This is a genomic window from Allobrachymonas chironomi DSM 19884, assembly GCF_000374625.1.
GTDB classification, from domain to species: Bacteria; Pseudomonadota; Gammaproteobacteria; order Burkholderiales; family Burkholderiaceae_C; genus Brachymonas; species Brachymonas chironomi.
Map to the genome: position 1 here is coordinate 53,467 of NZ_KB894767.1, position 55,968 is coordinate 109,434.

The window sequence follows — 55,968 nt, forward strand, 5'->3', positions numbered from 1 at the left end:
GCGCTCCATGCACCGATTATCGGCCAGCGGTGGCCATCGTGCAGCACCTTGTCACACCCGCAGGGGCTGGCGTCACGTGGCGCACAGGCGGCAAGAGTAGAATAGATCGTCTTATCCGGTGCCGGGAACAGGGTCCGGCATGGGGAAGCAGCCTTGCAGTACGGCCTTTTGCCCCCATGTAGCCTTTTTCGGATTTTCGTTTCCCGGTGCTCCGGTTTTCATTACCTACCAAGGACATGGCCGACTGGTGCTGCAACAGCCCGGGCGGTGATGTAGATGCATGGCCACATTCCTGACAAAAATCTTCGGCAGCCGCAATGACCGGCTGCTGGGCAAGTACCGCAAGGTCGTCTCGCGTGTCAACGCGCTCGAACAAGAATACGAACAGCTCACCGACGAACAGATTCCGGCCAAGACCGCGGAATTCCGCCAGCGCATCGCGGAGGGTGCCAGTACCGACAGCCTGCTGCCCGAAGCCTTTGCGCTGGTGCGCGAAGCCTCGCGCCGCATCATGAAGATGCGCCACTTTGACGTGCAGATGCTGGGTGGCCAGGCGCTGCACGAAGGCAAGATTGCCGAAATGCGCACCGGCGAGGGCAAGACCCTGACCGCCACGCTGCCGGTCTACCTGAATGCGCTCACCGGCAAGGGCGTGCACGTGGTCACGGTCAACGACTACCTGGCCAGTCGCGATGCCCAGTGGATGGGTCGCCTGTACAACTTCCTGGGCATGACGGTGGGCATCAACCTGCCCAACATGTCGCGTGCCGAGAAGCAGCAGGCCTACGCCGCCGACATCACCTACGGCACCAACAACGAATTCGGTTTCGACTACCTGCGCGACAACATGGTCTACGACCTGACCGAGCGCGTGCAGCGCCCGCTGCACTTCGCCATCGTCGACGAGGTGGACTCGATCCTGATCGACGAGGCGCGCACGCCGCTGATCATCAGTGGCCAGGCCGACGACCACACCGAGATGTACCGCGTGATGAACCAGGTCGCTCCGCAGTTGACACGCCAGGAAGGTGAGGCGGATCCGCTCACCGGCGAAGGCGTGACCAAGCCGGGCGATTTCACCGTGGACGAAAAGGCGCACCAGGTCTACCTGACCGACCAGGGCCACGAGCGTGCCGAGGACCTCCTGGCCAAGATCGGCCTGCTGCCGGAAGGCGCATCGTTGTACGATCCGGCCAACATCACGCTGATGCATCACCTGTATGCCGCCTTGCGTGCACACAATCTGTACCACCGTGACCAGCACTACGTGGTGCAGCAGGGCGAAAAGGGCCTGGAAATCGTCATCGTGGACGAATTCACCGGTCGCCTGATGGCCGGCCGCCGCTGGAGCGACGGCCTGCACCAGGCGGTCGAAGCCAAGGAAAACGTGCCGATCCAGGCCGAGAACCAGACCCTGGCCTCGATCACCTTCCAGAACTATTTCCGCCTGTACGAAAAGCTGTCCGGCATGACCGGTACCGCCGATACCGAGGCCTATGAATTCCAGGAAATCTACGGCCTCGAAACCGTGGTGATCCCGCCCAACCGTCCGAGCCTGCGCGAAGACCAGCTGGACCGCGTCTACAAGACCACGCCCGAGAAGTACCAGGCGGCCATCGACGATATCCGTGACTGCTACGAGCGCGGCCAGCCGGTGCTGGTGGGCACGACTTCCATCGAGAACTCCGAGATCATCTCCGGCATGCTGACCGAAGCCGGTCTGCCGCACCAGGTGCTCAACGCCAAGCAGCATGAACGCGAAGCCGAAATCGTGGCCCAGGCCGGCCGCGCCAAGATGATCACGATCGCCACCAACATGGCCGGTCGCGGTACCGACATCGTGCTGGGCGGCAACCTGGAGAAGATGATTGCGGCGGTCGAGGCCGACAGTTCGCTGGAAGAGGCCGTGCGCCAGCAGCGTGTCACCAGCCTGCGCGACAACTGGCAGCAAGACCACGACAACATCCGCGAGCTGGGCGGCCTGCGCATCATTGCCACCGAGCGCCACGAATCGCGCCGTATCGACAACCAGCTGCGTGGCCGTTCCGGCCGCCAGGGCGATCCGGGCTCGTCCCGCTTCTACCTGAGCCTGGATGACCAGCTGATGCGCATCTTTGCCGGTGACCGCGTGCGCGCCATCATGGACCGCCTGAAGATGCCCGAGGGCGAGGCGATCGAGGCTGGCATGGTCACGCGCAGCATCGAGAGCGCACAACGCAAGGTCGAGGCACGCAACTTCGACATCCGCAAGCAGCTGCTCGAGTACGACGACGTCGCCAACGAGCAGCGCAAGGTGATCTACCGCCAGCGCAACGAGGTGCTGGAGTCGCAGGGCATCCAGGACGGCGTGGATGGTCTGCGCCACGGCTGTTTCACCGACCTGGTGAATGCCTTCGTGCCGCCCGAGAGCATGGAAGAGCAGTGGGATCTGCCCGGCCTGGAAAAGGTGCTGGCGGAAGAGTGGGGCGTGTCCATCAACCTGCGTGCCGAGGTCGAGAAATCCAGCAGCATGACCTCCGAGGACATCCTGGAGCGCGTGCTGCAGGAAACCGATAGCGCTTTCCGGGCCAAGATGGCGCTGGTCGGCGAAGAGCAGTTCATCAATTTCGAGCGCGCCGTGGTGCTGCAGAGCATCGACACGCACTGGCGCGAACACCTGAGTGCGCTCGACCACCTGCGCCAGGGCATCCACCTGCGCGGCTATGCGCAAAAGCAGCCCAAGCAGGAATACAAGCGCGAGGCTTTCGAGCTGTTCGGCCAGATGCTCGATGCCATCAAGAACGATGCCACCCGCATCCTGATGACGGTGCGCATCCAGTCGCCCGAGCAGCTGGACGAGGCTGCCGACCAGATGGTGGGCAACGAGGGCGGTGGCTACATCAACATCACCTACACTTCGCCCGATGAATCCGGCGTGCCGCAGCAAACCGCTGGCGCGCCGCTGGGCGAAGACGAGACGCTGTCGTCCGATACCTTTGTCGGTGTCGGCCGCAATGATCCGTGCCCGTGCGGCAGTGGCAAGAAGTACAAGCAGTGCCACGGCAAGCTGAGCTGATTTTTCCTACTTTCCTGCAGGAGCATCCATGCCCGTACAACTCCAAGCCCCCCGTCCCGAAGACCTGCATCCGGTTGCCGGCGTGCGCCTGGGCGTGACCGAAGCCGGTGTGCGCAAGGCCAACCGCAAGGACCTGACCGTGATCCTGCTGGACGAGGGTGCCAGCGTGGGGGCGGTGTTCACGCAGAACCGCTATTGCGCGGCACCGGTGCAGGTCTGCCGTGAGCATCTGGCGGCAGACGGCGCAGCGATCCGTGCGCTGGTCATCAATACCGGCAATGCCAACGCCGGTACCGGCGCCAGCGGCCTGCAGCATGCACGCCAGACCTGCGAGGCGATGGCGACACAGCTCGGTGTGCAGCCGCAGCAGATCCTGCCGTTCTCGACGGGCGTGATCATGGAGCCGTTGCCGGTGGATCGCATCATCGCCCGCTTGCCCGATGCGATTGATGCCGCAGCCCCTGACCAGTGGGCCGTGGCCGCCGAAGGCATCATGACCACCGACACCCTGCCCAAGGCCTGCAGTGCCACGGCGCAAGTGGGCGGTGCCACCGTCAGCATCACCGGCATCAGCAAGGGTGCCGGCATGATCCGGCCGAACATGGCCACCATGCTGGGCTTTCTGGCCACCGATGCGCGCGTCAGCCAGGGCGTGATGGCACAGCTGGCACGCGAGCTGGCCGACGGCTCCTTCAACCGCATCACCATCGATGGCGATACCTCCACCAACGACTCCTTCGTGGTCATTGCCAGCAACCAGGCCGATCATGCCGAGATCACATCGCTCGACAGTGCTGAAGGCCAGGCGCTCAAGGCCGCCATGCAGGCCGTGGCGCTCAAGTTGGCGCAGGCCATCGTGCGCGACGGCGAAGGGGCGACCAAGTTCATCACGGTGCAGGTCGAAGGCGGCAAGACCGCCGCGGAGTGCCGTCTGGCGGCCTACGCGATCGCGCATTCGCCGCTGGTCAAGACCGCGTTCTATGCCAGCGACCCGAACCTGGGCCGCATTCTGGCGGCAGTCGGTTATGCCGGCATTACCGATCTGGACCAGGAAAAGATCGAGCTGTATCTGGATGACGTGCATGTGGTCACGCAGGGTGGCCGCAACCCGTCCTACCAGGAGGCCGATGGCCAGCGCGTGATGCAGCAGGCCGAGATCACCGTGCGCGTACAGCTGGGACGCGGCCAGGCCACCGACACGGTCTGGACCTGCGATCTGAGCCACGATTATGTGAGCATCAACGCGGACTACCGTTCGTGACCGGATCCTGAGGATTCAGACAAGACAAAGGCGGCTCCGGGGAGCCGCCTTTGTCTTGTGGCAGGCAGGGCAGGGTATTTCAGTGCAGTGTGTCGTTGCCCGGCAGCAGCTGTGCGCCCGGCTCCAGCTTGAAGAAGCCGGCGCCAGCCGAGCCGCGACCGATTTCATCTACCGTGGCTTCGCGCACGCCGTGGATGCGCAACTGCAGGTGCAGGCTGATGCCGGCCAGCGGGTGGTTGCCGTCCAGCACCACATGATCGGGGTAGAGGTCGGTCACGATATAGAGCGCGTCCTGCGGGATGTCCGGGCTGCAGCCGGCGGGCAGGGCCTGACCGTCGAATGTCATGCCTTCCTCGGTTTCGGCCGGGAACAGCGTGCGCGCTTCGAGAAAGATCAGGTTTTCGTCGTAATCGCCAAAGGCATCCAGCGGCTCCAGATCGAGCTTGACCGTGTCGCCGACATGGCGACCGATCAGCGCCTGGTCGATGCTGTTCAGCAGGTCGTCGCCGCCCACCAGGAATTCGACCGGATCTTCCAGCTCGTCGAGCAGATCGCCCATGGAGTCCTTCATGATCCAGGTCAGCGCCACCACCGACTGGTCAGTGACGACAGGGGTTTCAGGGGTATCGTTGTCTGTGGTGTTTTCCATTGCACAATTGTCCCATGAACACACAAGCCCCCATGACCTTGCTGGGTCAACTTTCTCCCGCCGATTTCATGCGGCAGTACTGGCAGCGCCAGCCGCTCGTGATCCGCCAGGCGATTCCCGGTTTCCAGCCGCTGCTCAGCCGCGAGCAACTGGCCGCTCTGGCCAGTCAGGACGAGGTTGAATCGCGCCTGATCGGCGATTTTGCTGATGGTGGCTGGCAAATGGAGCGTGGCCCGTTCGAGGCCGAAGAGCTGCCAGGCCATGACGAGCCGAAATGGACGCTGCTGGTGCAGGGCGTGGATCTGCACGATGCACGGGTGCATGCGCTGATGCAGCAGTTCCGCTTCATCCCCGATGCCCGTCTGGATGACGTGATGATCAGCTATGCCACCGAAGGAGGTGGTGTCGGGCCGCACTTTGACAGCTACGACGTGTTCCTGCTGCAGGCCATGGGCAAGCGCCGCTGGCGCATTGGCCGCCAGCAAGACCGCACGCTGCTGCCGGACCTGCCGGTGCGCATTCTGGCCGATTTCCAGCCGGAAGAGGAGTTTGTGCTGGAACCGGGCGACATGCTGTACCTGCCGCCGGGCTGGGCGCACGATGGCGTGGCGGTGGAAGGGGAGTGCATGACCTATTCCATCGGTTTCCGTGTGCCGCAACGTGGCGATCTGGCGCGTGAGCTGCTGGGCCGCATGGCCGATCCGGCAGCCGATGCCCTTGGCGAGGCGTTGTACGAGGATGCCGACCAGCCGGCGGTGCAGGCGTCGGCAGCGATTCCCGTCAGCATGCAGGACTTCGCGCGGCAGGCTATCGCAGAAGCATTGCAGGACGATGACAATCTGGCCTGTGCGCTTGGCGAATATCTGACAGAACCCAAGGCCAACGTCTGGTTTGACGTGCCCGAGCAACAGCCCGAGGGGCTGCAGGCCTGCTACTGGCTGGACCGCCGCACCCGCATGCTGTATGACGAGCAGCATGTGTTCATCAACGGCGAAAGCTACCGTGCCGCCGGGGAAGATGCGGCCCTGATGCGCCAGCTGGCCAACCAGCGCCAGCTGGATGCCGACACCCTGGCAGCCGCCAGCGAGGACGCACGCGCGCTGCTGCTGTCCTGGGCAGATGACGGCTGGGGACACACCGGTGCTGCACTGCCGCAATAATGTGGCAAGCTGACAACAGATTGACATTTCCTCACAAGCGCGGCGTCAGCTTTTGTCAGCTTGTTGGGTGTTTTCCCTATAATGCGTGGCAGGGGGCAAGTAACGGGCTTCCTCCCGTCCTCCTGCCGTCAGGCAGAGAACATTTCCGGAAACTGTCTCGTACCCAATACATTCCTGAAGGATTGAAAAAATGAACAAGTCTTACCTGATCGCTGCTGTTATCGCTGCTGCTGCCCTGACCGCTTGCGGCAAGAAAGAAGACGCTGCTGTGCAAGCCGCTTCTGCTGCTGCTTCCGCTGCTGACGCTGCTGCTTCCGCCGCTTCTGCTGTTGACGCTGCTGCTTCCGCTGCTGCCACGACCGTTGACAACGCTGCTTCCGCTACCGCTGACGCTGCTTCTTCCGCCGCTGCTGCTGCTACCGACGCGGCTGCTTCCGCTGTTGACGCCGCCGCTTCCGCTGTGGACGCTGCTGCTTCCAAGTAAGCACAGGTCAGCCACATGGCAGCGCAAGCTGCCATGCAGCAAGAAAAACCGCCTTGGTTCATTCAAGGCGGTTTTTTCATGCCTGTGGCCAGGCGAAACCGCATCAGACAGCGGCGGCGGCAGGCGACAGGCGTTGCCAGTCAGGCGATCCCGCCTGCCAGCGCAGCACTTGGGCGCGCTGCGGGCCATGGCCGGGTTCCAGTTCCCAGTCGCTCAGCACGATGCGCCGTAGCGCACAGCGGTCTTGCGGCTGCTGCAAGGCATGTTCGCCGGGGCGGTGCGTATGGCCGTGGATCAGTGTCGTGGCATCGTGTGCCAGCAGCCAGGCACGCGCCAGTTCCGCATCCACATCGGCATAGCCTTCCACGCCCAGCGCATTCTTGCGCGCATCGCTCTGGGCGCGCATCTGCTGCGTCATGGCGACCCGCGCCGCCAGCGGCTGTTGCAGGAATTGCTGCTGCACTGCGGGGTTACGCACTGTCTGGCGGAACTGCATGTAGGCCACATCATCGATGCACAGCGCATCGCCGTGGCTGAGCAGCACGCGCTCGCCATCGGGCAGTTGCAGCACGCTGGGATCGGGCAACATGCGTGCCCGGGCACGTTCGCAAAAGGCCTGGGCCAGCAGAAAATCGCGGTTGCCGTGCATCAGCAGCACCTGGCAGCCCCGTGCGGCCAGCGCCGCCAGCTCGTCGGCGACCTGCTGCTCGAAGGCGTGGCCGGCATCGTCCAGTACATCATCGCCCACCCAGACCTCGAAGATGTCGCCGAGCAGGAACAGCGCTTGCGCCGGCGTCTGGCGCAGGTAGTGGCGCAGCGTCTGCCAGGTGGCACCGTCCTGTTGCAGGTGCAGGTCGGAAATGCAGTCAATGGTGTGCCAGCCGGCTTCGGCCAGCAACAGCTCGGCGGCGGGGATCGGGTGCGTGGGGGCGGACGTGCTCATGTGCTTGCAGGAGTCGGATAAGAAAAAGGCCACGTCAGCGGGGGCTGCGTGGCCAGTGCGGTGCCGGTGATCCGATCAGAGCACGGTGGCCTTCTCGACCAGCACGTCGTCCTTCGGCACGTCATCGTGGTAGCCGCGACGGCCGGTGACGACCTTGGCGATCTGGTCAACCAGTTCGGAGCCCTTGACGACCTTGCCGAACACGGCGTAGCCCCAGCCCTGGGCGGTGGGCGACTTGAAGTTCAGGAAATCGTTGTTGGCAACGTTGATGAAGAACTGGGCGCTGGCGGAGTGCGGCGCAGAGGTACGGGCCATGGCGATGGTGTACTTGTCGTTCTTCAGGCCGTTGTCGGCCTCGTTCTTGATTTCGGCAGCGGTGGGCTTCTGGTCCATGCCGGGCACGAAGCCGCCGCCCTGGATCATGAAGCCGGGAATCACGCGGTGGAAGATGGTGCCGTCATAGTGGCCCTTGTTCACGTACTCCAGGAAGTTGGCCACGGTCACGGGTGCCTTTTCGGCATCCAGCTCGAGGGTGATGGTGCCGAGGCCGGCGATCTGCAGTTCGACTTGGGGGTTGGACATGGGTTGCCTTTGTGTCTGAAAAAATGGCTGCCGGGGGCAGGCGAACGCCTATTTTATCTGGCTCGCCGATTCGATCAGCACGGTGCGGCGCGGAACATCACTGGCAAAAGGGCCAAGCGGCCCGGTCTGCACCTGGCGGATGCGCATGACCGTGTCCATGCCGCTGACGACCTTGCCAAAGACGGTGTAGCCATACAGCTGCGGTGCACGTGCCAGGCTGCTGCGTGGCACGTTGGTGTAGGTGCGGCCCTGGTAGACGAAGCGCGGTACCGGATCGGCATCGGGAATCGGCACCGGATCCAGAAAACCGTTGTCCTTCACGTTGATGAAGAACTGGGCGGCTGCCGAATCGGGATCATTGGTGCGTGCCATGGCGATGCTGCCGCTGACGTTGCGCAGCCCGGCCTGGTAGGCCTGGCGGCCTTCGTGCGGTACGGTCTGGCGGGCCGGCCGCTCGATCAGTTTGGCATCGTAACCGCCGCCCTGGATCATGAAGTCGGGGATCACCCGATGGAAGATGGTGCCATCGTAATGGCCGGACTTGACGTAGTGCAGGAAGTTGGCCACGGTCTTCGGGGCCTTGTCCGGATACAGTTCGACCACGAAGTTGCCCATGCTGGTCACGAACTGGACCTGCGGAGCCGGTTTGGCGGCCAGCGCCGGCACACCCAGCGCCAGCAGCAGCGGGGCTGCCAGCAGGCTGCGGCGGCGCAGAAAGGAGGTGAATGGTGTCATGTCGGATTCCTCCAGGGTGAAGTCGATACGTCAGGGCAGGCGCATTATGGCAGCATCTGGCGCGCAACATGTCACATGGCGTGTCCGGCTGTTGCCGCACGTTGGCCCGGGTTTGGGGTACCATAAGGGATTCCGGAACGCGCCTGCTACGCGCAGACCATGCCATTTTCAGCCCGACAGCTGCCTGTCGGGCTTTTTCAGCCGTGGAGCCTGGCCCTTGCGGCCTGCCCCGGTTTTCCCACACGACCATGACGCTCCGTATCTACAACACGCTGGCGCGTGACCTGCAAGAATTTGTCCCGCTCGAACCCGGCCATGTGCGCATGTATGTGTGCGGCATGACGGTGTACGACCTGTGCCACCTTGGCCATGCGCGCGTGATGGTGGCGTTTGACGTGGTGCAGCGCTGGCTGCGTGCCAGCGGTTATCGTGTCACCTATGTGCGCAACATCACCGATATCGACGACAAGATCATCCGGCGTGCGCTGGAAAACGGCGAAACCATGCGCGGCCTGACCGACCGCATGATCGCCGCCATGCATGAAGATGCCGATGCGCTCGGCATCGAGCGCCCGACCCACGAGCCGCGCGCCACCGACTACGTGCCGCAGATGCTGTCCATCATCGATACGCTGCAGGACAAGGGCCTGGCCTACCAGGCCGGCAATGGCGACATGCTGTATGCCGTGCGCAAGTTCCCCGGCTACGGCAAGCTGTCTGGCAAGTCGCCCGACGAGCTGCGCGCCGGCGAGCGCGTGGCGGTGCAGGATGGCAAGCAGGATCCGCTCGATTTCGTGCTCTGGAAATCGGCCAAGGAGGGCGAGCCCGAAGAGGCCAAGTGGAGCAGCCCCTACGGCAGCGGCCGTCCCGGCTGGCATATCGAATGCTCGGCCATGAGCTGCGCCTTGCTGGGCGAGACCTTCGACATCCACGGTGGTGGCGCCGACCTGCAGTTTCCGCACCACGAGAACGAGATCGCCCAGAGCGAAGGGGCGCATGGTGAAGGCTTTGCCCGCCTGTGGATGCACAACGGCTTTGTGCGTGTGGACAACGAAAAAATGTCCAAGAGCCTGGGTAATTTCTTCACCATCCGCGAGGTGCTGCAGGACTACGACGCCGAAACCGTGCGCTTCTTCATCCTGCGTGCGCACTACCGCAGCCCGCTCAACTACAGCGATGCCCATCTGGACGATGCGCGCGCCGCGCTCAAGCGCCTGTACACCGCGCTGAGTCTGGTGCCGGCAGAAGCGCCCGCCAGCATCGACTGGAGCCAGCCGTTTGCGGCGCGCTTCAAGGCCGCCATGGATGAGGATTTCGGTACGCCCGAGGCGGTGGCCGTGCTGTTCGAACTGGCTTCCGAAGTCAACCGCAGCCGCTCCCCCGAGCTGGCCGGCCTGCTGCAGGCGCTGGGCGGTGTCATCGGCCTGTTGCAGGCGGATCCGCAGCAGTTCCTGCAGGCAGGTGTCAGCCTGGATGCGGCGGCCATCGAGCAGCAGATCGCAGCGCGTGCCGCTGCCAAGGCCGCCAAGGACTGGGCCGAGGCCGATCGCATCCGCAACGCCTTGCTGGAGCAGGGCGTGGTGCTGAAGGACAGCGCCAGCGGCACGACCTGGGAAATGGCGCAGTAATGTGTGGCAGCAACCAGGCATTGGTCGTGAGCAGCAGCCGGGCTTCCACCTCCGCCGTACCGGTACGGGATCTGACCGTGCCTTTTCCGGATTACTGGGCCGATGCCTGCCGGCAACTGGCCCGACGCGATCGCGTCATGAAGCGGCTGATTCCGCTGCATGCGCATACCGGCCTGCAGTCGCGCGGCGATGCCTTCAGCACCCTGGCGCGCAGCATCATCGGCCAGCAGATTTCTGTCAAGGCGGCGCAATCGGTATGGAACCGCTTCGAGGCGACTTGCGTCGAGATGCTGCCGCAGCGCGTGCTGGCCCTGCCGACCGAGCAGCTGCGCGCTGCCGGCCTGAGTGCGCGCAAGGCCGATTACCTGCACGATCTGGCCCTGCACTTTGCCGAAGACCGGCTGCATCCGGCCGCCTGGCAGGAAATGGATGACGAGGCCATCATCAGCGAACTGGTACAAATCCGGGGCATTGGCCGCTGGACGGCCGAGATGTTCCTGATGTTTTACCTGCTGCGCCCGAACGTGTTGCCGCTGGACGATGCCGGCCTGGTCAAGGGCATCAGCCAGAACTATTTTTCCGGTGAGCCGGTCAGCCGCAGCGACATGCGTGAGGTGGCCGAAGCCTGGAAGCCCTGGTGCAGTGTCGCCACCTGGTTCATCTGGCGCTCGCTGGAGCCGGTGCCGGTGGCCTACTGAGAGCCTTTATCTCTATCTCGCGCCCTGGACCTGCACCAGGGCAATGCAACTTACAATACGCGGCATGTTCCCCCAAAGGAGTTCAAGTGGCCAAACGGACCTTTCTCGATTTCGAGCAACCCATCGCCGAGCTTGAAAACAAGATCGAAGAACTGCGCCAGGTGCAGAGCGATTCGGCTGTCGACATCTCTGCCGAGATCGAGCAGCTGAGCAAGAAGAGCCAGCAGCTCACCAAGGATATCTACAGCGATCTGAGTGCCTGGCAGATCACGCGTATTGCGCGTCACCCGGATCGCCCCTACACCATGGACTATGTGCGCGACATCTTTACCGATTTCGTCGAGATGCATGGTGACCGCCATTTTGCCGATGACCGTTCCATCGTCGGTGGTCTGGCGCGCTTCAACGGCATGCCCTGCATGGTGCTGGGCCAGCAGAAGGGCCGTGACACCAAGGAACGCGGCCTGCGCAATTTCGGCATGAGCAAGCCCGAGGGCTACCGCAAGGCGCTGCGTCTGATGAAGACCGCCGAGAAGTTCGGTCTGCCGGTGTTCACCTTTGTCGATACCCCCGGTGCCTATCCCGGTATCGATGCCGAAGAGCGTGGCCAGAGCGAGGCGATTGGCCGCAACATCTTCGAAATGGCGCAGCTGGAAGTGCCGATCATCACCACCATCATCGGTGAAGGCGGCTCCGGCGGCGCGCTGGCGATCAGCGTGGCCGACCAGGTGCTGATGCTGCAGTATTCGGTCTATTCCGTGATCAGCCCGGAAGGCTGCGCTTCCATCCTCTGGAAGACCGCCGACCGCGCCGAGGAAGCCGCCGAGGCGCTGGGCGTGACGGCGCCGCGCCTGAAGGCGCTGGGCCTGGTCGACAAGATCGTGAACGAGCCGGTGGGCGGTGCCCATACCCATCACCAGCAGATGGCTGCCAAGCTCAAGACGGCGCTGGTGGATGCGCTGAACCAGGTGGTCGAGCTGCCGGTGAACGAGCTGCTGGACCGCCGCTACGAGCGCCTGCAAGGCTATGGCCGCTTCAAGGACACTGGCGCTGTAGCGGCCTGACCGAGGTCGCATGCTGCCTGTCGATGCCGCAACGGGAGGCCTGCCCGCCTTGATGGACAGGCCCGATTCCGCGGTAGACCATGCGCTGCAGCAGTGGTGGCAAACCTGGCCGCAGCCCGGCCCGGCCGTGCTGGGCATTGCCTATAGCGGCGGGGCCGATTCCACGGCCTTGTTGCTGGCTGTCGCACGCCTGCTGTTGCGCCAGCGCGATGAGTTGCCGGCCCTGCGCTGGCCGATGCGGCTGGTAGTGCTGCATGTGCACCATGGGCTGCAGCAGGCAGCGGATGGGTTTGAGCACCATGGCCAGGCTTTTTGTGCCGCCTTGCAGGCGGCGCATCCGGTCTTGCAACAGGATTTGCGCTGGTGCAGCCGCCATATCCTGGTGAATCACCAGCCCGGAGCCAGCCTGGAAGCCAGTGCGCGCCAGGCGCGTTACGCTGCGTTGGTGGAGATGGCGCGCGAGCAGGGTGCCAGCCTGGTGCTGCTTGGCCAGCATGCGGATGACCAGGCCGAGAGCGTATTGCTGGCATTGAGCCGTGGTGCCGGGGTGGCCGGTCTGGCGGCGATGGCGGCACGCTTTGAGCGCCATGGCATGGCGTTTGCCCGGCCGCTGCTGGAAGTGCCGGCAGCCGAGCTGCGTCACTGGCTGCAACAGCAGCAGGTGCCCTGGATCGACGACCCGACCAATGTGGACCAGCGCTTCACGCGCAACCGCTTTCGCCATACCCTGCTGCCAGTGCTGGAGCAGGCGATGCCATCCTTTCGCAGCAGTTTTGCGCGCACCGCGCGTCTGGCTGCCGAAGCCGACCAACTGTTGCAGGAGCTGGCGCAGATCGACCTGCAACAGGCCGGTCAGCCGCCGCGCATCCGTGCCCTGCAAACCCTGTCGCGCGCGCGCCAGTCGAATCTGCTGCGGCACTGGCTCAAGCAGGCCCATGGCGTGATCGGCAGCGAGGCGCAACTGCGCGCCTTGCTGGACGTGCTGGCAGCCTGTACCACGCGTGGTCACCAGATCCGCATCCGGGTCGGGCAGGGCTATGTGGTGCGGCAGGGCGAGCTGCTGGCCTGGGCGGAACAGGCATAGGGCGGTTTCGTAAAAGTTGGGTTTGCGAACTGACAAACGACAAGAAATTGCGCTACAATAACGCTTTGCTGGAGACGTGACCGAGAGGCCGAAGGTGCTCCCCTGCTAAGGGAGTATGCGGTGAAGAGCTGCATCAAGGGTTCGAATCCCTTCGTCTCCGCCAGAACAGAAACCCCTGCGAGCTTTGCTCGCAGGGGTTTTTCTTTGGTGAGTTTACTGCTGGCGACGGCAAGCAAGTCATCCAGCAAGGCATATAGCCAGCCCATATGACCTGGGCAATCCGGGGACGTCGTACTTTCAGGAAACCCTCGTGGGGCATTGTCCGCCACGCATCCGGCAAGGCATGCCAATAGGTCACGGTGACTAGCTTGGATTTGGCATGCACGGCCAGTAGAGCTGGATAGTGGGTCATCAGAAATCGCGATGTTGATATCCCATTCGACTAACGCGTAGTCGGCAGTCTGACTGATCTCTCGCACGCTGTTGACCACCTGCTTTCAGGGCGAGATGAAGCCGGACAGTTGCGTCCTTGGATATAGATATAAAGTAATCGAAAATACAATAAAATTAGATGAAGTATCTAATTCCATGGGCATCATATCTTGTGTGTATTCCGAGCAGGCACTGCGTGTTGCAAGCTGGCAAACCGCATGTAGTCCCGTGCGCGGTTGGTCATGACAGATCTTGCTTGCCAGTCCGTAATTTATAAACTACAGTATCCATGTACATACTGAAGCAGACAGAGACTTTTCGCAAGTGGCTCAGTACGCTGCGAGATCAACGGGCCAGCGTGATGATTGCTTCGCGCCTTGACCGTCTGGCTTTTGGTCATGCTGGTGATGCAGAACCGGTGGGGAAGGGTGTCAGTGAGCTTCGCATTCACCATGGTCCCGGTTACCGGGTGTATTTTCAGCAGCGTGGCAGCGAGATCATCATCCTGCTGTGTGGCGGAGACAAAAGCTCACAGCAGCGTGATATCAAGACTGCGCAGCAGTTGGCTGACAGATGGAGGGAAAAGTCATGATTGAAAAACTCACCACTTTTGACCCGGCAGAGCACTTGAACTCCGGTCAGGCTATCGCAGACTTCATGGCTGCAGCGTTCGATACCCAAGACCCGGCCTACATCGTACATGCGCTGGGCGTGGTGGCGCGCGCTCGGGGCATGACCCAGGTGGCCAGCCAAACCGGATTGTCGCGAGAGCAGCTTTATCGCTCCTTCAGCGTGGATGGGAACCCCACGCTGCGCAGTACGATGGCAGTGATGCAGGCGCTAGGCATCACGTTGGCGGTCAAGCCGCTGGAAACTGCGGCATCATGATGAGCGCTTTCACTGGCATGCCTCCAGGCAACCGCGGCAGCACGCGCACCAAGCAAGCCAAAGCACCTTGAAAACAGAATACTTAGCGAATCAATTAACTGACCGCCTCACGGGGATGCGCATCAAATCCGGGGCCAGGCGTGCAACTTGTGCGCATAATCCACTGCGTTGAAATCCGCAACCATTGGTTTATGCTGCTGTCATCACGGGTAAACCCGCGCTGACAAGCGCCGTAGTCCGTCTACGATGGTTGTGGCAATCACACAATTTTCACAATGCTCTTGGAGGACACGGCCATGGATATGGACCGGAGACAATTCTTCCGGGTCAGTGGGGCAGGGCTGGCTGGTTCCAGCCTGGTGGCGCTGGGCTTCTCGCCCACTGCCGCACTTGCCGAAACGCGCCAGTTCAAGTTGGCCCGTACCACGGAAACCCGTAACACCTGCACCTACTGCTCGGTAGGTTGCGGCCTGATCATGTACACCCTGGGTGATGGCGCCAAGAACGTGCGCGGCAGCATCATCCATATCGAAGGCGATCCGGATCACCCGGTGAGCCGTGGTTCGCTCTGCCCGAAGGGCGCAGGTATCCTGGACTATGTCAAGAGTCCCAACCGCCTGCGTTTCCCCGAGGTGCGCGAACCCGGTACCAATGAATGGAAGCGTCTGAGCTGGGATGAGGCCCTGGGCCGCATCACCAAGCTGATGAAGGAAGACCGCGACGCCAACTTCATTGCCACCAACGAAGCCGGCCAGACGGTCAACCGCTGGACCAGCACGGGCTTCCTCGCTGCATCGGCCTCCTCCAACGAGGCCGGCTATATCACTCACAAGGTGATGCGCAGCACGGGGGCCATCGTCTTTGACAACCAGGCACGTGTCTGACACGCCCCTACGGTAGCCAGTCTGGCTCCGACGTTTGGGCGCGGCGCGATGACCAACCACTGGGAGGACATCAAGAACGCCGATCTCGTGCTCATCATGGGTGGCAATGCCGCCGAAGCACACCCCGTGGGTTTCAAGTGGGTGATCGAGGCCAAGCAGCGCAACAAGGCGAAGCTGGTCGTGGTCGATCCGCGCTTTACCCGTTCAGCTGCAGTATCCGATTACTACGCGCCGATTCGCGCTGGTTCCGACATCACCTTCCTGGCAGGCGTCATCAACTACCTGCTCAGCAATGACAAGATCCAGACCGAATACGTCCGAAACTACACCAATGCTGCGTTCATCGTGAACGAGGGTTACAGCTTTGCCGATGGCATCTTCTCCGGCTACAACGAAGAGAAGCGCGCCTACGACAACAGCAGCTGGACCTACGAGAAGGAAGGCGATCACGCCAAGACCGATCCGACCATGCAGCATCCGCGCTGCGTGTTGCAGATCATGAAGCAGCACTACAGCCGCTACACGCCGGAAGTGGTGGAGCAGATCACCGGGACGCCCAAGGACAAGTTCCTGAAGGTAGCCGAGATGATCAGCAGCACCGCGACGACCGACCGCGTGATGACGATCCTGTATGCACTGGGCTGGACCCAGCACAGCATGGGCTCGCAAATCATCCGTACCGCTGCCATGATGCAGCTGTTGCTGGGCAACATCGGCCAGCTGGGTGGTGGCATCAACGCGCTGCGCGGCCACAGCAACATCCAGGGCCTGACCGACCTGGGCCTGCTGTCCACCAGTCTGCCGGGCTACCTGAGCCTGGCGCGCGATTCCGAGCAGGATCTGCAAGGCTACCTGGATGCACGCTCGACCAAGCCGCTGCGTCCCAACCAGATGAGCTACTGGCAGAACTATCCCAAGTTCTTCGTCAGCTTCCAGAAGGCCACCTGGGGTGCGGCTGCGACCAAGGAAAATGACTGGGCCTTCCACTACCTGCCCAAGTACGACCGCCTGTACGACATCCTGACGGCGTTCGAGCTGATGAACCAGGGCAAGCTCAATGGCTACTTCTGCCAGGGCTTCAACCCGGTCGGCTCGTTCCCGAACAAGAAGAAGATCATCAGCGGCCTGAGCAAGCTCAAGTACCTGGTGGTGATGGATCCGCTGAACACCGAAACCGCCGAGTTCTGGAAGAACCACGGCGAGTACAACGATGTGAACCCGGAAGAAATCCAGACCCAGGTGTTCCGCATTCCGACCTGCTGCTTTGCCGAGGAGGATGGCTCCATCACCAACTCCAGCCGCTGGCTGCAGTGGCACTGGAAGGGCGCCAACCCGCCGGGCGAGGCCAAGCCGGACATGGAAATCATGGCCGAGATCTTCATCCGCCTGCGCGATGCCTACCGCAAGGAGGGCGGTGCCTTCCCGGATCCGATCGTGAATCTGGACTGGAAGTACAAGGTGCCACATGCTCCCACGGCCACCGAGCTGGCCATGGAGGCCAACGGTTATGCGATTGCTGACGTGATCGCGCCGGCTGACCCGAGCAAGCCGGGTGCGGCAGCGCAGGTTCTGGCCAAGGCCGGTGAGCAGCTGTCCGGCTTTGGTCTGCTGCGTGACGATGGCACGACGGCTTCCGGCTGCTGGATTTATGCCGGCTCCTGGACCCAGGCTGGCAACCAGATGGCACGCCGCGACAACACCGACGTCTACGACAACGGCCAGACCCCGAACTGGGCCTGGGCGTGGCCGGCCAACCGCCGCATCCTGTACAACGCGGCTTCTGCACGTCCTGATGGCTCGCCCTGGGATCCGAAGCGCCGTCTGGTCTGGTGGAATGGCAGCAAGTGGGTGGGTGCCGACGTGCCCGACTACAAGGTGGACGCCAACCCGGCCGACCCGGACCGCATGATGCCCTTCATCATGACGGGCGAGGGTACCGGCCGCCTGTTCACACCGACCGGCATGGCCGATGGCCCGCTGCCCGAGCACTACGAGCCCTTCGAGTCGCCGCTGGAAAACAACCCCATGCACCCCAACAACCCGAAGGCGCGTGCCAACCCGGCCGCCCGCGTGTACAAGGGGGACCTGGAGGCGTTTGGCAAGCCGGCCGACTTCCCGTATGTGGCGACCAGCTACCGTCTGGTCGAGCACTTCCACTACTGGACCAAGAACGCGCTGAGCAATGCCATCATCCAGCCGCAGCAATTCGTCGAGATCGGCGTCGAGCTGGCCAAGGACAAGGGCATCAGCAATGGCGACATGGTGAAGGTCTCCAGCAACCGCGGCTACATCAAGGCCGTGGCGGTGGTGAGCAAGCGCATTCCGCGTCTCACGGTGGACGGCAAGCCGGTCGATACCGTCGGTCTGCCGAACCACTGGGGCTTTGTGGGGCTGACCAAGCCCGGCTATCTGGTAAACACGCTGACCCCGTTCGTGGGTGATGCGAATACCCAGACGCCCGAGTACAAGAGCTTCACCGTGAACATCGAGAAGGCCTGAGCAGGAGCACGACATGTCATCTTTGCAATCCCTTGACATCGCCAAGCGCTCTGCCACGACCACGCCGTCTCCGCAGGTGCGCAAGGAGGCGACTCCCGAAGTCGCCAAACTGATTGACGTTTCCAGCTGCATCGGCTGCAAGGCCTGCCAGGTAGCCTGCATGCAGTGGAACGATCTCCGCCCGGAAGTGGGCCACAACGTCGGTATCTATGACAACCCGGCTGATCTGGGCCCCGAGGCCTGGACCGTCATGCGCTTCGCCGAAGTCGAAGTCGAGCAGGACCGTCTGGAGTGGCTGATCCGCAAGGACGGCTGCATGCACTGCGAGGATCCGGGCTGCCTGAAGGCCTGCCCGTCCCCGGGTGCCATCGTCAAGTACGCCAACGGTATCGTCGACTTCATCAGCGAGCACTGCATTGGCTGCGGCTACTGCGTGAAGGGCTGCCCGTTCGACGTGCCGCGCATCAGCACGGTGGACAACAAGGCCTACAAGTGCTCGCTGTGTTCCGACCGTGTGGGTGTGGGCCTGGAGCCGGCCTGCGTGAAGACCTGCCCGACCGGCGCGATCCGCTTCGGTACCAAGGAAGACATGCTGCACTTCGGCGAGGTCCGCGTGGCCGACCTGAAGGAGCGCGGTTACGCCAACGCCGGTGTCTACGACCCCGAGGGCGTGGGCGGTACCCACGTGGTGTACGTGCTGCAGCACGCCGACAAGCCCGAAATCTACAACGATCTGCCGGCCGATCCCCGGATCAGCCCGTGGGTGTCGCTGTGGAAGGGGGCGGCCAAGCCGCTGGCGCTGGCCGCCATGATTGGCGCTGCCGTGACCGGCTTCTTCCATTACGTGAAGGTGGGTCCGGTGCCCGAGCCGGAAGATGAGGATGACGTGGCTGCTCCGGCTGGCTACGAGGACGGCAGCAAGCGCCGTGAAGGAGAGGCATGATGAAACGCTACCTGCAACGCTATGGCAGCATGATGCGCTTCAACCACTGGATCATGGTGCTGCTGTTCGGTCTGGCCGGTTTCTCCGGTCTGGCCCTGTTCCATCCCAGCCTGTTCTTCCTGGACAACCTGTTTGGCGGACCGCAGTGGACGCGCATCCTGCACCCCTATCTGGGGGTGGGCGTGTTCATCGCCTTCCTGTTCATGTTCTTTGCGCTGGCCAGGGCCAACCTGTTCAACCGCAATGACGTGGAGTGGATGAAGAAGTCCGGCGACATGCTGGCAGGCAGAAAAGCTAACATGCCTCCGGCCGGTCGTTTCAACGCCGGCCAGAAGGGCGTGTTCTGGGTCATGGCCATCTGCATGCTGCTGCTGCTGGTGACTGGTGTGCTGTTCTGGCAGCAATGGTTTGCCAACAGTGTGCCGATTCCGCTGCAACGCGTGGCGCTGGTGGTGCATGCCTTGTCCGCCTTTGCGATCTCGCTGGTGGTGGTGATGCACATCTACGCCGCCCTGTGGGTGAAGGGCACGGTTCGTGCCATGACCCAGGGTACGGTTTCTGCCGGCTGGGCCAAGCAGAACCACTATCTGTGGTACAAAAAGGTCACTGGCGAAGGCGCTGACAAGCGCTGATCCTGCCGGCTGACGGATACCTCCCAGGCCCCGGCACCCAGTGGTGCCGGGGTCATTTTTTATGCATGCCATGAACGATCACACCACAAGCGCAAGCATTGTTCCCGCCGAGGAACTGGCGCTGCGTACCGAAATCGAAGCGACCTTCCTGCACCTGCCGGAAGCGCGAACCTGTTTTGCAGAGCGCGAGATGCGCCTGCGCCAGCTGGCGGCCGGCCATGCGATGCAGGACTTCCTGCTGTTCATGGCCGAGCTGGCGCATGCGCAGCAGGAACAGCTGAATGGCTTTGCCGGCGCAGCCCTGCCCGATGCCGAAGCCGTGACCCAGGCGGCGCTGCTGGGTCGCCCGCCGCTGCCGGCCGAGCACTGGACGCGCGATCCGGCCTGGCAGCAGATCGTGCGTGCGCTGGCCCGCAGCCTGCGTGCCCATGCGCCCGAGCCGGCACACGAGATGCTGCAACAGCTGGAAGAGGCCGAGGGCGACTGGCTGGAACTGCAGGCCGACAAGCTGCTGCACGGCATTGCCTATGATCTGGACATGGGCGCGGCACCGGTGATTGGTGCGGCACTGCAGGTCTACTGGACCTGGATGGTCGATGCCCTGGCCAAGCGCCCGCAGACCGATGAGCAGCGCGTGGCCCCCTTTGGCCGCATCGACGATGCCAAGGTATGTCCCTGCTGCGGCAGCAAGCCGGTGTCCAGCGTGGTCAAGGCCGGTGCCGAACGTGGTGGCCAGCGCTACCTGCAGTGTTCGCTGTGCGGCAGCCAGTGGAACATGGTGCGCATCAAGTGCACGCATTGCGAATCGACCAAGGGCCTGCAGTACCACGAGCTGGAGCTGGCCGATGTCGAGCATGACGAGTCGCGCGCGCGCAAGGCGGTCGTGCAGGCCGAGACCTGTGACGAGTGCGGCCATTACTCCAAGCTGATCCACGCCGATCGCGACGTGATGGCCGATGCCGTGGCCGATGACCTGGCCAGCCTGACGCTGGACCTGCTGGTATCGGAATCGGGCAAGCAGCGCCACGGCGTCAACATGATGTTGCTGTTTGGCGCGGCCGAACCCGAAGCACCGGGAGAAGTATGATGCAGGAACCCGCTGAATCCGTGGTGCACGGTTCCGGGTTCGGAGCTGGAGAACAAGCTGCCGGCAAGGCGCATCCGCGCGATCTGCCGGCCACGGACCGACTGCTGCGCGAGGCGGCGGTACAGCAGCTGCTGGCCGATCATGGCCATACGCTGGTGGCGGCAGAGGCGCGCCGTCTGCTGGATGACTGCCGCCAGCAGGTGCTGGCCGGGCAGCTGGACTTGGCGCAGGCGGCCTTGCCGGCGCTTGCAGCGCAGTTACAGGCGCGCGTGCAGCAGGTGTTGCGCCCGCGCATGCAGGCGGTGCTGAACCTGACCGGCACGGTGATCCACACCAACCTGGGGCGTTCGCTGTTGGCCGAACCGGCACTGCAGCACATGCTGGCGATGATGTCCGGCCCGAACAACCTGGAATACGATCTGGGCAGCGGCGGTCGTGGCGATCGTGACAGCATGATCGAGGAGCTGCTGTGCCAGATCACCGGAGCCGAAGCCGCCACGGTGGTGAACAACAATGCCGCTGCCGTGCTGCTGACGCTGGCCGCCATGGCGCGTGGCCGCGAGGTGATTGTCTCGCGTGGCGAGCTGGTGGAAATTGGCGGGGCTTTCCGCATGCCGGATGTGATGGAGAGCGCTGGTGCGCGCCTGGTCGAGGTGGGCACCACGAATCGCACCCACCCGCAGGATTACGAGCGCGCCATCAGCGGCAACACGGCCCTGCTGATGAAGGTGCATACCAGCAACTACCAGGTGCAGGGTTTTACCCGCAGTGTCAGCGAGGCCGAGATGGCGCAGATCGCGCATCGCCACGGTTTGCCGATGGCGACCGATCTGGGCAGTGGCTCGCTGGTGGATCTGGCGCAATACGGCCTGCCGCGCGAACCGCTGCCGCAGGAGATGCTGGTCGCCGGCTGCGATGTGGTCACCTTCAGTGGCGACAAGCTGCTGGGTGGTCCGCAGGCCGGCCTGATCGTGGGCAGCAAGGAGGCGGTGGGCCGCATCCGCAAGTTCCCCATGAAGCGGGCCTTGCGCATGAGCAAGCTGCCGCTGGCGGCGCTCGAAGCCACGCTGCGACTTTACCTGCAGCCGGAGCACCTGACGCGCGACTTGCCCACGCTGCGCATGCTGACGCGTCCGGTGGCGGAGATTCGTGGCCTGGCAGCGCGCCTGCAGCCGCTGCTGATTGAGGCGGTGGCCCCGCGCTTTGGCGTGGAGATCGTGGAGTTGCAGGGCCAGATCGGATCCGGCTCCTTGCCGGTGGACCGGCTGCCATCGGCCGGACTGGCGATGGCGCCGCTGGAGAAAAAAGGTGCAGGCCGTGCGCTGGATGCGCTGGCCAGCGCACTGCGCCAGCTGCCGCTGCCGGTGATTGGCCGTATTGCCGATGACCGCCTGCTGCTGGACCTGCGCTGCCTGGAGCAGGAAGCCGCTTTTGTCAGCCAGTTGCCGGCCTTGCAGGAGCAGCTGGCATGATTGTCGGCACCGCAGGCCATATCGACCACGGCAAGACCACGCTGGTGCGTGCGCTGACAGGCGTGGACACCGACCGGCTGCCGGAAGAAAAAAAGCGCGGCATCAGCATCGAGCTGGGCTACGCTTTTCTGGATACGCCCGGAGGCGAGCGCATCGGCTTTATTGACGCCCCGGGACACGAGCGCCTGGTGCACACCATGCTGGCTGGTGCCAGCGGGATTGATTTTGCGCTGCTGCTGATCGCTGCCGATGACGGCATCATGCCGCAGACGCGCGAGCATCTGGCGGTGCTGTCGCTACTGGGCAAGACGCGCGGCGCTGCCGTCATCACCAAGGCGGATCGGGCCGATGCCGGGCGTATCGCGACGTTGACGGCAGAGATCCAGGCCTTGCTGCAGCAGAGCAGCCTGGCGGGTGCGCCGGTGCTGGCGGTATCGGCGCAGAGCGGGCAGGGCGTGGACGCATTGCGCCAGTTGCTGCTCGATGCCAGCGGCGCGGTTGCAGCACAGGATGGCGGGCAGGCCTTCCGCCTGGCGGTAGACCGCAGCTTCAGCCTAGGAGGGACCGGCACCGTGGTGACCGGTACCGTTCACGCCGGACAGGTGCAGGTAGCCGAGCAGCTGCAACTGGTACCAGGCGGCCTTGCGGTGCGCGTGCGCAGCCTGCATGCGCAGAACCAGCCGGTGCAACAGGCGCATGCCGGGCAGCGCTGCGCCGTGGCGCTGGCGGCTATCGACAAGGAGCAGGCGAATCGTGGCGACTGGCTGGTAGAGCCGGCGGTGGCACTGTCCACGTCGCGCCTTGATGCGCGACTCAGCCTCTGGCATGCCGAGGAGAAGGCGCTGAAATCCGGCGCGCGCGTGCAGGTGCACCTGGGGGCCGAATCGGTTCCGGGAACGATTGCCGTGCTGGATCAGGACAATTTGCAGCCGGGCGCTTCGGCGCTGGTGCAGATTGTGCTGCGCCAGCCGCTCGGGGCCTGGCATGGCGACCGTGTGGTGCTGCGCGATGCCTCGGCCACGCGCACCCTGGCCGGTGGTGTGGTGCTGGACCCGTTTGCACCGGTGCGCTATCGCCGCACGCCGCAGCGCCTGGCCGAACTGGCGGTGCTGGAGCTGCCCGAGCCGGCGCAGCGCCTGCAGGGCTTGCTGGAGCATGCCCCCCACGGGCTGGACCTGCGACGCTTTCAGCAGGCCCAGGGCCTGCGCCAGTTGCCGGTGCTGCCGGCATCGGCCTTGCAGGGCGAACATGCGGCCGGAGGCCATTGGGCCATCGGTGCGGAAGCTGCGCAGCAGGCCTGGGACAAGGTACAACAGACGCTGGCCGCCTTCCATGAGCAGCAACCGGATGAACTGGGGCCGGCGCTGACACGCCTGCGTCGGCTGGCACTGCCGCGCATGCCCGATCCCTTGTGGGAGCTGCTGGTGCAGCGCTGGCGCGAGGCTGGCCTGCTGTCGCAACAGGGGGCCTTTCTGCACCTGCCGGAACATGGTGTGCGCCTGTCGGCCACCGAGCAGCGGCTGGCCGAGAAAGTGCGACCGCATCTGGTCAATGCCGGCCACGAAGGGGCCTGGGCGCGTGACCTGGCCAAGTGGGCTGCCGAGCCCGAGCCGCTGGTGCGTTCCACCCTGGCGCGATTGGCGCGGCGCGGCGAGTTGCACCAGGTGGTGAAGGATTTGTATTATGATGCGGCCACCATGCAGACACTGGTGCAACTGGCCCGTCAGGTTGCGGCCGCGCATCAGGACAAGGTACTGGCCGCCGATTACCGCGATGCCACCGGGCTGGGACGCAAGCGCGCGATCCAGATCCTGGAGTACCTGGACCGCATCGGTGTGCTGAGACGGGTGGGCGATACCCACTTGCTGCGTATCGACAGCAGCCTGTTCGCGTAACGGTTTCTGCGGAGGAACAACGATCCTGGTGGGTCGGCCGGGCTTCAAACCCGGTGGGTGGTGCCAAGCGCTGCCGGGCAGGTTCGACTCCTGTGTTCCTCCGCCAATTATCTGTTGGATGCGCTTATCCCGTCAGCGTGCCAGCTCGATCTTCAGTTTCAGACCCAAGGCTTCGATCACCTTGAACAAGGTTTCGGAAGTGGGTGCGCGTTCACCACTCAGGCTTTTGTAAAGGCTTTCGCGGGACAGGCCGGTATCCCTGGCCAGTTGTGTCATGCCACGTGCCCGGGCCACATCGCCCAAGGCAGCGGCTAGCAGGGCGGGGTTGGCTTCTTCCATGGCCAGCTGGACATGCAGCACCATGTCTTCTTCGGAGTGCAGGTAGTTGGCGGCATCAAAAGGCCGGGTCTTGATGGTCGTCTTGTGCATGGTACAGCTCCCTGGCGATAGTGATGGCCTTGGCGATATCCTGATGCTGCGTGGATTTGTCGCCGCCACCCAGCATGAGGATTACCTGTCGTCCACGCTGGATGTAGTACATGCGCCAGCCTGGACCAAAAAACTCCCGCATTTCCCAGACGCCATGTCCAACGGGTTTGACATCGCCCAGTTGACCCAGCCGGACCTTGTTGATTCTTCGTACGAGCCGCAATCGTGTCATGCGATCCCTGATGCTGCCCAACCAAGTGCTGAAGGCTTCCGTTTCGATGAGGGTATACATGAGGATTGTAGCCCTGAGGCTACGAGCAGTCAAATCAAAAAATAATATTAAAGTATTATAATTGAGGCACTCCGTATTGGCCATGACAAAGGGCACGGAATCGCTCCCGTGCCCTTTGTTGCTTGCCGGCCAGAATCAGTTCTGGCTGACAGGAATCGGCTGCTTGCCGGCTTGCGCCTTGCGCTTGTTGCGCGCCCGGATGTTGAGCACCTCTACGGCCAGCGAGAAGGCCATGGCGGAGTAGATGTAACCCTTGGGGATATGTGCGTCAAAGGCTTCGGCGGTGAGCGCCATGCCGATCATGACCAGGAAGGCCAGCGCCAGCACCTTGACCGAGGGGTGGCGTTCCACGAATTCGCTGATGGAGCGCGCTGCCAGCATCATCACGCTGATGGAGGTGATCACGGCGGCTACCATGATCCAGATCTCGTCCACCATGGCCACGGCAGTGATCACGGAGTCCAGCGAAAACACGATGTCGATCACGGCGATTTGCGCAATGATGTTCCAGAACAGCTTGCGTCCGCTCTTCTGGAGTGCCGCGTCATCGGTTTCGGTTGGGCCGTGTTGTTCGGGGGCTTCCACTTCCACAAAGATTTCGTGCGAGGCCTTGTAGAGCAGGAACAGGCCACCCAGCAGCAGTACCAGATCCCGGCCACTGATGCCCTGGCCGGCGACTTGGAACAGATCGGCGGTCAGGCCCATGATCCAGCTCAGCGAGAACAGCAGCAGGATGCGGAAGATCATGGCCATGGCCAGACCGATCTTGCGGGCGCGGTCGCGCATGTGGGCGGGGAGTCGTCCGACGAGGACGGAGATGAAGACGATGTTGTCGATGCCCAGCACGATTTCGAGTGCGGTGAGCATGAAGAAGGCAACCCAGATATTCGGGTCCAGCAGGAAGTCCATGAAAGAGAAAGGTTTGTCAATGACCGGAGCAGCGGCCATCAGGGCCCGGGCTGTCCACGAGCTTATGCATTCTAGGGATGGCGCAAGCATCGGTAAATCAGAAAAAAATCCGCCAATCTTCGAAAAAAATTGATAATGCCAGCATGCTCAACTACAAGCATCTGCACTATTTCCAGCAAGTGGCCGAGGCCGGCAGCATGACGCGCGCCAGTGAGCGGCTGCATGTGAGCCCACAAACCATCAGCACCCAGATTGCCGAGTTGGAAGACCGCTTGGGGGTGGAGCTGTTCGTCAAGCATGGTCGCAAGCTGGAGCTGACCGACATCGGCCGACTGACGCTGCAGTATGCGCGCGACATCTTTACCACCGGGGCCGAACTGGAGGCTGTGTTGCGCGATCGCAGCGGGCGCGGCAAGGCGCTGGAGTTCCGCGTGGGGGTGGCGGACAGCATGTCCAAGGCGGTGGCCTTCCATCTGGTGGAGCCGGCGCTGGAACTGCCGGACCCGGTACGGCTGATCTGCCAGGAAGGCCGTGCCGAGCGCCTGCTGGCCGAACTGGCCATGCACCGGCTGGATCTGGTGCTGTCCGATGCGCCGGTGCCGGCCTCGGTGAGCGTGCAGGCGTACAGCCATCGGTTGGGGGCGACGGAGGTGGCGTTTTATGCGGCGGCGGGCTTGCGTGAACGCTTTGCAGGGGAGTTTCCGGGCTGTCTGGATGGCGCGCCGGTGCTGTTGCCCGGGGCCGATGCCGCCATCGGCCAGCGGCTACGTGCCTGGCTGGATCGCAACGGCGTGCGGCCGGTGGTGGTGGGGGAGTTTGACGACAGCGCGCTGGCGCAGGAGTTTGGCAAGAAGGGCGTGGGCTTCTTTGTCGGGCCGGCGTTTCTGGCTCCCGGCATCACCGCGCAGCATGGCATGCTGGCGGTGGGAGTGGCGCATGGGGTGCGGGAGGAGTTTTATGCCTTGTCGATTGAGCGCAGGATTACGCATCGGTGTGTGGTGGCGATTACGGAGGCTGCTCGAGGGATGTTGGCTTGAATGATTTTTCAGGTTCGATTTTGGCCCACGATAGCGGATAGCTCTTCTATGCTTAGCATGGGATCGGAACGGTGAATCATCCTGTGGCAGTTGGAGCACACGATGGCCAAATCCTCCAGTGAGGTTTGGGTGGAGTCTACGACGGTAGAAAGAGGAGTTAAATGATGAACTTAACAGAAATTATCTCCTATTATCCCGTATGCTTCTGCAAAATTGAAGTTGCAAACTTCGCAACAAAGATGCCCCTTTTTTGTCAAAGTGTCTATCTTTTTCTGGGCGATAATTCTCGGATCTCGATCACGTTTGAGGTGGGAGGCTAGACGGAGTTTACCTTCTGTGACGGTGTCTGTGGTGTCAATATCAGAAAGGTCAAGTTCAGAAAGGTCAGATGAAGTGCTGGGGAAACTTTGGTTGTAAAGGTTGATCAGTTGCTGAACGTAATTTTCATCGCTGATGCGATTAAAGCCTAGGCTGAAGTTGCTTTGTGATTTCAAGAAGGACGGAAACCAATCAAGGTTGTTGAGTGGGATGGGAGGGGCGAATTCCTTGACGCTCTGTCCTAGGATGACATGACGCTCAGACGATGAGTTTTCCAGTTCTACATTGCTGCCCAAGTAAAGGCCAAAGAGTGAAAACGAGGTTCCTTTTTGATTTGGAACTCCTTTCATAACCCATATGATATTTCCAATGGCCTTCTTCAGAAGGCCTTGTTTCTTGCTTAAGAAGCGAAGATGACCGTCTGGAATTAGATCGTACCCCATCTTTTGAACGCTATGGTATGCAATGAAGTGTTCTTTTGATTGGAAATCTTGCTTGGGTGCGGATGGTGTGTGGCTGCTTAATCCGAGCTCATTCAAGGCATAAACTACAGAGGGGCGTAGCTGCAATACCCATTCATTTCCAGGCTCCTTGAAGAATTCAACCATAATGAAAAGTTTGGTGTCCGGAAAAATTTTCAACTGTTTACACAAGTTTCCTGCCAATCTCCCGTAATGGATGTTTGCGGCATTCCACGTGGAGAACCCCATGGCGGTTGCCATCTGGCGCATGGTCAATGCCTGGTCTGGTGCTTCCATGTGGATGCGTAGCATCTCCCATTGTTTGTCCGTGAGCGATATTTTTCTGAAGGCCTCGGCGTAGTCGTGGGAGGTCAGATTGTCGATGGATTGGACTATTTCTTCTTGCATCTGCTTGTGGATTTGTGTGTGGCTTGTATTTTATGGATGCGTGTGGATCGATTCGATTCAAGTCACCCCGTCAACTGATTCAACTCCATAATAGGCATCAACACCGCCAAAACAATCAGCATAACCACCACCCCCATCCCCACAATCAGCAAAGGCTCCAGCACCGTAGCCATCCGCATCGCCTTGCGCTGCACTTCGGCACTCAGCTGTTTCGCCACGCGCCCCAGCATGTCCCCCAACTGCCCGGTCTGCTCCCCCAGCCGCGCAAACATGCCCACCAGCTTGGGAAAGCGCGTTTTCTGGCTTAGCGCACTGCCCACCGGCGCGCCTTCGCGCACCAGCACGATCACATCCTCCGCATCCACCTGCATCGCACGGTTGGACAGGGTGGCGGCTGCCGCTTGCAGGGCTTTGAGGATGGGTACGCCGGCCTGGGCCAGCATGGCCAGGGTGCTGGCAAAGCGGGCGGCGTTGTACTGGCAGATCAGCCCGCCCAGCACCGGCAGGCGCAGCAGCCAGGCGTCCATGCGCTGGCGGAAGACATCGCGCTTGCGCAGCTGTTGTACCAGCAGCGCTCCCGTGGCCAGCAGCAGGGCCAGCAGCCAGCCCCATTGCCGGATCAGATCGCTGAAGGACAGCATCACCGTGGTCAGCAGCGGCAGGGCGCGCTTGCTGCCGGCATAGACGCCGGCCACCTGCGGCACCACGTAGCTGAGCAGGAACACCACGATCGCCACCGCCACCAGCGACACAATCATCGGGTACAGCGCCGCGCCCATCACCTTGCTGCTCAGCTCCTGTTGTGCTTCCAGATCATCGGCCAGGCGCTGCAGCACCATGCCCAGGTGGCCGCTGTGCTCGCCGGCGGCAATCACGGCGATGTAGATGGAAGAAAACTCGCGTGGATGCTGCTGCAGCGCCTTGGCCAGGCTGCTGCCGGCGTGCACTTCGGTGCGCAGGGCCGCCACCAGTTGGCGCTGGCGTTCGGGCGCGCTGTCTTCGCTCAGGGCGTGCAGCGCACGTTCCACCGGCAGGCCGGCAGCCACCAGACCGGCCAGCTGGCGCGTCCAGACCGCCAGTGTGGTGCGGTCAAACGCCTTGCCGGCAAACAGTGGGCGGTTCAGGCCGCTGCCCTGGGTGCCGGCCTGCAGTGCCTGTACTTCCAGCGGCACCAGCCCGCGCTGGCGCAGTGCGGCGCGGGCGGCTTTCTGCGTCTCGGCTTCCAGCGTGCCCTTGCGCGTCTTGCCGCTGTCGTCCAGCGCCTGGTATTGGTAGGCGGGCATGCTGGCCTCAATCGCGCGTCACGCGCAGCAGTTCTTCCGGCGTGGTGATGCCGGCCGCTACCAGCCGTTCGCCGTCGTCACGCATCAGCGTCATGCCGGCGCGCAGGGCGGCGGCGCGGATATCGGCCTCTGCAGCGCTGTGGTGGATCTGTTCGCGGATGGCATCGTCCACGATCAGCAACTCGAAGATGCCGGTGCGCCCCGCGTAGCCGCTCTGGCCGCAGTGCGTGCAGCCCTGGCCGTGGCAATGGGGGCAGACCTTGCGTACCAGCCGCTGCGCCAGCACGCCGAGCAGTGAACTGGCCAGCAGAAAAGGCTCGATGCCCATGTCGTGCAGGCGCGTGACGGCGCTGGAAGCATCGTTGGTGTGCAGCGTGGCCAGCACCAGGTGACCGGTGAGCGAGGCCTGGATGGCGATTTGCGCGGTTTCGAAATCGCGGATCTCGCCAATCATGATCACGTCCGGATCCTGGCGCAGGATGGCGCGCAGCGCCTTGGCAAAGGTCAGCTCGATGCGCGCATTCACCTGCGTCTGGCCAATGCCGGGCAGCTCGTACTCGATCGGGTCTTCCACCGTCATGATGTTGCCGCTGCGGGCATCGAGCCGGCTCAGGGCCGAGTACAGCGTGGTGGTCTTGCCCGAGCCGGTCGGGCCGGTAACCAGGATGATGCCGTGCGGCTGGCGGATCAGCTGGTCGAACTGCTGCAGCGTGGCACCCTGCATGCCCACCGCTTCCAGGCTGATCTTGTTGCCGGACTTGTCCAGCAGGCGCAGCACGGCGCGTTCACCAAAGGCGCTGGGCAGGGTGGACACGCGCACGTCGATGGCGCGGGTGCCCAGGCGCAGGCTGATGCGGCCGTCCTGCGGCAGGCGTTTTTCGGCAATGTCCAGATCGGCCATGATTTTGAGGCGGCTGATCAGCGCGGCGTGCAGGGCGCGATTCGGCTGCACCACTTCGCGCAGGCTGCCGTCCACGCGGAAGCGCACCAGACTGTGGTGCTCGTAGGGCTCGATATGGATATCGCTGGCACCGTCGCGCGCGGCCTGGGTCAGCAGGGCGTTGAGCATGCGGATGATGGGCGCCTCGTCGGCCGCTTCCAGCAGGTCTTCCACCGGCGGCAGCTCCTGCATCATGCGGCTCAGGTCGGCATCGCTTTCCACTTCGCTGACGATGCTGGCGGCGCTGGATTCGCCCTGGGCGTAGGCGGCGCTGATGCGCTGCGCCAGCGCCGGCGTTTCCAGCGTGCGCTGGGCGCTGATCGGGTACTTGCGCCTGACTTCGTTCCAGGCCGCGGTCGGAGCCTGGTCACGGCCATGCCAGAGCAGCAGGCTGCCGTCATCCTGCTGTTCCAGCAGCAGCTGGTGCTTGCGCGCAAAGGCGTAGGGCAGGGGATGTCGCATGGGCTTCAGGCTCCGCCGGAGTTGTCCCAGGTGTCGGTGGAGATATGGGCGGGAACAGGGCTGGTTTCAGTCGGGGTATTCCCGTTGGGGGTAATAATGATATTCTCTCAGTTGCCAGAAGCAGGTTGCAGATACGCACCCGGCTGCTGCATGTTCTCGTAGATCAGCGGACGCGGCAGCACTTTTTCCGGCGCATCGTTGACCGGCGCCCAGGCGCTGTCATCCTGCGGACGAATGGCCGGCAGCACCGGGGCCTGCAGCGGCTGGATCAGGCCCGGGTTGGGCTGGGTGTTGATCTGGGTGGCGCGCATCATGTCGTAGCGGTCCATGGACAGCGCATGGCTGTCGTTCAGGTCGCGCACCACGATCGGGCGCAGGAAGACCATCAGGTTGGTCTTCTTGCGGCTGCGGTTCTCGCTGCGGAACAGGCTGCCAATCACCGGAATGTCGCCGAGCAGCGGAATCTTCTGCTGGCTGTTGGCGTATTCGTCCGACAGCAGGCCGCCCAGCACGATGATCTGGCTGTCGCCCACCACCACGTTCGATTCGATGGAGCGCTTGTTGGTGGTCAGGCCGCTGGGTGAGTTGACCGAGGCCGGGTCCACGCTGCTGACTTCCTGGTAGATCTGCATGCGCACCGAGTCGTTCTCGCCAATCTGCGGCTTGACGCGCAGCGTCAGGCCGACGTCCTGGCGTTCGATGGTCTGGAACGGGTTGACGGCGCCGTTGCCGCTGTTGTTGTTGGTGTACTGGCCGGTGACAAAGGGCACGTTCTTGCCGATCATGATGCGCGCTTCCTCGTTGTCCAGCGTGATCAGGTTCGGGGTGGACAGGATGTTGGCATCGCCGGTGCTTTGCAGGAAGTTGGCGACCAGGCCGAGAATCGGCTGGCCATTGACGCGATCGCTCATGGCCAGGTTGAGGCCGCCGCGCACATCGGGCAGGGCGAGGTTGGCGATGGCGGCGGTCATGCCGAGGATGTTGCCGGGGCCGGCAAAGTTGGTGCCGATCAGGCCGACGTTGCCATTCGAGCTGAAGGCGTTTTGCCACTGGATGCCCAGGTCGGCGGCGGTATCGGCATTGACTTCGGCGATCAGGCTTTCGACATAGATCTGGGCGCGGCGCGTGTCCAGCCGGTCGATCACGGCGCGCAGCTGGCGGTATTCGGGTTCGCTGGCGGTGATGACCAGCGAGTTGGTGCCGGGATCGGCCTGGATGCGGCCGCCGGTGGACGGGTTGCCGCTGGATTGCAGTGCCGAGGTGGCGGTGACCTGCACCTGGTTGCCTGTGGTGCTGCTGCCGGCGGCACCGGTGTTCATTCCCATGCTGCCGCTCTGGCCCTGGATGGCGGCATCGTTGGCGGCCATGGCGGCGCGCAGCGTGGTGGCCATCTTGGCGGCATCAGCATGCTTGAGGTGCACCACCCAGATGTTGCCGGCCGCGCCGTTGCTGCTGTGGTTGCTCAGCGCCGGCTGGTCCAGCTTGAGGATCAGGCTGCGCGCTTCCAGCGCCTGCGCGTGGGTGGGCGCGCGCAGCAGCAGGGTATTGCTGCGCGGCTCCGGCAGCACGGTGGTGCGACTGAAGCCGGTGGCAGCGCCGGCGGCGGCCTGGGCTGCCATGGCACCGGCTCCGCTGCCATCCAGCAGGCGCTGCACCAGCGGCGCCATGTCGGTGGCCACGCCGTAACGCAGCGGGATCACCTCCACGCCGCTACCCACCGGCTGGTCGATGCCGCTGATGATGCGGCTGATGCGCTCGATGTTGTCGGCGTAATCGGTGACCACCAGCGTGGTGCTGCCGCTGGCGTTGATGGTGTTGTTCGGACTGATCAGCGGACGCAGCACCGGAATCAGGTTGGCGCTGTTTTCATGCTGCAGCTTGAACACGCGTGTCACCACCTGGTTGCCGCTGGTGCTCTGGCCGCGCGGCAGCACGCGCGCCTGCAGCTTGGCATCGGCTTCGGGCACGACCTTGTACATGCCGTCGGCCTGCACCAGCGCCAGACCCTGCAGGCGCAGCGCGGCGGCAAACTGGTTGACGGCCTGTGCCGGCGTGACCGGGCGCTCGGACTGCATGCTGATGGTGCCCTTGGCGCGCGTGTCCAGCACCACGTTGCGGCCGGTGATGGCGGCAATGGTGCGGGCGACCGATTCGATATCGGCATTGGAAAAATTGAGCGTGATGCGCTCCTGTGACCAGGCCGGTGCGGTCTGCGTCAGGCCGGCCAGCAGCAGCGCCACGGCCAGGCCATGACGCCAGCGGCGCGGAGCCTGCGTGAAAGAAGAGGAGGTCGGGAACGAAAACATGGTGGTTCGGGCTTAGCCCACAGTAAGAACGGAGCGGTCGCCACGACGACGGCCGATGATGTTGATCAGGTTGTTGAGGGCCTCTTCCTTGCCGGCATCGGCACGGGCCTCGCCACGGAAGCGCAGCTTGCCATCGACCCATTCGCCCTGGCCCTGCAGCAGCAGGCTGCTGCCCGGTTGGCTGTCGAGGGTGAGTTGTGGCTTGCCCGCGCTGCCGGGTGCGCCGCCCAGCAGGCGCAGCTGGTAGCTGCCGATCGGACTCAGCGTGGACAGGCGCGTGGTGGCCTGGTCCAGCCGGATGTCCAGCGTGCCCGAGAGCTGGCTGCGTCCATGCACTTGCCTGATCTGCAGCCGGCTGCTGCGGGCACTCAGCCGGCCATCCAGCTGCAGCGTGTTCCAGGGGGTGCCCAGTCCCGCCAGCAGGCGGCTGGGTAGCGCGATTTCGCCATCGGCCAGGCGCAGCAGCATGCCGCCAGCTTGCCAGTCCAGATCGAGCTGCAGCGGCTGGCGGGTGCAGCAGTCGCTTTCCAGCGTCACGCGGGCGCCGGTCAGGCGCGGGCGCAGCTGCCACTGCAGGCGCGAAGGCAGCGTGGTGGCATCGCGGCTCTGGCTGCCGCCGGTCAGTACCAGCCAGGCCGAGCCGTTCCAGACCGTACCGCTGGCGTCCTGCAGTTGCAGCTGCTCGTTGCTGGCGTAAGCGACCGCGGACGCCAGCCAGCGGGCCGGGGCAAACAGTATGCTGGTCAGCAGCAGGCCGCTCAGCATGCCGGCCAGCGCCCAGTGCCACGGACGCAGCAGGCGCATCGGGCCGGAATCGGGTGGCAGTCGGGCAGGGCGTGCCGATGCCGGTGCCGGCAGTCGCAAGCGCAGCTGCGGACGCGGCAAGCTCAGCCGGGGCAGGGCGATGCGCGGCGGCTTCATCGGGTCGCCTCCTGGGCCGGCAGCAGCACCACCAGCGTGCCATTCCAGCCCGTGGCGCTGCGCTGCAACTGGGCCTGCTGCGGCAGCACCTGGGCCAGCTGGCGTGTCTGTATCAGCCATTCGGCCAGCGCGGCCGGCGGCACGTTGCGCAGCTGGATGTGTGCCTGGCCAGTCTGGACCTGTACGCTGTCCGGGCCGAGCAGGCGCAGCGACAGCTCGGTCAGCAGCTGCTCCCGCGTGGCCGGGCTGATGCGTGGCAGTTGCTGTAGCGCGCGTGCCTGCTCCTGCAGGTGGCGCATCTGGATCAGCTGGCGGTCGAGTTCGGCCTTGCGCTGCGGCGCCTCGCGCAGGGTTTGCAGCGCGGGTGCCATGGCCAGCAGCCAGAGCAGCGCCAGCAGCAGGATGCTGCCGCCAACGCGCAGCAGCACGCGCTCACGCGGGGAGAGCTGTTGCCAGCGCTGGCGTGCGGCCTGCAATTGCGGCTGCAAGCGGGCGTTCAGGGTCTCGGTACGGCTCACGGACGCGTCTCCAGCAGCCAGTCATTGCCATCCTGGCGCACCTGCACGACTGCATCGGCCAGGGCAGACTGCACCGCGGCTGACTGGTCGGCGCTCAAGGCCAGGCCCTTGAGCCGCAGCACGCTGCCATCCCATTCGAGCTGCTGCAGCTCGGCTTCGGGCGAGTGGCTGACCACGGCGGCCAGCCGTCCCTCCAGCGTATGGCCGGTCAGCAGCGCATGCTGTTGCTGCAGCTGGCTGACTTCGCGCTGCATTTGTTTGGGCGCATCCACCACCAGCTTCACTTGCGGGAAGGTGCTGGTCAGGATGCGATCGATGTCTGCTTTCTGCTGCTCCAGCCGCTGCCCGGCCTGCCAGGCCAGCAGATTCAGGCCGAGCAGCGAGACCAGCAGCAGGGCGATCAGGCCCCAGCGCGTGGCCTGCCACTGCGGGGCCTGGAGAAAGCGCTGCCAGCCCTGGCGCAGCAGCCGTTTCCAGCGGTCGGCGGGATGATTCGCCAGGCTGAATTGCGACAGATTCCAGCCGGAGGACAGGCTTTCCAGCCAGCGCTCGGCCGGGTGGCGCACTTGCACCGGCTGTTGCAGCAGCAGCTCCACGCGTTGCGCCACCGCGGCATCGGCCTGGATGCGGCCGGGTTCGGCCTGCGCCAGCCAAGCGGGCAGCAGGGGATCGGGTTCCAGTGTGCCGGGGGCTGGCAACGGCCAGCACAGCAGGCCGGGAGCCGCCTCGCCCTGGGACAGTGCATGGCCGCGGCGCAGCCACCAGGCGCCGTCGATGCCGTCGCCAATCGCCTGCAGCGTGTCCTGTTGCTGCGCGGCGTCGGGCAGTTCCTGCAGCGGCAATGGCGCGCATTCCGGCACCAGCCGCTGTACTTCGCAGCCGGCCTGGCGCAGCTGTTCCAGATGCTGCTGCAGCCAGTCCAGCCGGCAGCAGCAGACCCAGACCGGCTGGCCCACGCTCGCCTCCGGCTGCAGCGCGCAGTGCAGCGTTTCCATGTCGTCGAGCAGTTGCTCTTCCAGCAGTCCCTCCAGCACCAGCCGGGTGCGTGCGGGGGAGGCCAGGCTGCCCTTGGGCAACTGCAGCGCGTGCCAGGACAGCGCCTGTACCGGCACGATGCCGATCACCTCATGCGTATCGGCCAGCGGCAGGCTGTCGGCCGCAGCCATGCCATGCTGCGCCACACCCTGGCCATCGTGGCTCAGGGCAAACGCGTAGCCATCGGCCACAGCGTGGTCGGGCAGGGGGAATCGGACAAGCAATTGGGACATGGGGCGGAGCGATTCTAGGCAAGCAATATGACGCCGGAATGTCATGAAAGCATCATCTGCATGACATGTGGCGGCAGGCGTCAGGGGGCGGCAGCAGGATCCGGTGCGATGACGCTGTCCTTCTGTCGCCACAGCACGCTGGAGCGCAGGCCGTCCCGCTGGATCAGCGCCTGCTCCTCGATACGCACATCGCCAATGCGCAGCCGGCCGTGGATCAGGAAGTAGCGGCTGCTCACGCCCAGGCTGGCCTGCTGGCCGCTGGCCGGCAGCAGTTCGCGTACCGCATCCATCTTCAGAAACGGCTGGCTGTTGCGCCGGCTCACCAGTTGCAGCACCTGCGAGCGCGTCACGTCGCCGGCAGCGGCCAGCAGCACCTCCTGGGTCGCGGTATTGACATTGATGGCGGTGTACTCGGGAAGAATCGCCAGATGCGGTTCGAGTTGCGCCATACGTTCTGGCTGCAGGCCCAGCCAGACCAGCTGTTCCACGCGCTGTGGCAGCAGCGGCGCAGCCGGATCGGCCTGGCCCTGCTGGGCACGCCAGGCGCGCTCCCACTGCTGGAGCAGCTGATTCGCTTCCTGCGCTGGCAGACCCAGCTCCTGGAACAGGCGTTGCAGCGTCTGCACATCACGCGCCGACAGCTGGCCTTGCCGCATCAGGTTGCCCAGGTTGAAGCGGCCCTGCATGTCCTGCACCTGGCCGGACAGGAAGGCGTCATCGGGCAAATCGGTGCTGTTGGAGACGGTGTTGCCCTCGGCGGCCAGAAAGCTGCTCATGCGCGCCTCCAGCAACGGCACCGCCCAGGGTTCGGACAGATGATCGGCCTGGGTCTGGCGCGTATCTTCCTGCAGGATCTGGCGTGTCCAGTCGATGGCGCCGGACAGCAGCCAGCTGGTTTGCAGACGCGCGCGCTCGGCGGCCTGGACTTCGGTGGCGCGCCATTGCTGCCAGGCCGCTGCAGCGGCAAAGGCCGTCACCAGCGACACGGTGAGCATCGCCAACAACAGGGCGGCACCGCGTTGCGGGGCCGGGCGGGGTGCCGAGCGACGATTCACGAGCGCCTCCGAGTCAGCGTAGCCGGCATCCAGTCCATGGTCAGCGTGCCTTGCAGGGCGCTGTCGGTATCGGGCAGTTGCAGTTCCAGCCGGATCGCATCGGGCATGCTGGCCAGTGCCTGTTCGCCTGCCACGGGCAGCTCCTGTTCGCTGGCAGGCCGCCAGTTGGCATCGCGGAAATGCAGCAGCTTCCAGCCGCTGGCCGGCACCAGTTCCTGTTCTCCGGGCAGTTGTCCCTGGCCTTCGGCCCAGCGTGCCGCCTGCTGCCAGGCCTGCTGCTGCTCGCCGACGCTGCGCAGCACCGGCGACTGCCAGCGCACCCAGCACGGCACTGCGTCCAGGCTGGCGCAGGCACTGCGCAAGGACCAGGCGACGACCTGGGTGCCGGCAGGCAGCAGTAGCGCCGTCTCGCTGTTGGCGGGCAGGCTGTCGCTGACCGCTGCCAGCCGCAGCACGCGCAAGGCCCGGCCGTTCCAGGCCAGCACCGGCTGTGTCTGCTGCGCCGATACCGGCAGCATCGCATCCAGATCGCTGCGCCATTGCGCCAGCGCCGTTTGCAGCAGCGTCAGGCGTTCGCCGCGCTCTTGTGTCACCTGCTGGGCGCGTACCATGGCATCCAGCCCGCGCCAGCTCAGCAGTGCCAGCAGTGCCATGATGGACAGGGCCACCATCAGCTCGATCAGGGTAAAGCCGCGTGCCGGACGAGGTCGACAAGAAGGGCGTTGCATCTCTACCACTTGCCCAGAATGGTCGACAGGCGCAGCAGCGGCCGCTCCTGCTCCAGCGCCTGCGCATCAATGCGCCGGAAGTGCGGATTCAGCGTGGTGTGCACACTGACCCGGACCTGCAGCTCGCGGCCAGCCTGCCGGCAGGGCATGCTCGACTCGCCCACCGCCGGATACTGGGTAGACAGCCGCATCGCAATCAGCTGGTTTTCTGCACACAGCTGCCCGAGCAGCAGCTCCGACTGGCGTTCGCCGTGCCGGATCAGCGCACTGGTGGCTTGCGTACCGGCGACCAGCGCTACCGCCACAATCGCCAGTGCCACCAGCACCTCGATCAGCGTAAAGCCCCGGCTGGCGGCCGGGGCCGGGCGGCGGGTGGTTGTCATGGGCGGGGGCTGGCTTGCTGCGCCAGGCGGAAGGGACGCAGGCCATCGGTCTGCAGCGTGCGCTCCAGTTCGGGCCTGCCGGGAATGCCCAGGGTGAGCGATTGCGCCGGCAGAATCGGCTCCGGCCCCAGCAGCAATTCGGTCTCTGTCCCTTGCCGCGGAGCCGTCAGCAGGCCGCCGCGCAGCACCAGTGTGGGCTGCAGCCAGGCTTGCGACAGCCGCGCATGCGGCAGACCGACAAAGTGGAAACCCTTGCCGTCGGTATCGGCCTGCCAGCGCACCGGTAAACCACTGGCGCGCGACTGGGCGCGCGCGCTTTCGAGCATGGCGGCCAGCCGTTCGGCTTCACGCTCCAGCCGCAGCTGGTCGTTGTCGCGCAAGGCCAGCGTGGCCGCACTACTGGCAATGGCCACAATCAGCAGCACCACCAGCAATTCGATCAGGGTAAAACCGCCGGCTGCGCGCCGGACGCGCCTGCCGTCCATGGGAGCTTACTGCCAGCTGCCGATATCGGCATCCTTGCCTTCGCCGCCAGCCTTGCCGTCAGCGCCAAAGGACATCACATCCACCTCGCCCTGAATGCCGGGGTTGGCGTACTGGTAGGCCTGGCCCCACGGGTCAGTCGGCAGCTTCTCCAGATACGGCTTCCAGTTGGCCGGCACCGGCTGGCTTTCCGGCTTGCTGACCAGCGCCTGCAGGCCCTGTTCCGCCGTGGGGAAGCGCTGGTTGTCCAGGCGATACAGCTTGAGCGCCTGCATCAGGTTGCTGACATCGGTTTTGGCCGCCGTCACGCGGGCGTCGTCGGCACGACCCAGCACGCTGGGTACCACCAGCGCGCCCAGCACGCCAATGATGACCAGCACCACCATCAGCTCGATCAGGGTAAAGCCACGGGCAGCGCGCTGGCGCGGCAAACGGCGGCGCGTTGCCGCAAGGGAAGAAAAGCGCATGAAAACTCCTCGGAAATGCGGCAAACATAACGCTGTTGCGTGACAGTCAGGTGACTATTGCGTGATATTCCAGCCGGCGGATGCGATGACGGCAGATGCCGCATAATGCGCACATGACTGCTTCTCCCGGCCTGTTATCCAACCGCATACCTGCCCGCTCGCTGGCACCGGCCGAGCGCTGGGGCGTGCGCATCGGCAGCCTGTTGCCCTGGTGTGCGGCCAGTGCCGTACTCGCCTATGCGCTACTGGGCGCGCAAGGCGAATCCGGCGGCGTAAGCGCCAGCGTGGCCGACAGCCGGCTGCAAAGCCAGCAGGACACGCTGGCCAGCCTGTTCGGCCATCAGGATCAGGCCGTGGCGGCCGCATCCGCGCCGCAGGACGCCGCTCCTGCCAGTCCGGGCCGATTCGTGCTGCAAGGCACGATCAGCCGGCTGCAGGGCGGCGGCGCTGCCATCATCGCGATTGATGGCCAGCCCGGCCGCCATGTCCGGCTGGGCGATGAGCTCGTGGATGGCTGGAAGCTGGCCTCGGTCGGTGTGCGCCAGGCCGTGCTGCAGGCGCCCGGCCAGCCGGAGCTGAGGCTTGAGTTCCCGGCCAGTGGCGTAACCGCCGCCCGCTCCGACAGCAGTCTGCCGGCCCATGGTTCCGATGCCAGGCCGGCGCTGCCGGAGCCGGTGGCGCCCCCCGTGGCAGGCACTGCACCGGCAGGTACTGGCGCAGCCAGACCGGCTGCCAACATCCCTGCCGAGACTTCCCGGATGGGCGATGGCCGCAACGATGATTGACCCGCTACCTCCCCATGTCACTGAACGGACTCGTTTTTCCTCCTGAACTGCATTACCTGATCGAACACCAGGTCTGGGCGCGCCTCGACGATGACGGCTGTGCCACCATCGGCATCACCGCGCTCGGCATCCGCCATTCGGGCGAGATCTACATGTGCCGTCCCAAGCGGGTCGGTACGCCGGTGGAGCAGGGCGGCTCGGTCGCCGTGGTCGAGCTGGCCAAGTCGGTGGTGTCGGTCAAGTCACCGGTGCGCGGCGAGGTGGCCGAGATCAATCCCGTGCTGGAAGAATCCCCCGAACGCGTGCACCAGGATCCCTACGGTGCCGGTTGGCTGGCCCGTATCCGCCTGTCCGACTGGGCTGCCGACCAGATCGCGCTGCTCCACGGCGACGATCAGGTGTTGCCGGCCATGCAGCAGCACGCCTGGCTCAACCGCATCGAGTAAGCCATGGCCTTTGTCGATCACGCCGCTGACGGCATCGCCATCCTGCTCTGGTCCGCCGGCCCGGAGCGCCCCGATCTGCTGCACACGCCATTCTTCTTTGCGGCTGCCGCAGCCGCCATGGAGATGCCGGTCGAGATCTACTTCACGGCCGGCAGCGTGCGCCTGCTGCAGCCCGGTGTGGCCGAAGGTCTGCAGGCGGCACACCACCAGAAGGATGTGGCCACCGCCATGCGCGAGGCGGTGTCGCATGGCGTGCGCCTGCTCGCCTGTACCGATGCCCTGCGTGCGCATGGCATGGACATGCAGGGCCTGATTCCCGAATGCAGCGGCCACGGCGGGGCCGTGCAGTACATGGCGCGCGCCGCCGACCTGCGCTGGCGCACCCTGGTGTTCTGAGGCCGGAAACGACAACGCCCTGCACAGGGCAGGGCGTCAGGATCGTGCATGGCACCCGCAGGTGCCACGCTGCAATCAGCGGTAAACCGGGAAACGGCTCACCAGCTCGGCTACCTTGGCGCGCACGGCGGCGATATTCGCCTCGTCACGCGGGTTGTCCAGCACGTCGGCCATCAGGTTGGCTGTGATACGGGCTTCCTCTTCCTTGAAGCCGCGCGTGGTCATGGCCGGCGTACCGACACGCAGGCCGCTGGTCACGAAAGGCTTCTCGGGATCGTTCGGGATCGAATTCTTGTTGATCGTCATGTGGGCGGCACCCAGCACGGCTTCGGCTTCCTTGCCGGTAATGCCCTTGTTGCGCAGATCCACCAGCATCACGTGGCTTTCGGTACGGCCGCTGACAATACGCAGGCCACGCTGGGACAGCGTCTCGGCCACGACCACGGCGTTCTTCACGACCTGCTCCTGGTAGGCCTTGAACTCGGGCGTCAGTGCTTCCTTGAACGCAACGGCCTTGCCGGCGATCACGTGCATCAGCGGGCCGCCCTGCAGGCCTGGGAAGATGGCGCTGTTGATCGCCTTCTCGTGCTCGGCCTTCATCAGGATGATGCCGCCGCGCGGGCCGCGCAGGCTCTTGTGCGTGGTGGAGGTGACGACGTCGGCAAAGGGCACCGGGTTGGGGTAGACACCGGCAGCGATCAGGCCGGCGTAGTGGGCCATGTCGACCATGAACAGGGCACCCACATCCTTGGCAATGCGCGACATGCGCTCGAAATCGATGCGCAGGCTGTAGGCAGAGGCACCGCCAATGATCAGTTTCGGCCTGGTCTCGTGCGCCTTGCGCTCCATCGCGTCGTAATCGATCTCTTCCTTCTCGTTCAGGCCGTAGCTGACGACGTTGAACCACTTGCCGGACATGTTCAGCGCCATGCCGTGCGTCAGGTGACCGCCTTCGGCCAGGCTCATGCCCATGATGGTGTCGCCCGGCTTCAGGAAGGCCAGCAGCACGCCCTGGTTGGCCTGCGAGCCGGAGTTGGGCTGCACGTTGGCCGCTTCGGCGCCAAACAGCTGCTTCACGCGATCAATCGCCAGCTGCTCGACAACGTCCACGTTTTCACAGCCACCGTAGTAGCGCTTGCCGGGATAGCCTTCGGCGTACTTGTTGGTCAGCTGCGTGCCCTGGGCAGCCATCACGGCCGGGGAGGCATAGTTTTCGCTGGCAATCAGCTCGATATGTTCTTCCTGGCGCTGGTTCTCGGCCTGGATGGCGGCCCACACTTCGGGGTCGGTCTGTTCGATCAGGATGTTGCGGTTGTACATGGCAGGTTTGCATCAAGAGAGGATGACACTTGGCACGCAATCGTGACAAGGCTGCCCAGGCGAACGGCAAGAACGTGCCACAGGGGGGCACGGTGCATTTCCTCGCGGTTGAGGCAGGGGCCGAAAGGGCTTGCCAGTCCGCGTCAGCCGGGGTGGCCGGCAACAGCCAAGCCCACCAGCCTATCGCCAGTCATGCACATGGCTAGTGTACCGGATTCAACCCCGAACACACTAGCCGGAAAATATTACTGAATGCTGGAATTTCCGGCATCGGCAACCGGTTGTTCCTGCGCCACCATGTGTACGCCAGAGGCCACACTGACCGCATGCTGCTTGTCGTGTGGCGCTGCCTGCGGGGTCAGCGTGTTGCGAATGTGTTGTTCGGCGCGGATGCTATCGTTGTGCGCCAGGTCGGATTCCTGCTTTGCAGGCGGCGTGATGCGGGTCGATACGCGTACTGGCCTGGCATTCATGGCACTGGAGGCGGAGGCCAGTGGCTGGGCACTGCCGCGTTGTTGCACTTCCGCCTTGGCCAGCTGTACTTCAGGTGCAGCAGGCTTGTTCTCGCGCTTGGCCACACTGGCCGCTTCCGGCAGGCCGTGCGGCAGCTGGGCATTGTGTGCCACCTGCTGGCCCTGGGCCACGGCACGGATACGGGCAAATTCGGCCAGCACCTTGCTGCCATAGCCCTGGTCATCCGGCAGATTGGCCGCACCCACATAGTGCTTCAGGCCGCCGCGTACCGAGCCGGCACGCGCAATCGTTTCCTTCAGCACTTGCACACCCACATGCAGGTTGCTGACCGGGTTCAGTGCCGCAAAACTGCCGCCATGGTCTTCATATTTGTCGGAATGGATATGCGTCATCACCTGCATCAGGCCCTGGGCGCCGACATGGCTTTGTGCAAACGGGTTGAAGCTCGATTCCACCGCCATGATGGCCAGGATCAGTGCCGGATCGATTTTCTCGATCTTGCCCACGGCATAGGCCTCCTTCACCAGCATGCCGACCGCTTCCGGTGCCACACGGTATTTCTTGGCAATCCAGTAGGTCACGGCAGCCTGGCGGCTGGGCAGATCCTGCGGATTCACCACCGGCATGCCGGCCGGGTTGTTGTCGGCCGGAGTCGCGCTGGCGGTTTCGGCCACAGCCAGATCCGGCGTGGCGGCTGCTTCCGCAGGCATGCCGATATGGCTGATGGCCGGGGCGATCGGGTTGTTGCTGGCCAGCAGCTGGTCCAGGCGCTCGCCCAGATCCTGTTGCAGGTGGGAGCTGGTGGCCAGCAGGGCGGCACCGGCGATGGCGCCTACGCCAACCAGGGCCATGCTGTGGTGGGTCCATTTCAGGACGCGTTGCAGGGGGTGTTTCCAGGCCGGGGCGGCCGTGGCCAGGGTACTGTCCGCAGACAGGGTACTGGTGGTGCTGTTCAAGCTGAATCTCCTTCAGTATCGGTGTCGCCGCTGGTACTGCTGAGAGGGCAGGGCAAGAGCCGATAGGCGCTGGCCTGCTGGATGGGAGCGGCTGAAAAACAGGTCCGTCCGGGTGCGACACATCTAGGATCATCCGGGGATGATCGGGATAACCCTTGAATTTTATGCACTGCACAAATTACCGGTCAAGCATGATTGGCATTTTCCTTATGATTTTTGGTTCTTATGTGGCGTCTGGCACACAGTTGGCAACGCTTGCACCGGGATGCAGCAGGGGCAAAATGCAGGCAAAATAGCCATGTGCCCGCCATGGAGGCAGGTACAACCTTTGACTCTAGATTTCATACTGCCATGATCCGTACTCCACGATTTGGCCTGCGCCCGTTGCTGCAGTCCAATGATCCGACCTCCACCGGAGGACAAGACTCTCCCGCTGCATCCGGCAAGTCCGCGACGCATCCGCTTGATGCCGTCACTGGCGGCGTGTTTTCGGCCGCCACTTCCGGCGAACGCGCTGCGCGTCTGCGCGCCTGGCTCGCTACCGAGCCCGAAGTCGCTGTGATGCAGGAAGTCTTCCGCGATCTGAGTACGCGCGACAAGGGCGCGGCCAAGCCGCTGCGCGAGAAGCTGGACGAAATCAAGCGCAGCCGTGGCCAGGAGGCCCTTGCCGCAGAGTGGCAGGCCCGTGCCGAGCAGTTGCTGCAGGCCAGTCGCCTGAATATTGCCGATGCCATGGCCTGGCAGCGTGATGCCGCCAAGGCGGGCGCGCCGCTGAGCAAGGAGCCGCTGGCCACCACGCGCACCCGGCTGGCCGAGCGCATCAAGGTCATCGAGGACCTGCAGACCCAGGTCCAGATCCAGCGCGAAGCCGCCGTGCTGTTGGCGCAGCGTATCGAAACCCTGTCCACCAAGAGCTGGACCGAAGCCGAAGAAGCCGAAGCCGGTCTCCAGACCGATGTTGCCGACTGGCGTCAGCAGGCCCAGGCGCTGCAGCAGGATACGAGCTGGCCCAGCGTGGATCCCAAATATGCCGGTCAACTGGAAAGCGCGGTCGAACAGCTGCAGCTGGTGGTACAGGCGTTTGAAGATGCCCTGCAGCAGGTGCGCGTTGCCGCCGCCGACAGCAGCGCCGCGCTGCCGCCGGTACCGGTCTGGGCCGACGAGATCCGTACCCTGCGTGGCGAAGCCCCCGAGGCTGCGGCTGATGCTGGCGAAGACACTGCGGTGGCTGCCGAGCGCCAGCAGGCGCTGGCCCAGCGCCGTGCCGAGGCGGAAGCCGTGGTCAATGCTGCCGTCAAGGCGCTCGAGGCCGAACTGGTCAGCGGCCACAGCAAGGCCAGCGTCGCCGCTGCCCAGGCGCTGCGCCAGGCGCACAAGGAACACCGCAAGGCCATCAGCCAGGAGCTCGAAGGCCAGGTTCATGCCGTACTGGCGTCTGCCGGCGAACTGGAAGGCTGGCAGCGCTGGCGTGCCGACCAGCTGCGCCAGGAGCTGGTGCAGAAGGCCGAAGCCCTGATTGATCGTCCGGCTGCCGAGGTCGCCGCAGAGGCGCCTGCAGCACAAGCCCCGGCTACTGAAGCACCGGCAGTTGAAGCACCGGCTGCTGAAACCGGCAGTGAAGAATCGCCTGCAGCACAAGCCGAGACCGCCGAAGCCGGCACGGCAGAAACCGCTGCGCCGACACCGTCCGATAGCACCGAAGCAGCGGTCGAGCCAGAAGCAGCCAGTACCGCTCCGGCAGAATCGCAAGAAGAATCCGATGCGGCTCCTGCCCAGGCCACCGCGCCGGAGGCGCAAGCCACGCCGGTCGTGCGTCCGGCTCGCCGCCAGGCCGACAAGGCCTCCGCCAAGGGCGAGCGTCCGCTGCCCACCAGCAAGCTCAGCCCGCGCAAGTTGCAGGAAACCCTGCGCCAACTGCGCGAACAATGGAAGCAGACCGACCAGGGTGGCGTGCCCAACCATGCGCTCTGGAAGCGTTTTGACAATGCCTGCAACGAGGCCTACCGCATCGTCGAGGCCTGGCTGTCCACCATGAAGGAGCATGCGGCCCAGCAGAAGGCACTGCGCCTGTCGCTGCTGGAAGACATCAAGGCCTGGACCGCACGCCACCAGCAGCAGGTCGAAGCCGGCCAGCCCGACTGGAAAGCCGTGCACCGGGATCTGCTGGCGTTCTCGCGCCGCTGGCGTGAAGCCGGTCATGTCAGCGAAAAGGTGTTTGCCGAACTGCAGCCGCGCTGGAAGACGGCCATGGCCGAAGCGGGCGCCCATATCGACGCCGCGCAAAAGGCCAGCATCCAGCTGCGCCACGCCATGATCGACGAGGCCAAGGAGTTGGGCGCTGCCGCATCGCTGCGCATTGATGCGATCAAGGCACTGCAGCAGCGCTGGCAGCAGGAAGCGCAGACTGTCCCGCTGGAGCGCAAGCACGAGCAGAAGCTGTGGGATGCTTTCCGCAAGCCGCTGGACGAAGCCTTCCAGCGCAAGCATGAGCAACGCGGCCAGCAGCAGTCCGAGATGAATGAGCGCGATCGCGCCGTATTCGATGCCTCCAGGGCGCTCGAAGCTGCCAACGCCAGTGGCGATGCACAGGCGATCCGTGCCGCCATGCAGGCGCTGAACGATGCCATCCGTGGCCAGCAGGAGCAGCAGGAGGCGGAAGCCGCCGCCGCTGCCGACGCACCGGCAGAAGCCGCTCCCGAAACGCCGCTGGAAGAAGGAGCCATGCGCCCGCCGTCTCCTTCGGCGCTGCAGCACAAGCCGGCGGTGGCCGTGCGCGGTGATGACCGCCCGCAAGCCCGTCTGGGAGCCACGCGCCAGCGTGACGAGCGTGGCGATCGCCGTGACACGCGTGACCGTCGTGGCGGCCGTTTTGGTGACCGTTTCGGCGACCGCCCCGACCGTGGCCCGCGTGCGCCGCGTCTGGGCGATGCGGCCTTCCGTGCCCAGCGCGATGCCGTCGAGCATGCCCAGGCCGCGCTGCGCAAGCTGGCCGAGCAGGCCCATGGCGAGACCCTGACACAGCTGCTGTCAGCTTGGGAAAAGCGCCAGCCCGATGCGATTCCGGTCGCTTCCGAGCTGGGCCGTCGCGTCAGCGGCAGCCAGCGCAATGCCTGGGTGGCTGCGCTGGGCCAGAGTGCCGCCCAGGGTCGCCAGTCCGAGGCGCTGCTGCGCCTGGAAATGGCAGCCGAGGTGCCCACGCCGGCTGATCAGCTCAATGCGCGCCGCGCGCTGCAGCTGCAGTTGCTGACGCGCCGCAACGATCCGAGTCCGCAGGAAACTTGGCACGAAGACGTTGCCAGCGTGCTGGCTGCTCCGCACGATGCGGCCAGCGCCAAGCGACTGCAGCACGCGCTGCGTGCCCTGCTGAAGGGCTGATCGCCCGGCCAGCCGGTCGCTGCAACACCCGCTTCGGCGGGTGTTGTGCTTTGTACGCTGGCCATGGCGCCATGGCCTGTTCAGACAGCCTTCAGCTTCGCGGAGCACCATGCGGTCATGGATTCCACTACAGCAAGTGCGACACGAGCCGGATGCAGAGGACAAGACTGCCACTGGCGTTGGCCCCTATCGGCGTGCTGTCCGGCCTGATATGGCTGTGCCGCCAGAACGGAGGGCAAGCCATGTTAGGCTTTGCCGTCTGGTGCTGGCAGCATGCCGGCCAGGGAGGGCGTGAGCATCATGAAGACAATGACGGATACGGAGGTTGGCTGCCATGCGCATCCTGCTGGCTGAAGATGATGAACTGTTGGGTGTCGGGCTGCGGGCCGGCCTGCAGCAGCAGGGCTTCGAGGTCGATTGGGTGCGTGATGGCCAGGCCGCGCTGCGCGAACTGCTGGCGCTGGATTACGAAGCCGCCGTGCTCGATCTGGGCCTGCCGCGCCTGGATGGCATGGAGGTGCTGGCAGCCCTGCGTGAACAGGGTCGCAGCCTGCCGGTGCTGGTGTTGACGGCACGCGATGCCGTACAGTCCCGCATTGCCGGTCTCGATACCGGGGCCGACGACTATGTCGTCAAGCCGGTGGACCTGCATGAACTGGCCGCGCGCCTGCGGGCCCTGGTGCGGCGTGCCCACGGCCTGCAGCAGACCGTGTTGCAGGCCGGGCAGGTGCAGCTGGATCCGGTCGGGCACGTGGTCACGCTGGCCGGTCAGCCAGTCGATCTGGCCCAGCGCGAATATGCGCTGCTGCATGCCCTGATGCGCAACCCGGGCCGCATTCTCAGCCGTGAACAGCTGGAAGCCCAGATCTACTCCTGGGGCAGTGAAGTGGCCAGCAATGCCGTCGAGGTGCATGTCTCGCATCTGCGGCGCAAGCTCGGTGCCAACCTGATCGATACCGTGCGTGGCCTGGGCTACCGCATCGGATCCGGTACGGAGACATGACGATGGCCGGCCGACGTGCTGCATCCTGGTCGCTGGCACGCCGGCTGGTGCTCAGCATCGTGCTGTTGCTGACCCTGATCTGGACGCTGGCCATGGCCAGCATCTACTGGCACACACGCGAACATGTGCACAAGTTGCTCGATCTGCATCTGATGCAGACGGCCGTACTGCTGTCGAACCAGTCGCCCGAGGAAATCGATGATGACGAACTCGAGCATGCACAGAAGCGCAGCAGGGAGCACAAGCTGTCGCCAGGCGAGGAGGACAGTGAATTTGACGACGTGGCCACCATCTTCCAGATCTGGCGCAACGGGGAGCTGATGGCCCACTCCCGTCATGCGCCGCGTCAACCCCTCGCCCAAGGCGGCAGCGGCTTTGCCCAGGCCACGCTGGATGAACGGCGCTGGCGCGTCTACACCGAAGAAATCAACACGCGGGATGGCCGCCTGCGCGTGATGGTGGCCGAGGATCAGCGTCTGCGTGACGACATCGTGTTGGGCAATGTGCGCAGCCTGCTGATCGGGCTGTTGCTGGCCTTTCCGGCCACGGCGCTGCTGGTCTGGTGGCTGGTGCGCCGCGCCATGCGCCCGCTGCAGCAGGCCGGGGCCGCGATTCGCCAGCGGCAGGCACAAAGCCACGCGCCGCTGGAACTGGCGGATGTGCCGCGCGAGGTACAGCCCCTGATCGATGCGCTCAACCAGCTGTTCGGACGCATCGGGGAACTGCTGCACAAGGAGCGCCGCTTCACCGCCGATGCCGCCCATGAGCTGCGCACGCCGATCGCTGCGATCCGCATGATGGCGCAGGTTGCCCAGGGCGCCGGCGACGAGGAGCAACGTCAGCAGGCCCTGGATGGCGTGGTGCAGGGCTGCGATCGCGCCACGCGCCTGGTCGAGCAGTTGCTGCAGCTGGCACGGCTGGAGGCCGAAGCCGATACCGGCACCGAATGGCCGGTCGCCGACCTGATGCCGACACTGGATCCGGTGGTGCAGGATTTGCGGCAGACCCAGGCGGCAGCACATGGCCAGCGCCTGTCCTGGCAGGCTCCCGACACCTTGCCGGCGCGCATGCAGCCGGCGCTGGCGGGCGTGCTGTTGCGCAATCTGCTGGACAACGCCTTGCGCTACAGCCCGGAAGGGGCGGAAGTGCGGGTACTGCTGCAGGCCTTGCCGGAGCAGGGCATGCGCTGGATCGTGGAAGACAGTGGCCCCGGCATGGCCGACGCGGACATGCAGCGTCTGGGCGAACGGTTTTTCCGGGTACTGGGAACCAGGCGCAGCGGCAGTGGCCTGGGCTGGTCCATCGTGCGTCGCATCGCCGCCCTGTATGGCTTGCAGCTGAAGGTGGATCGCAGCCCGGAGCTGGGCGGCCTGCGCGTGCGGCTGGAGGGCTGAGGGCAGGGCAAGCGGTTTCAGTACCGGTTGCAGAAATATGCAGACAACAAAAAACCGCCTGAGGGGCGGTTGTTTGCTGCTTTCGATCGATGGTGCCCAGGAGAGGACTCGAACCTCCACGGAGTTACCCGCTAGTACCTGAAACTAGTGCGTCTACCAATTCCGCCACCTGGGCATCGATTGAAGCTGCTATTGTAGCCACATTTTTTCGTGTTTTGCAAGCCTGCCCAAATTTTTTTATTGGGCTTGTGCAGCAGGTGCTGACACTTGTTTTTTCACGAAACACCGCGTGAAGCGGTATCATGTGTCCTTTGTTGATGGTGCCCAGGAGAGGACTCGAACCTCCACGGAGTTACCCGCTAGTACCTGAAACTAGTGCGTCTACCAATTCCGCCACCTGGGCATCAACTAAGAGGAGCATTGTATCAACAATTCAAACAAAAAAACAAGCCCGGAAAAAGATTTTTCTGCGGAATTCGAGGGTGTGGTGCAAGGGCATCGGGACGGGCACGGTTTCGTGATGGCCGACGATGGCCGTCCGGACCTGTTTCTGCCACCCAACGAGATGCGTGCCGTGCTGCACAAGGACCGCGTCAAGGCGCGCATCGTGCGCCAGGACCGCAAGGGGCGCCCCGAAGGCAAGGTGCTGGAGATCCTGGAGCGCAGCAATCAACCCATCATTGGTCGTCTGTTACAGGAAAACGGTATCTGGCTGGTGGCCCCGGAAGACCGGCGCTACGGTCAGGACGTGATCATTCCCAAGGATGCCATCGCCCAGGCCAATGCCGGTCAGGTGGTGGTGGTCGAGCTGACCGAAGCACCGGCGCTGTACGGCCAGCCGGTAGGCCGCATCGTCGAGGTGCTCGGTGAAGTCGATGATCCCGGCATGGAAATCGAGATTGCCGTACGCAAGTATGGCGTGCCGCATGTGTTTTCCGATGCCTGCCTGCAAGCCGCCAAGGCGCTGCCGGTCACGGTGCAGTCGGATGACTGGCCGGGCCGCATCGATCTGACCGACGTTCCGCTGGTCACGATTGATGGTGAAGACGCACGCGATTTCGACGATGCCGTCTACTGCGAGCCGGCCGTGATCAGCGGCCGGGGCAAGAGTGCGAGCCATGGCTGGCGTCTGCTGGTGGCGATTGCCGATGTCAGCCACTATGTGCGCACCGGCAACGCCATCGACATCGATGCCTACGACCGCGCCACCAGTGTCTACTTCCCGCGCCGCGTGATCCCGATGCTGCCCGAGAAGCTGTCCAACGGCCTGTGCTCGCTCAATCCCGATGTGGATCGCCTGTGTATGGTTTGCGACATGCTGATTACCGATGGCGGCGATTTGCACGGCTACCAGTTCTATCCGGCGGTAATGCACAGCCATGCGCGCTTTACCTATACCCAGGTGGCTGACATCCTGTCCAACACGCGTGGGCTGGAAGCGCGCAAGGCGCAGGATCGTGTCGAGGATCTGATGCATTTGCACGGCGTGTTCAAGGCGCTGCACGGTTCGCGCGAACGCCGCGGCGCGCTCGATCTCGATACGGTCGAGACGCAAATCGTCTGCGACGAGAGCGGCCGCATCGAGAAAATCATTCCGCGCGTGCGCAACGATGCACACCGCCTGATCGAGGAGTGCATGCTGGCAGCCAACGTCTGTGCCGCCGATTTCATCACGCACCACAAGCAGGCGGGCCTGTTCCGCGTGCACGAGGGCCCGACGCCGGAAAAGATCGAGATCCTGCGCAACTTCCTGCGCACCATGGGCGTGCCGCTGAGTGTCAGTGACGAGCCCACGACAGAGGAATTTGCCGCCATCGCCGATGCCACCAAGGACCGGCCCGATGCCGAGCAGATCCACATGATGCTGCTGCGCAGCATGCAGCAGGCGATCTATACGCCCACCAACAGCGGTCACTTCGGTCTGGCCTACGATGGCTACACGCACTTCACCAGCCCGATCCGCCGTTATCCGGACCTGCTGGTGCATCGTGTGATCAAGTCGATTCTGCTGGGGCAGCGCTATGTGCTGCCGGCGTTGCCCACGCCGGGCGAGGCCCATGCCAAGCTGAGCAAGCGTCTGGAAAAAGTGGCAGCCGCACGTGGCCGACCGGCACCGGCGCGCAAGTCCAGCGCCGAAATCCAGGCTTGGGAAGCGGCCGGCCTGCACTGCAGCGCCAACGAGCGTCGTGCCGATGAGGCCAGTCGAGATGTCGAGGCCTGGCTCAAGTGCAAATACATGCGCGATTTCCTCGGCGAGGAATTTGGCGGTCGCGTCACGACCGTCACCAGCTTTGGCCTGTTTGTCACGCTGGATGCGATGTATGTCGAGGGGCTGGTGCATATCACCGAACTCGGTAGCGATTATTTCCGCTTTGACGAGGCGCGCCAGGAGCTGCGTGGCGAGCGCACCGGTGTGCGTTTTGCGCTCGGCAGCCGGGTGCAGGTGCAGGTGATCCGCGTCGATCTCGATGGTCGCCGCATCGACTTCCGTCTGGTGCGCGCCGGTGAGGAGGCGGTGGCAACGGGGGCGGCACAGAAGCGCTCGGGCAGCAAGCGGGCCAATGCCGGCAATCCGGGAGAAGACGGGCAGACCGTGTCCGAGGTCTATGCCGATGACGAGGTGGTGTGGCAGCCGCGCAAGCGCGGCACGCGCACTGCGCGCGACAACCGCTCTGCCACGGCGGCCACCGGCAAGCGCAAGACTGGCAAGGCACCGGCTGCGGCAGCGCGTCTTGGCGTGAAAACGGTATCGGCGGTCAAGCCGGCATCCAAGTCATCCTCGCGTACAACGCGAAAGCCGTCCGGCGGCAAGCGCTAGGCAGGCAGGCGAGGGTGATTCAGCCCGGCAGCCGCTGCAAGGCGGCTGCCAGCTGGCCTGCAGTCAGGGTGCCACGCTCAGCCGGCCACTGTTCGGCGGCATGGCCGTGTGCCTGCACGGCAGCGCAGGCGGTGTCGAAGGCCAGCTGCCATGCGGATCCGCCGGCCTGGCGCGCCTGGGCTTGCGCCCAAAAGGCAGCAATACAGCCTGCCAGCACATCGCCCGTACCAGCCGTAGCCAGTCGCGCATTGCCGGCATGGACGATGACAGGGGCGATGCCCTGATCCGACGGTGCCGCGACCACGCTGCCCGATCCTTTCAGTACCAACATGGCCTGCAGGCGATCTGCCAGTCGGCAGGCAGACTGCAGGCGCTGCTGCTGGACCTCGGCGACCGTGCAGCCCAGCAGGCGCGCGGCTTCCAGCGGGTGGGGCGTGACTATGGTGGGCTGCTCGCGCAACCGCAGCCGTTCTGCCAGGCTGGTATCGGCGGCGATGGCATTCAGCGCATCGGCATCCAGCACCAGCCGGGCGCTGTGTTGCAGCAAGGCAGGCAGCCAGCGGATGATGGCCGTGCCGCCACCGCAGCCGGCGGCCACGCTGGCCGAAGCCAGCGGCAGGCTAGCCAGATCACTGTCGTGCTGCAGAGACCGCTGCATCAGCTCCGCATCGGTCGGCTGCGTGGCATGTGCCGAGAGTGAGCCCAGGTAGACGCGGCCGGCCCCGGCGTGCAGGGCTGCGCGGGCAGCCAATACGGCAGCCCCTTCCATGCCGGCTGCGCCGCCCACGATGCAGACATCGCCGAAGCTGCCCTTGTGGCTGGCATGGGGCGGCGGTGCCGGTAATGTCGCTGTCCCTGGCTGTAGCGCGGCACCCTGTAGCCAGGCGCCGGCCTGGCAGGCGCCGTGCGCTTGCAGTGCAGCAGTGCCCAGATCGTCCCACCAGACCATGCCGGCTGCATCGCGGCCATGGCCGGTGAACAGGCCGGGCTTCAGGCTCAACAGGCTCAGGGTGTGATCGGCATGCACGCATTGGCGCGCACTGCCGCCTTGCAGCCAGTCCCCGCTGTCGGCATCGAGCCCGGTTGGCAGGTCAATCGCCAGCACCGGTGCCGGTGTGGCATGCAGGGCATCGATACAGGCCTGCAGGGTGGCGGAAGGCGCGCGACTGGCCCCGATGCCGAGCAACGCATCAATCGCCAGGTCATGGGCTCGCAGTGCTGTCGGGAGGGCCGTGCTGATGGGGACACCTGCCGCCACGGCCTCGGCGTGGGCAGCGCGCGCATCTTCCGGCAGCCGAAGCGGGTCGGCCAGCAGGGTGACTTCCACCTGGCGTCCCCAGGCTTGCAGCAGCGCGGCAGCCTGCAGGCCGTCGCCGCCATTGTTGCCGGGGCCGCAGGCGATCCAGATGCGTTGTGCATGGGGCGCCAGGGCGCAGGCGAGCCGGGCGATAGCCAGACCGGCGCGCTGCATCAGGGCATGCGGCGGCAGCTGCTGCATCCAGGCCTGTTCGATCTGGCGGCTGCCGGCAACCCCGTGCAGGGGCAGACGCCGGGGCAGGGTGCTGGCATGCAGGCGGGTCAGTGCAACAGATGAAGGACTCAGGGTAGGCATGGCTGTTCGATAAAGCATGGTTGTGCTACAATTTCGCGGCTCTTGCTGATGGCGCTGCCATCCTGCAAGGCTAATCGCAAATCCGCCAATCCAGGTGTTGCCGCAAGCTGTCACGGCTTGCTGGCATGCGAGGCGAATTTTAGACCCAACCTCAGGAGAAAAACCATGTCCATTACCATGCGCGAAATGCTGGAAGCCGGTGTCCACTTCGGTCACCAGACCCGTTTCTGGAACCCCAAGATGGCCCCGTACATCTTCGGTGCCCGCAACAAGATCCACATCGTGAACCTGGAGCAGTCCCTGCCCATGTTCGAAGATGCCATGAAATTCGTCCGCCAGCTGGCTGCCAACCGTGGCACCATCCTGCTGGTCGGCACCAAGCGTGCAGCCCGCGACATCATCGCCGAAGAAGCCAAGCGCGCCGGCATCCCCTACGTCAACCAGCGCTGGCTGGGTGGCATGCTGACCAACTTCAAGACGGTCAAGACCTCCATCAAGCGCCTGAAGGACATGCAGGCCCAGCAGGAAGCTGGCCTGGAGAGCATGAGCAAGAAAGAACAGCTGATGTTCCAGCGCGAAATGGAAAAGCTGGAAAAGGACATCGGCGGCATCCAGGACATGACCAGCCTGCCTGACGCCATCGTCATCGTCGACGTTGGCTACCACAAGATTGCCGTGTCCGAAGCCAAGAAGCTGGGCATCCCGCTGGTCGGCGTGGTCGATACCAACCACAACCCCGACGGCATCGATTACGTGATCCCCGGTAACGACGACTCTGCCAAGGCTGTCGCCCTGTACGCTCGTGGCATCGCCGATGCCGTGCTGGAAGGCCGTGCCAACGCCGTGAACGACGTGGTGCAAGCCGTGACCGAAGGCGAAGACGAATTCGTCGAGGTGGACGACGCCCAGGCGTAAGCCAGGCCGCAGCCTGCCCTCAAGGCATAATCCATGGAAGAGGGGCGTTCATGCCCCTTTTTCGTAACTGAAACATCATTTCAACGAATACGGAGAAACACAATGGCAGCAATTACCGCAAGCATGGTCGCAGAACTGCGTGGCAAGACGGACGCCCCCATGATGGAGTGCAAGAAGGCCCTGACCGAAGCTGACGGCGACATGGCCAAGGCGGAAGAGATCCTGCGCGTGAAGCTGGGCAGCAAGGCTGGCAAGGCCGCTGCCCGCATCACCGCTGAAGGCGCAGTGGGCAGCACCATCGAAGCTGGTGCCGGCTCCCTGATCGAAGTCAACTGCGAAACCGACTTCGTGACCAAGAACGACAGCTTCCTGGCCCTGGTCAAGGCGGCTGCCGACCTGGTGGCCAAGCACAACCCGGCTGACCTGGAAGCCCTGGGCGCGCTGGCCTACGAGCAGGACGGTTTCGGCCCCACGCTGGAAGACGTGCGCAAGGGTCTGATTGGCAAGATCGGCGAAAACATGAGCTTCCGCCGCTTCCAGCAGTTCTCCGGTGGCCAGATGGTGTCCTATCTGCACGGCACCCGCATTGGCGTGATGGTCGAGTTCGACGGTGACGAAACTGCCGCCAAGGACGTCGCCATGCATGTGGCCGCCATGAAGCCGGTTGCCCTGTCCAGCGCCGACGTGCCGGCCGAGCTGATCGAGAAAGAGCGCAGCGTTGCGGTGGCCAAGGCTGCCGAGTCCGGCAAGCCGGCTGATATCGTTGCCAAGATGGTCGAAGGTTCGGTGCAGAAGTACCTGAAGGAAGTGGCCCTGCTGAGCCAGCCTTTCGTCAAGAACGACAAGCAGACGGTCGAGCAGATGCTGAAGGAAAAGAACACCACCGTGAAGGGTTTCACCCTGTACGTGGTGGGCGAAGGCATCGAGAAGAAGGCCGACGACTTCGCTGCTGAAGTGGCTGCCCAGATGGCTGCTGCCAAGCAGGGCTGATTCCCTGGCCAACAAGCCACGTATCGGGGTGTTGCACCCCGATCCGGGGCTTTTTTTTCGTCTCACTACCTGTTTACCCGGATTGTTCCTACCACGCCCTGGAGATTGCCATGACTGCCACCCCACCTGCCATCAAACGTGTCCTGCTCAAGCTGTCCGGCGAGGCCCTGATGGGCGATGACGCCTTCGGCATCAATCGCGAAACCATCAGCCGCATGGCCGATGAGATCGCCGAAGTGGTGCAGCAGGGGGTGGAGGTTGCCATCGTGATCGGTGGCGGCAATATCTTCCGCGGCATGGCAGGCGGTGCCGCCGGCATGGATCGCGCCACGGCGGACTACATGGGCATGCTGGCCACGGTGATGAACGCACTGGCACTGGCGGACACGCTGAACCGCTCGGGTACCATCGCGCGCGTCATGTCCGCCATCAATATCGACCAGGTGGTCGAGCCCTATGTGCGCCCCAAGGCGCTGCAATACCTGGAAGAAGGCAAGGTGGTGGTGTTTGCTGCCGGCACCGGCAATCCCTTCTTCACGACCGATACCGCTGCTGCCCTGCGCGGTGCCGAAATCGGTGCCGAAATCGTGCTCAAGGCGACCAAGGTGGACGGTGTCTACACCGCGGATCCGAAGAAGGATCCTTCCGCCACGCGTTACGACAAGCTGACCTTCGATGAGGCCATCTCGAAGAGTCTGGGTATCATGGATGCCACTGCCTTTGCGCTGTGCCGTGACCAGA

Annotated in this window: 51 protein-coding genes, 4 tRNA genes and 1 pseudogene (2 of these 56 cut by a window edge); 30 read left to right on the plus strand and 26 right to left on the minus strand. The window is 64.2% G+C overall.

Annotated elements, in window-relative coordinates:
* Nucleotides 1-9 carry the beginning of a DciA family protein gene (locus tag C513_RS0105250; protein ID WP_018714987.1) on the minus strand. Its footprint begins 306 nt before the window's first position, so 9 of the gene's 315 nt are visible here — the first part of the coding sequence; it begins with the start codon at nucleotides 7-9; the stop codon falls past the left edge of the window.
* Nucleotides 10-280: 271 nt separating this feature from the next.
* Between C513_RS0105250 and secA the strand changes: the two genes are divergently transcribed.
* Both secA and argJ read left to right on the plus strand, forming a co-directional pair.
* Nucleotides 281-3,055, plus strand: a complete 2,775-nt coding sequence (gene secA / locus C513_RS0105255) for a preprotein translocase subunit SecA (RefSeq protein WP_018714988.1) — start codon at nucleotides 281-283, stop codon at nucleotides 3,053-3,055.
* A 28-nt stretch (nucleotides 3,056-3,083) separates the two neighbouring features.
* On the plus strand, nucleotides 3,084-4,316 hold the full coding sequence (gene argJ, locus C513_RS0105260; RefSeq protein WP_018714989.1) for a bifunctional glutamate N-acetyltransferase/amino-acid acetyltransferase ArgJ: 1,233 nt from the start codon (nucleotides 3,084-3,086) through the stop codon (nucleotides 4,314-4,316).
* Between the two features lie 79 nt (nucleotides 4,317-4,395).
* Here the strand turns inward: argJ and C513_RS0105265 are convergent, their stop codons facing one another.
* Nucleotides 4,396-4,965 carry an FKBP-type peptidyl-prolyl cis-trans isomerase gene (locus tag C513_RS0105265; protein ID WP_018714990.1) on the minus strand — a complete coding sequence of 190 codons (570 nt, stop codon included), beginning with the start codon at nucleotides 4,963-4,965 and terminating at the stop codon, nucleotides 4,396-4,398.
* A gap of 14 nt (nucleotides 4,966-4,979) precedes the next feature.
* Here C513_RS0105265 and C513_RS0105270 point away from each other — a divergent pair, with 14 nt between their 5' ends.
* Together C513_RS0105270 and C513_RS14265 are read left to right on the plus strand one after the other, a co-directional pair.
* Nucleotides 4,980-6,125: a ribosomal protein uL16 3-hydroxylase gene (locus tag C513_RS0105270; RefSeq protein ID WP_026320574.1), complete on the plus strand. Its 1,146-nt coding sequence runs from the start codon at nucleotides 4,980-4,982 to the stop codon at nucleotides 6,123-6,125.
* A gap of 190 nt (nucleotides 6,126-6,315) precedes the next feature.
* Nucleotides 6,316-6,609: a hypothetical protein gene (locus C513_RS14265; protein WP_076342709.1), complete on the plus strand. Its 294-nt coding sequence runs from the start codon at nucleotides 6,316-6,318 to the stop codon at nucleotides 6,607-6,609.
* Between the two features lie 103 nt (nucleotides 6,610-6,712).
* Here C513_RS14265 and C513_RS0105275 read toward each other — a convergent pair whose 3' ends face one another.
* From C513_RS0105275 to C513_RS0105285, 3 genes are all read right to left on the minus strand, one after another.
* Complete coding sequence (locus C513_RS0105275; RefSeq protein WP_018714992.1) at nucleotides 6,713-7,552, minus strand: UDP-2,3-diacylglucosamine diphosphatase; 840 nt, start codon at nucleotides 7,550-7,552, stop codon at nucleotides 6,713-6,715.
* Between the two features lie 75 nt (nucleotides 7,553-7,627).
* A complete protein-coding gene (locus C513_RS0105280) occupies nucleotides 7,628-8,134 on the minus strand; it encodes a peptidylprolyl isomerase (protein ID WP_018714993.1) in 507 nt (168 codons plus the stop codon).
* 48 nt (nucleotides 8,135-8,182) lie between these two features.
* A complete protein-coding gene (locus C513_RS0105285; protein WP_018714994.1) occupies nucleotides 8,183-8,869 on the minus strand; it encodes a peptidylprolyl isomerase in 687 nt (228 codons plus the stop codon).
* 248 nt (nucleotides 8,870-9,117) lie between these two features.
* Between C513_RS0105285 and cysS the strand changes: the two genes are divergently transcribed.
* The 14 genes from cysS (at nucleotide 9,118) to C513_RS0105360 (ending at nucleotide 24,181) form a co-directional block, all read left to right on the plus strand.
* Entirely contained in the window at nucleotides 9,118-10,497 is a 1,380-nt protein-coding gene (gene cysS, locus C513_RS0105290; RefSeq protein ID WP_018714995.1) for a cysteine--tRNA ligase, read from the plus strand.
* Entirely contained in the window at nucleotides 10,497-11,195 is a 699-nt protein-coding gene (locus C513_RS0105295; protein WP_018714996.1) for a DNA-3-methyladenine glycosylase family protein, read from the plus strand. The genes cysS and C513_RS0105295 overlap by 1 nt, the downstream gene beginning before the upstream one ends.
* An 86-nt stretch (nucleotides 11,196-11,281) precedes the next feature.
* Nucleotides 11,282-12,259: an acetyl-CoA carboxylase carboxyltransferase subunit alpha gene (locus C513_RS0105300; RefSeq protein ID WP_018714997.1), complete on the plus strand. Its 978-nt coding sequence runs from the start codon at nucleotides 11,282-11,284 to the stop codon at nucleotides 12,257-12,259.
* 10 nt (nucleotides 12,260-12,269) lie between these two features.
* Nucleotides 12,270-13,343, plus strand: coding sequence for a tRNA lysidine(34) synthetase TilS (gene tilS, locus C513_RS0105305; protein ID WP_018714998.1), 1,074 nt, complete (start codon nucleotides 12,270-12,272; stop codon nucleotides 13,341-13,343).
* 70 nt (nucleotides 13,344-13,413) lie between these two features.
* A tRNA-Ser gene (locus tag C513_RS0105310) sits at nucleotides 13,414-13,506 on the plus strand.
* Nucleotides 13,507-14,064: 558 nt separating this feature from the next.
* Nucleotides 14,065-14,367 (plus strand): type II toxin-antitoxin system RelE/ParE family toxin, encoded by a 303-nt coding sequence (locus C513_RS0105315; RefSeq protein WP_018714999.1) that lies wholly within the window; start codon nucleotides 14,065-14,067, stop codon nucleotides 14,365-14,367.
* Nucleotides 14,364-14,663: an addiction module antidote protein gene (locus C513_RS0105320; RefSeq protein ID WP_018715000.1), complete on the plus strand. Its 300-nt coding sequence runs from the start codon at nucleotides 14,364-14,366 to the stop codon at nucleotides 14,661-14,663. Before C513_RS0105315 ends, C513_RS0105320 begins: the two co-directional genes overlap by 4 nt.
* Before the next feature lie 296 nt (nucleotides 14,664-14,959).
* Nucleotides 14,960-18,046 (plus strand): formate dehydrogenase-N subunit alpha, encoded by a 3,087-nt coding sequence (gene fdnG / locus C513_RS0105330; RefSeq protein WP_156816049.1) that lies wholly within the window; start codon nucleotides 14,960-14,962, stop codon nucleotides 18,044-18,046.
* A 13-nt stretch (nucleotides 18,047-18,059) separates the two neighbouring features.
* On the plus strand, nucleotides 18,060-18,989 hold the full coding sequence (gene fdxH, locus C513_RS0105335) for a formate dehydrogenase subunit beta (protein ID WP_018715003.1): 930 nt from the start codon (nucleotides 18,060-18,062) through the stop codon (nucleotides 18,987-18,989).
* Entirely contained in the window at nucleotides 18,986-19,621 is a 636-nt protein-coding gene (locus C513_RS0105340) for a formate dehydrogenase subunit gamma (RefSeq protein ID WP_211215729.1), read from the plus strand. The genes fdxH and C513_RS0105340 overlap by 4 nt, the downstream gene beginning before the upstream one ends.
* Nucleotides 19,622-19,691: 70 nt before the next feature.
* Nucleotides 19,692-20,708: a formate dehydrogenase accessory protein FdhE gene (fdhE, locus tag C513_RS0105345; protein WP_156816050.1), complete on the plus strand. Its 1,017-nt coding sequence runs from the start codon at nucleotides 19,692-19,694 to the stop codon at nucleotides 20,706-20,708.
* Nucleotides 20,705-22,180, plus strand: a complete 1,476-nt coding sequence (gene selA / locus C513_RS0105350) for an L-seryl-tRNA(Sec) selenium transferase (RefSeq protein ID WP_018715006.1) — start codon at nucleotides 20,705-20,707, stop codon at nucleotides 22,178-22,180. The genes fdhE and selA overlap by 4 nt, the downstream gene beginning before the upstream one ends.
* Entirely contained in the window at nucleotides 22,177-24,075 is a 1,899-nt protein-coding gene (gene selB, locus C513_RS0105355; protein WP_018715007.1) for a selenocysteine-specific translation elongation factor, read from the plus strand. Before selA ends, selB begins: the two co-directional genes overlap by 4 nt.
* Before the next feature lie 10 nt (nucleotides 24,076-24,085).
* Nucleotides 24,086-24,181: transfer RNA gene (locus C513_RS0105360), tRNA-Sec, on the plus strand.
* A 26-nt stretch (nucleotides 24,182-24,207) separates the two neighbouring features.
* Here the strand turns inward: C513_RS0105360 and C513_RS0105365 are convergent.
* The 3 genes from C513_RS0105365 to C513_RS0105375 all read right to left on the minus strand — a co-directional run bounded on the left by C513_RS0105365 (nucleotide 24,208) and on the right by C513_RS0105375 (nucleotide 25,705).
* Nucleotides 24,208-24,504, minus strand: a complete 297-nt coding sequence (locus C513_RS0105365; RefSeq protein WP_018715008.1) for an addiction module antidote protein — start codon at nucleotides 24,502-24,504, stop codon at nucleotides 24,208-24,210.
* A complete protein-coding gene (locus C513_RS12795; RefSeq protein ID WP_033394892.1) occupies nucleotides 24,470-24,796 on the minus strand; it encodes a type II toxin-antitoxin system RelE/ParE family toxin in 327 nt (108 codons plus the stop codon). The genes C513_RS0105365 and C513_RS12795 overlap by 35 nt, the downstream gene beginning before the upstream one ends.
* A gap of 135 nt (nucleotides 24,797-24,931) precedes the next feature.
* On the minus strand, nucleotides 24,932-25,705 hold the full coding sequence (locus C513_RS0105375; protein WP_026320577.1) for a TerC family protein: 774 nt from the start codon (nucleotides 25,703-25,705) through the stop codon (nucleotides 24,932-24,934).
* Here C513_RS0105375 and C513_RS14670 point away from each other — a divergent pair.
* Together C513_RS14670 and nhaR are read left to right on the plus strand one after the other, a co-directional pair.
* Nucleotides 25,704-25,838: a hypothetical protein gene (locus C513_RS14670; protein WP_281167660.1), complete on the plus strand. Its 135-nt coding sequence runs from the start codon at nucleotides 25,704-25,706 to the stop codon at nucleotides 25,836-25,838. The genes C513_RS0105375 and C513_RS14670 overlap by 2 nt on opposite strands.
* Before the next feature lie 10 nt (nucleotides 25,839-25,848).
* Nucleotides 25,849-26,742 carry a transcriptional activator NhaR gene (gene nhaR / locus C513_RS0105380; protein WP_018715011.1) on the plus strand — a complete coding sequence of 298 codons (894 nt, stop codon included), beginning with the start codon at nucleotides 25,849-25,851 and terminating at the stop codon, nucleotides 26,740-26,742.
* A gap of 8 nt (nucleotides 26,743-26,750) precedes the next feature.
* On the opposite strand, the pseudogene C513_RS14725 reads toward nhaR, so the two are convergent.
* The 13 genes and pseudogenes from C513_RS14725 to gspG all read right to left on the minus strand — a co-directional run.
* Nucleotides 26,751-26,900, minus strand: a pseudogene (locus tag C513_RS14725) (HNH endonuclease); the annotation flags it as partial.
* Nucleotides 26,901-26,912: 12 nt separating this feature from the next.
* Nucleotides 26,913-27,929, minus strand: a complete 1,017-nt coding sequence (locus C513_RS13650; protein ID WP_018715012.1) for a hypothetical protein — start codon at nucleotides 27,927-27,929, stop codon at nucleotides 26,913-26,915.
* A gap of 62 nt (nucleotides 27,930-27,991) precedes the next feature.
* A complete protein-coding gene (gene gspF / locus C513_RS0105390) occupies nucleotides 27,992-29,212 on the minus strand; it encodes a type II secretion system inner membrane protein GspF (protein ID WP_018715013.1) in 1,221 nt (406 codons plus the stop codon).
* A gap of 7 nt (nucleotides 29,213-29,219) precedes the next feature.
* Nucleotides 29,220-30,614 carry a GspE/PulE family protein gene (locus C513_RS0105395; protein ID WP_018715014.1) on the minus strand — a complete coding sequence of 465 codons (1,395 nt, stop codon included), beginning with the start codon at nucleotides 30,612-30,614 and terminating at the stop codon, nucleotides 29,220-29,222.
* Nucleotides 30,615-30,721: 107 nt separating this feature from the next.
* Nucleotides 30,722-32,920, minus strand: a complete 2,199-nt coding sequence (gene gspD / locus C513_RS0105400) for a type II secretion system secretin GspD (RefSeq protein WP_018715015.1) — start codon at nucleotides 32,918-32,920, stop codon at nucleotides 30,722-30,724.
* A 12-nt stretch (nucleotides 32,921-32,932) separates the two neighbouring features.
* Complete coding sequence (gene gspN / locus C513_RS0105405; RefSeq protein ID WP_018715016.1) at nucleotides 32,933-33,841, minus strand: type II secretion system protein N; 909 nt, start codon at nucleotides 33,839-33,841, stop codon at nucleotides 32,933-32,935.
* Nucleotides 33,838-34,359 (minus strand): type II secretion system protein GspM, encoded by a 522-nt coding sequence (gene gspM / locus C513_RS0105410; RefSeq protein ID WP_018715017.1) that lies wholly within the window; start codon nucleotides 34,357-34,359, stop codon nucleotides 33,838-33,840. The genes gspN and gspM overlap by 4 nt, the downstream gene beginning before the upstream one ends.
* On the minus strand, nucleotides 34,356-35,627 hold the full coding sequence (gene gspL / locus C513_RS12805) for a type II secretion system protein GspL (RefSeq protein ID WP_169335118.1): 1,272 nt from the start codon (nucleotides 35,625-35,627) through the stop codon (nucleotides 34,356-34,358). The genes gspM and gspL overlap by 4 nt, the downstream gene beginning before the upstream one ends.
* Before the next feature lie 80 nt (nucleotides 35,628-35,707).
* Complete coding sequence (gene gspK / locus C513_RS0105420) at nucleotides 35,708-36,682, minus strand: type II secretion system minor pseudopilin GspK (RefSeq protein ID WP_026320580.1); 975 nt, start codon at nucleotides 36,680-36,682, stop codon at nucleotides 35,708-35,710.
* Nucleotides 36,679-37,410, minus strand: coding sequence for a PulJ/GspJ family protein (locus tag C513_RS0105425; protein ID WP_026320581.1), 732 nt, complete (start codon nucleotides 37,408-37,410; stop codon nucleotides 36,679-36,681). The genes gspK and C513_RS0105425 overlap by 4 nt, the downstream gene beginning before the upstream one ends.
* Before the next feature lie 2 nt (nucleotides 37,411-37,412).
* A complete protein-coding gene (gspI, locus tag C513_RS0105430; protein WP_018715021.1) occupies nucleotides 37,413-37,793 on the minus strand; it encodes a type II secretion system minor pseudopilin GspI in 381 nt (126 codons plus the stop codon).
* Nucleotides 37,790-38,278 (minus strand): prepilin-type N-terminal cleavage/methylation domain-containing protein, encoded by a 489-nt coding sequence (locus C513_RS0105435; RefSeq protein ID WP_018715022.1) that lies wholly within the window; start codon nucleotides 38,276-38,278, stop codon nucleotides 37,790-37,792. Before C513_RS0105435 ends, gspI begins: the two co-directional genes overlap by 4 nt.
* 6 nt (nucleotides 38,279-38,284) lie before the next feature.
* On the minus strand, nucleotides 38,285-38,743 hold the full coding sequence (gene gspG, locus C513_RS0105440; protein WP_018715023.1) for a type II secretion system major pseudopilin GspG: 459 nt from the start codon (nucleotides 38,741-38,743) through the stop codon (nucleotides 38,285-38,287).
* Between the two features lie 113 nt (nucleotides 38,744-38,856).
* Here gspG and C513_RS13655 point away from each other — a divergent pair, with 113 nt between their 5' ends.
* The 3 genes from C513_RS13655 to C513_RS0105455 are packed head-to-tail and all read left to right on the plus strand — an operon-like array spanning nucleotide 38,857 to nucleotide 40,370.
* Nucleotides 38,857-39,528, plus strand: coding sequence for a type II secretion system protein N (locus tag C513_RS13655; protein ID WP_018715024.1), 672 nt, complete (start codon nucleotides 38,857-38,859; stop codon nucleotides 39,526-39,528).
* A 14-nt stretch (nucleotides 39,529-39,542) separates the two neighbouring features.
* Nucleotides 39,543-39,974, plus strand: coding sequence for a glycine cleavage system protein H (locus C513_RS12815; protein ID WP_018715025.1), 432 nt, complete (start codon nucleotides 39,543-39,545; stop codon nucleotides 39,972-39,974).
* A 3-nt stretch (nucleotides 39,975-39,977) separates the two neighbouring features.
* Nucleotides 39,978-40,370: a DsrE family protein gene (locus C513_RS0105455; protein WP_018715026.1), complete on the plus strand. Its 393-nt coding sequence runs from the start codon at nucleotides 39,978-39,980 to the stop codon at nucleotides 40,368-40,370.
* 75 nt (nucleotides 40,371-40,445) lie between these two features.
* Here C513_RS0105455 and glyA read toward each other — a convergent pair whose 3' ends face one another.
* A complete protein-coding gene (gene glyA / locus C513_RS0105460; protein WP_018715027.1) occupies nucleotides 40,446-41,690 on the minus strand; it encodes a serine hydroxymethyltransferase in 1,245 nt (414 codons plus the stop codon).
* A 245-nt stretch (nucleotides 41,691-41,935) separates the two neighbouring features.
* Nucleotides 41,936-43,120 carry a transglycosylase SLT domain-containing protein gene (locus C513_RS14730; protein ID WP_018715028.1) on the minus strand — a complete coding sequence of 395 codons (1,185 nt, stop codon included), beginning with the start codon at nucleotides 43,118-43,120 and terminating at the stop codon, nucleotides 41,936-41,938.
* 351 nt (nucleotides 43,121-43,471) lie between these two features.
* Between C513_RS14730 and C513_RS0105470 the strand changes: the two genes are divergently transcribed.
* From C513_RS0105470 to C513_RS0105480, 3 genes are all read left to right on the plus strand, one after another.
* The gene (locus C513_RS0105470) at nucleotides 43,472-46,495 is read left to right on the plus strand and encodes a DUF349 domain-containing protein (protein ID WP_076342710.1); all 3,024 of its coding nucleotides are present in this window, start codon (nucleotides 43,472-43,474) and stop codon (nucleotides 46,493-46,495) included.
* A 334-nt stretch (nucleotides 46,496-46,829) separates the two neighbouring features.
* Entirely contained in the window at nucleotides 46,830-47,498 is a 669-nt protein-coding gene (locus tag C513_RS0105475; RefSeq protein WP_018715030.1) for a response regulator, read from the plus strand.
* Between the two features lie 2 nt (nucleotides 47,499-47,500).
* Nucleotides 47,501-48,892: an ATP-binding protein gene (locus C513_RS0105480; RefSeq protein WP_051084396.1), complete on the plus strand. Its 1,392-nt coding sequence runs from the start codon at nucleotides 47,501-47,503 to the stop codon at nucleotides 48,890-48,892.
* Between the two features lie 90 nt (nucleotides 48,893-48,982).
* Here the strand turns inward: C513_RS0105480 and C513_RS0105485 are convergent.
* A tRNA-Leu gene (locus C513_RS0105485) sits at nucleotides 48,983-49,067 on the minus strand.
* A gap of 143 nt (nucleotides 49,068-49,210) precedes the next feature.
* Nucleotides 49,211-49,295, minus strand: a tRNA-Leu gene (locus C513_RS0105490).
* 21 nt (nucleotides 49,296-49,316) lie between these two features.
* On the opposite strand from C513_RS0105490, the gene rnr reads away from it, so the two are divergent.
* Nucleotides 49,317-51,710: a ribonuclease R gene (rnr, locus tag C513_RS12825; RefSeq protein WP_051084397.1), complete on the plus strand. Its 2,394-nt coding sequence runs from the start codon at nucleotides 49,317-49,319 to the stop codon at nucleotides 51,708-51,710.
* Between the two features lie 19 nt (nucleotides 51,711-51,729).
* On the opposite strand, the gene C513_RS0105500 is transcribed toward rnr, so the two are convergent.
* Nucleotides 51,730-53,322, minus strand: coding sequence for a bifunctional ADP-dependent NAD(P)H-hydrate dehydratase/NAD(P)H-hydrate epimerase (locus C513_RS0105500; protein ID WP_018715033.1), 1,593 nt, complete (start codon nucleotides 53,320-53,322; stop codon nucleotides 51,730-51,732).
* Between the two features lie 165 nt (nucleotides 53,323-53,487).
* Between C513_RS0105500 and rpsB the strand changes: the two genes are divergently transcribed.
* The 3 genes from rpsB to pyrH all read left to right on the plus strand — a co-directional run.
* The gene (gene rpsB, locus C513_RS0105505) at nucleotides 53,488-54,237 is read left to right on the plus strand and encodes a 30S ribosomal protein S2 (RefSeq protein ID WP_018715034.1); all 750 of its coding nucleotides are present in this window, start codon (nucleotides 53,488-53,490) and stop codon (nucleotides 54,235-54,237) included.
* A gap of 102 nt (nucleotides 54,238-54,339) precedes the next feature.
* A complete protein-coding gene (gene tsf, locus C513_RS0105510) occupies nucleotides 54,340-55,227 on the plus strand; it encodes a translation elongation factor Ts (RefSeq protein WP_026320584.1) in 888 nt (295 codons plus the stop codon).
* A 110-nt stretch (nucleotides 55,228-55,337) separates the two neighbouring features.
* Nucleotides 55,338-55,968: the 5' portion of a UMP kinase gene (pyrH, locus tag C513_RS0105515; RefSeq protein WP_018715036.1), read on the plus strand. The gene runs 92 nt beyond the window's last position; 631 of the gene's 723 nt are visible here — the first part of the coding sequence; the start codon lies at nucleotides 55,338-55,340; its stop codon lies off the right edge, out of view.

What these genes read in the sequence shown, in the direction of transcription:
- C513_RS0105455 (WP_018715026.1), top strand. Translation starts at nt 39,978, where the DNA reads ATGGCCTTTGTCGATCACGCCGCTGACGGCATCGCCATCCTGCTCTGG.
- C513_RS0105480 (WP_051084396.1), top strand. Translation starts at nt 47,501, where the DNA reads ATGGCCGGCCGACGTGCTGCATCCTGGTCGCTGGCACGCCGGCTGGTG.
- C513_RS0105500 (WP_018715033.1), bottom strand. Translation starts at nt 53,322, where the DNA reads ATGCCTACCCTGAGTCCTTCATCTGTTGCACTGACCCGCCTGCATGCC.
- C513_RS0105275 (WP_018714992.1), bottom strand. Translation starts at nt 7,552, where the DNA reads ATGAGCACGTCCGCCCCCACGCACCCGATCCCCGCCGCCGAGCTGTTG.
- C513_RS0105425 (WP_026320581.1), bottom strand. Translation starts at nt 37,410, where the DNA reads ATGCAACGCCCTTCTTGTCGACCTCGTCCGGCACGCGGCTTTACCCTG.
- gspN (WP_018715016.1), bottom strand. Translation starts at nt 33,841, where the DNA reads ATGAAGCCGCCGCGCATCGCCCTGCCCCGGCTGAGCTTGCCGCGTCCG.
- argJ (WP_018714989.1), top strand. Translation starts at nt 3,084, where the DNA reads ATGCCCGTACAACTCCAAGCCCCCCGTCCCGAAGACCTGCATCCGGTT.
- C513_RS0105365 (WP_018715008.1), bottom strand. Translation starts at nt 24,504, where the DNA reads ATGCACAAGACGACCATCAAGACCCGGCCTTTTGATGCCGCCAACTAC.
- C513_RS12795 (WP_033394892.1), bottom strand. Translation starts at nt 24,796, where the DNA reads ATGTATACCCTCATCGAAACGGAAGCCTTCAGCACTTGGTTGGGCAGC.
- gspI (WP_018715021.1), bottom strand. Translation starts at nt 37,793, where the DNA reads ATGACAACCACCCGCCGCCCGGCCCCGGCCGCCAGCCGGGGCTTTACG.
- gspG (WP_018715023.1), bottom strand. Translation starts at nt 38,743, where the DNA reads ATGCGCTTTTCTTCCCTTGCGGCAACGCGCCGCCGTTTGCCGCGCCAG.
- secA (WP_018714988.1), top strand. Translation starts at nt 281, where the DNA reads ATGGCCACATTCCTGACAAAAATCTTCGGCAGCCGCAATGACCGGCTG.
- gspF (WP_018715013.1), bottom strand. Translation starts at nt 29,212, where the DNA reads ATGCCCGCCTACCAATACCAGGCGCTGGACGACAGCGGCAAGACGCGC.
- C513_RS0105435 (WP_018715022.1), bottom strand. Translation starts at nt 38,278, where the DNA reads ATGGACGGCAGGCGCGTCCGGCGCGCAGCCGGCGGTTTTACCCTGATC.
- C513_RS0105470 (WP_076342710.1), top strand. Translation starts at nt 43,472, where the DNA reads ATGATCCGTACTCCACGATTTGGCCTGCGCCCGTTGCTGCAGTCCAAT.
- C513_RS0105340 (WP_211215729.1), top strand. Translation starts at nt 18,986, where the DNA reads ATGATGAAACGCTACCTGCAACGCTATGGCAGCATGATGCGCTTCAAC.
- C513_RS14265 (WP_076342709.1), top strand. Translation starts at nt 6,316, where the DNA reads ATGAACAAGTCTTACCTGATCGCTGCTGTTATCGCTGCTGCTGCCCTG.
- C513_RS13655 (WP_018715024.1), top strand. Translation starts at nt 38,857, where the DNA reads ATGACTGCTTCTCCCGGCCTGTTATCCAACCGCATACCTGCCCGCTCG.
- C513_RS0105475 (WP_018715030.1), top strand. Translation starts at nt 46,830, where the DNA reads ATGCGCATCCTGCTGGCTGAAGATGATGAACTGTTGGGTGTCGGGCTG.
- C513_RS0105320 (WP_018715000.1), top strand. Translation starts at nt 14,364, where the DNA reads ATGATTGAAAAACTCACCACTTTTGACCCGGCAGAGCACTTGAACTCC.
- rpsB (WP_018715034.1), top strand. Translation starts at nt 53,488, where the DNA reads ATGTCCATTACCATGCGCGAAATGCTGGAAGCCGGTGTCCACTTCGGT.
- selB (WP_018715007.1), top strand. Translation starts at nt 22,177, where the DNA reads ATGATTGTCGGCACCGCAGGCCATATCGACCACGGCAAGACCACGCTG.
- C513_RS0105265 (WP_018714990.1), bottom strand. Translation starts at nt 4,965, where the DNA reads ATGGAAAACACCACAGACAACGATACCCCTGAAACCCCTGTCGTCACT.
- C513_RS12815 (WP_018715025.1), top strand. Translation starts at nt 39,543, where the DNA reads ATGTCACTGAACGGACTCGTTTTTCCTCCTGAACTGCATTACCTGATC.
- selA (WP_018715006.1), top strand. Translation starts at nt 20,705, where the DNA reads ATGATGCAGGAACCCGCTGAATCCGTGGTGCACGGTTCCGGGTTCGGA.
- C513_RS13650 (WP_018715012.1), bottom strand. Translation starts at nt 27,929, where the DNA reads ATGCAAGAAGAAATAGTCCAATCCATCGACAATCTGACCTCCCACGAC.
- C513_RS0105270 (WP_026320574.1), top strand. Translation starts at nt 4,980, where the DNA reads ATGAACACACAAGCCCCCATGACCTTGCTGGGTCAACTTTCTCCCGCC.
- C513_RS0105375 (WP_026320577.1), bottom strand. Translation starts at nt 25,705, where the DNA reads ATGGACTTCCTGCTGGACCCGAATATCTGGGTTGCCTTCTTCATGCTC.
- C513_RS14670 (WP_281167660.1), top strand. Translation starts at nt 25,704, where the DNA reads ATGAAAGAGAAAGGTTTGTCAATGACCGGAGCAGCGGCCATCAGGGCC.
- gspL (WP_169335118.1), bottom strand. Translation starts at nt 35,627, where the DNA reads ATGTCCCAATTGCTTGTCCGATTCCCCCTGCCCGACCACGCTGTGGCC.
- tsf (WP_026320584.1), top strand. Translation starts at nt 54,340, where the DNA reads ATGGCAGCAATTACCGCAAGCATGGTCGCAGAACTGCGTGGCAAGACG.
- C513_RS0105315 (WP_018714999.1), top strand. Translation starts at nt 14,065, where the DNA reads ATGTACATACTGAAGCAGACAGAGACTTTTCGCAAGTGGCTCAGTACG.
- glyA (WP_018715027.1), bottom strand. Translation starts at nt 41,690, where the DNA reads ATGTACAACCGCAACATCCTGATCGAACAGACCGACCCCGAAGTGTGG.
- fdhE (WP_156816050.1), top strand. Translation starts at nt 19,692, where the DNA reads ATGAACGATCACACCACAAGCGCAAGCATTGTTCCCGCCGAGGAACTG.
- C513_RS0105395 (WP_018715014.1), bottom strand. Translation starts at nt 30,614, where the DNA reads ATGCGACATCCCCTGCCCTACGCCTTTGCGCGCAAGCACCAGCTGCTG.
- gspD (WP_018715015.1), bottom strand. Translation starts at nt 32,920, where the DNA reads ATGTTTTCGTTCCCGACCTCCTCTTCTTTCACGCAGGCTCCGCGCCGC.
- C513_RS0105295 (WP_018714996.1), top strand. Translation starts at nt 10,497, where the DNA reads ATGTGTGGCAGCAACCAGGCATTGGTCGTGAGCAGCAGCCGGGCTTCC.
- nhaR (WP_018715011.1), top strand. Translation starts at nt 25,849, where the DNA reads ATGCTCAACTACAAGCATCTGCACTATTTCCAGCAAGTGGCCGAGGCC.
- tilS (WP_018714998.1), top strand. Translation starts at nt 12,270, where the DNA reads ATGCTGCCTGTCGATGCCGCAACGGGAGGCCTGCCCGCCTTGATGGAC.
- C513_RS0105285 (WP_018714994.1), bottom strand. Translation starts at nt 8,869, where the DNA reads ATGACACCATTCACCTCCTTTCTGCGCCGCCGCAGCCTGCTGGCAGCC.
- fdxH (WP_018715003.1), top strand. Translation starts at nt 18,060, where the DNA reads ATGTCATCTTTGCAATCCCTTGACATCGCCAAGCGCTCTGCCACGACC.
- C513_RS0105280 (WP_018714993.1), bottom strand. Translation starts at nt 8,134, where the DNA reads ATGTCCAACCCCCAAGTCGAACTGCAGATCGCCGGCCTCGGCACCATC.
- cysS (WP_018714995.1), top strand. Translation starts at nt 9,118, where the DNA reads ATGACGCTCCGTATCTACAACACGCTGGCGCGTGACCTGCAAGAATTT.